The organism is Microbulbifer maximicatervae (SeqCode) (assembly GCF_052467505.1).
This window is the reverse complement of record NZ_CP174313.1, coordinates 1,478,692-1,536,362: the sequence shown is the minus strand read 5'-3', so window position 1 is coordinate 1,536,362 and position 57,671 is coordinate 1,478,692. Positions and strand designations below refer to the sequence as shown.

General features: G+C 45.4%; 50 protein-coding genes and 1 pseudogene. 20 read left to right on the top strand and 31 right to left on the bottom strand.

Features of this window, described 5'->3' with window-relative positions; all coding sequences use genetic code 11:
• Positions 1-447: 447 nt before the first annotated feature.
• The 3 genes from ACJJIN_RS06890 to csrA all read right to left on the bottom strand — a co-directional run bounded on the left by ACJJIN_RS06890 (position 448) and on the right by csrA (position 4,950).
• The gene (locus ACJJIN_RS06890; RefSeq protein WP_444897451.1) at positions 448-1,245 is read right to left on the bottom strand and encodes a hypothetical protein; all 798 of its coding nucleotides are present in this window, start codon (positions 1,243-1,245) and stop codon (positions 448-450) included.
• A 623-nt stretch (positions 1,246-1,868) separates the two neighbouring features.
• A complete protein-coding gene (locus tag ACJJIN_RS06885; protein ID WP_444897450.1) occupies positions 1,869-4,064 on the bottom strand; it encodes a hypothetical protein in 2,196 nt (731 codons plus the stop codon).
• A 712-nt stretch (positions 4,065-4,776) separates the two neighbouring features.
• Complete coding sequence (csrA, locus tag ACJJIN_RS06880) at positions 4,777-4,950, bottom strand: carbon storage regulator CsrA (RefSeq protein ID WP_444897449.1); 174 nt, start codon at positions 4,948-4,950, stop codon at positions 4,777-4,779.
• A 722-nt stretch (positions 4,951-5,672) separates the two neighbouring features.
• Between csrA and ltrA the strand changes: the two genes are divergently transcribed.
• A complete protein-coding gene (gene ltrA / locus ACJJIN_RS06875; RefSeq protein WP_444895509.1) occupies positions 5,673-6,971 on the top strand; it encodes a group II intron reverse transcriptase/maturase in 1,299 nt (432 codons plus the stop codon).
• A gap of 699 nt (positions 6,972-7,670) precedes the next feature.
• On the opposite strand, the gene ACJJIN_RS06870 is transcribed toward ltrA, so the two are convergent.
• Positions 7,671-8,501 (bottom strand): sulfite exporter TauE/SafE family protein, encoded by an 831-nt coding sequence (locus ACJJIN_RS06870; RefSeq protein WP_444897448.1) that lies wholly within the window; start codon positions 8,499-8,501, stop codon positions 7,671-7,673.
• A gap of 515 nt (positions 8,502-9,016) precedes the next feature.
• Here ACJJIN_RS06870 and ACJJIN_RS06865 point away from each other — a divergent pair.
• Entirely contained in the window at positions 9,017-9,220 is a 204-nt protein-coding gene (locus tag ACJJIN_RS06865; protein WP_444897447.1) for a hypothetical protein, read from the top strand.
• Between the two features lie 362 nt (positions 9,221-9,582).
• Positions 9,583-10,728: a hypothetical protein gene (locus tag ACJJIN_RS06860; RefSeq protein WP_444897446.1), complete on the top strand. Its 1,146-nt coding sequence runs from the start codon at positions 9,583-9,585 to the stop codon at positions 10,726-10,728.
• Positions 10,729-10,791: 63 nt separating this feature from the next.
• Here the strand turns inward: ACJJIN_RS06860 and ACJJIN_RS06855 are convergent, their stop codons facing one another.
• Complete coding sequence (locus ACJJIN_RS06855) at positions 10,792-11,664, bottom strand: glycosyltransferase family 2 protein (RefSeq protein WP_444897445.1); 873 nt, start codon at positions 11,662-11,664, stop codon at positions 10,792-10,794.
• Between the two features lie 548 nt (positions 11,665-12,212).
• Here ACJJIN_RS06855 and ACJJIN_RS06850 point away from each other — a divergent pair.
• Together ACJJIN_RS06850 and ACJJIN_RS06845 are read left to right on the top strand one after the other, a co-directional pair.
• Positions 12,213-13,058 carry an alpha/beta hydrolase family protein gene (locus tag ACJJIN_RS06850; protein WP_444897444.1) on the top strand — a complete coding sequence of 282 codons (846 nt, stop codon included), beginning with the start codon at positions 12,213-12,215 and terminating at the stop codon, positions 13,056-13,058.
• Positions 13,059-13,132: 74 nt separating this feature from the next.
• Entirely contained in the window at positions 13,133-14,020 is an 888-nt protein-coding gene (locus tag ACJJIN_RS06845) for an SMP-30/gluconolactonase/LRE family protein (protein ID WP_444897443.1), read from the top strand.
• 59 nt (positions 14,021-14,079) lie between these two features.
• Here ACJJIN_RS06845 and ACJJIN_RS06840 read toward each other — a convergent pair whose 3' ends face one another.
• Together ACJJIN_RS06840 and ACJJIN_RS06835 are read right to left on the bottom strand one after the other, a co-directional pair.
• The gene (locus ACJJIN_RS06840) at positions 14,080-14,472 is read right to left on the bottom strand and encodes an allophanate hydrolase-related protein (protein WP_444897442.1); all 393 of its coding nucleotides are present in this window, start codon (positions 14,470-14,472) and stop codon (positions 14,080-14,082) included.
• A 34-nt stretch (positions 14,473-14,506) separates the two neighbouring features.
• Positions 14,507-14,968, bottom strand: coding sequence for an allophanate hydrolase-related protein (locus ACJJIN_RS06835; RefSeq protein ID WP_444897441.1), 462 nt, complete (start codon positions 14,966-14,968; stop codon positions 14,507-14,509).
• A 148-nt stretch (positions 14,969-15,116) separates the two neighbouring features.
• Here ACJJIN_RS06835 and ACJJIN_RS06830 point away from each other — a divergent pair, with 148 nt between their 5' ends.
• The 7 genes from ACJJIN_RS06830 (at position 15,117) to ACJJIN_RS06800 (ending at position 24,414) form a co-directional block, all read left to right on the top strand.
• Positions 15,117-15,347, top strand: a complete 231-nt coding sequence (locus ACJJIN_RS06830; protein ID WP_444897440.1) for a DUF1993 family protein — start codon at positions 15,117-15,119, stop codon at positions 15,345-15,347.
• 3 nt (positions 15,348-15,350) lie between these two features.
• Positions 15,351-16,300 (top strand): IS5 family transposase gene (locus ACJJIN_RS06825; RefSeq protein WP_444897439.1). Its coding sequence is split into 2 segments (ribosomal slippage): positions 15,351-16,035 and positions 16,035-16,300, totalling 951 coding nucleotides; the frame shifts between segments, so codons are not numbered across the junction.
• Between the two features lie 185 nt (positions 16,301-16,485).
• Complete coding sequence (locus ACJJIN_RS06820) at positions 16,486-16,854, top strand: DUF1993 family protein (protein ID WP_444897438.1); 369 nt, start codon at positions 16,486-16,488, stop codon at positions 16,852-16,854.
• 214 nt (positions 16,855-17,068) lie between these two features.
• Positions 17,069-18,778 (top strand): alkaline phosphatase D family protein, encoded by a 1,710-nt coding sequence (locus ACJJIN_RS06815; RefSeq protein WP_413662096.1) that lies wholly within the window; start codon positions 17,069-17,071, stop codon positions 18,776-18,778.
• Between the two features lie 253 nt (positions 18,779-19,031).
• Entirely contained in the window at positions 19,032-20,462 is a 1,431-nt protein-coding gene (locus ACJJIN_RS06810) for an aldehyde dehydrogenase family protein (protein ID WP_444897437.1), read from the top strand.
• Positions 20,463-20,725: 263 nt separating this feature from the next.
• Positions 20,726-22,603, top strand: a complete 1,878-nt coding sequence (locus ACJJIN_RS06805) for a DUF3592 domain-containing protein (RefSeq protein ID WP_444897436.1) — start codon at positions 20,726-20,728, stop codon at positions 22,601-22,603.
• A gap of 11 nt (positions 22,604-22,614) precedes the next feature.
• Entirely contained in the window at positions 22,615-24,414 is a 1,800-nt protein-coding gene (locus tag ACJJIN_RS06800) for a DUF3592 domain-containing protein (protein ID WP_444897435.1), read from the top strand.
• Positions 24,415-24,515: 101 nt separating this feature from the next.
• Here the strand turns inward: ACJJIN_RS06800 and fghA are convergent, their stop codons facing one another.
• A complete protein-coding gene (gene fghA, locus ACJJIN_RS06795) occupies positions 24,516-25,352 on the bottom strand; it encodes an S-formylglutathione hydrolase (protein ID WP_444897434.1) in 837 nt (278 codons plus the stop codon).
• A 56-nt stretch (positions 25,353-25,408) separates the two neighbouring features.
• On the bottom strand, positions 25,409-26,539 hold the full coding sequence (locus tag ACJJIN_RS06790; protein WP_444897433.1) for an S-(hydroxymethyl)glutathione dehydrogenase/class III alcohol dehydrogenase: 1,131 nt from the start codon (positions 26,537-26,539) through the stop codon (positions 25,409-25,411).
• Positions 26,540-26,679: 140 nt separating this feature from the next.
• On the opposite strand from ACJJIN_RS06790, the gene ACJJIN_RS06785 reads away from it, so the two are divergent.
• A complete protein-coding gene (locus ACJJIN_RS06785) occupies positions 26,680-27,549 on the top strand; it encodes a LysR family transcriptional regulator (RefSeq protein ID WP_444897432.1) in 870 nt (289 codons plus the stop codon).
• Positions 27,550-27,592: 43 nt separating this feature from the next.
• On the opposite strand, the gene ACJJIN_RS06780 is transcribed toward ACJJIN_RS06785, so the two are convergent.
• Entirely contained in the window at positions 27,593-28,393 is an 801-nt protein-coding gene (locus ACJJIN_RS06780; RefSeq protein ID WP_444897431.1) for an alpha/beta hydrolase, read from the bottom strand.
• A gap of 28 nt (positions 28,394-28,421) precedes the next feature.
• Complete coding sequence (locus ACJJIN_RS06775) at positions 28,422-28,724, bottom strand: putative quinol monooxygenase (protein WP_444897430.1); 303 nt, start codon at positions 28,722-28,724, stop codon at positions 28,422-28,424.
• Positions 28,725-28,832: 108 nt separating this feature from the next.
• On the opposite strand from ACJJIN_RS06775, the gene ACJJIN_RS06770 reads away from it, so the two are divergent.
• Complete coding sequence (locus ACJJIN_RS06770; RefSeq protein ID WP_444897429.1) at positions 28,833-29,831, top strand: GlxA family transcriptional regulator; 999 nt, start codon at positions 28,833-28,835, stop codon at positions 29,829-29,831.
• 49 nt (positions 29,832-29,880) lie between these two features.
• Here the strand turns inward: ACJJIN_RS06770 and ACJJIN_RS06765 are convergent, their stop codons facing one another.
• The 3 genes from ACJJIN_RS06765 to ACJJIN_RS06755 form a co-directional block, all read right to left on the bottom strand.
• The gene (locus ACJJIN_RS06765) at positions 29,881-30,450 is read right to left on the bottom strand and encodes a DJ-1 family glyoxalase III (protein ID WP_444897428.1); all 570 of its coding nucleotides are present in this window, start codon (positions 30,448-30,450) and stop codon (positions 29,881-29,883) included.
• 678 nt (positions 30,451-31,128) lie between these two features.
• The gene (locus ACJJIN_RS06760) at positions 31,129-31,410 is read right to left on the bottom strand and encodes a hypothetical protein (protein ID WP_444897427.1); all 282 of its coding nucleotides are present in this window, start codon (positions 31,408-31,410) and stop codon (positions 31,129-31,131) included.
• 97 nt (positions 31,411-31,507) lie between these two features.
• Entirely contained in the window at positions 31,508-31,807 is a 300-nt protein-coding gene (locus tag ACJJIN_RS06755; RefSeq protein ID WP_444897426.1) for a hypothetical protein, read from the bottom strand.
• Positions 31,808-31,992: 185 nt separating this feature from the next.
• Here ACJJIN_RS06755 and ACJJIN_RS06750 point away from each other — a divergent pair.
• Positions 31,993-33,155: pseudogene (locus ACJJIN_RS06750) on the top strand (IS3 family transposase).
• On the opposite strand, the gene ACJJIN_RS06745 reads toward ACJJIN_RS06750, so the two are convergent.
• From ACJJIN_RS06745 to ACJJIN_RS06720, 6 genes are all read right to left on the bottom strand, one after another.
• On the bottom strand, positions 33,118-33,996 hold the full coding sequence (locus ACJJIN_RS06745; RefSeq protein ID WP_444897425.1) for an IS3 family transposase: 879 nt from the start codon (positions 33,994-33,996) through the stop codon (positions 33,118-33,120). The pseudogene ACJJIN_RS06750 and the gene ACJJIN_RS06745 sit on opposite strands and share 38 nt — an antisense overlap.
• Positions 33,997-34,004: 8 nt before the next feature.
• Positions 34,005-34,313 (bottom strand): transposase, encoded by a 309-nt coding sequence (locus ACJJIN_RS06740; RefSeq protein WP_444895975.1) that lies wholly within the window; start codon positions 34,311-34,313, stop codon positions 34,005-34,007.
• Between the two features lie 249 nt (positions 34,314-34,562).
• Positions 34,563-34,949 carry a homocysteine S-methyltransferase family protein gene (locus ACJJIN_RS06735; RefSeq protein WP_444898232.1) on the bottom strand — a complete coding sequence of 129 codons (387 nt, stop codon included), beginning with the start codon at positions 34,947-34,949 and terminating at the stop codon, positions 34,563-34,565.
• 51 nt (positions 34,950-35,000) lie between these two features.
• Positions 35,001-36,139 (bottom strand): IS3 family transposase gene (locus tag ACJJIN_RS06730; RefSeq protein WP_444897424.1). Its coding sequence is split into 2 segments (ribosomal slippage): positions 35,001-35,890 and positions 35,890-36,139, totalling 1,140 coding nucleotides; the frame shifts between segments, so codons are not numbered across the junction.
• Between the two features lie 21 nt (positions 36,140-36,160).
• A complete protein-coding gene (locus ACJJIN_RS06725; protein WP_444897423.1) occupies positions 36,161-36,682 on the bottom strand; it encodes a homocysteine S-methyltransferase family protein in 522 nt (173 codons plus the stop codon).
• Between the two features lie 298 nt (positions 36,683-36,980).
• On the bottom strand, positions 36,981-37,439 hold the full coding sequence (locus tag ACJJIN_RS06720; RefSeq protein WP_444897422.1) for a nuclear transport factor 2 family protein: 459 nt from the start codon (positions 37,437-37,439) through the stop codon (positions 36,981-36,983).
• Between the two features lie 374 nt (positions 37,440-37,813).
• Here ACJJIN_RS06720 and ACJJIN_RS06715 point away from each other — a divergent pair, with 374 nt between their 5' ends.
• Positions 37,814-37,978 carry a group II intron maturase-specific domain-containing protein gene (locus ACJJIN_RS06715; RefSeq protein WP_444897421.1) on the top strand — a complete coding sequence of 55 codons (165 nt, stop codon included), beginning with the start codon at positions 37,814-37,816 and terminating at the stop codon, positions 37,976-37,978.
• Between the two features lie 253 nt (positions 37,979-38,231).
• Here the strand turns inward: ACJJIN_RS06715 and ACJJIN_RS06710 are convergent, their stop codons facing one another.
• The 7 genes from ACJJIN_RS06710 to ACJJIN_RS06680 form a co-directional block, all read right to left on the bottom strand.
• On the bottom strand, positions 38,232-38,576 hold the full coding sequence (locus ACJJIN_RS06710) for a hypothetical protein (protein WP_444897420.1): 345 nt from the start codon (positions 38,574-38,576) through the stop codon (positions 38,232-38,234).
• 26 nt (positions 38,577-38,602) lie between these two features.
• Entirely contained in the window at positions 38,603-38,986 is a 384-nt protein-coding gene (locus ACJJIN_RS06705) for a hypothetical protein (protein ID WP_444897419.1), read from the bottom strand.
• Positions 38,987-39,189: 203 nt separating this feature from the next.
• Positions 39,190-39,573 carry an SMI1/KNR4 family protein gene (locus tag ACJJIN_RS06700; protein WP_444897418.1) on the bottom strand — a complete coding sequence of 128 codons (384 nt, stop codon included), beginning with the start codon at positions 39,571-39,573 and terminating at the stop codon, positions 39,190-39,192.
• A 328-nt stretch (positions 39,574-39,901) separates the two neighbouring features.
• Positions 39,902-41,290: an ATP-dependent RNA helicase DbpA gene (gene dbpA / locus ACJJIN_RS06695; RefSeq protein ID WP_444897417.1), complete on the bottom strand. Its 1,389-nt coding sequence runs from the start codon at positions 41,288-41,290 to the stop codon at positions 39,902-39,904.
• A gap of 263 nt (positions 41,291-41,553) precedes the next feature.
• On the bottom strand, positions 41,554-44,688 hold the full coding sequence (locus ACJJIN_RS06690) for an efflux RND transporter permease subunit (protein WP_444897416.1): 3,135 nt from the start codon (positions 44,686-44,688) through the stop codon (positions 41,554-41,556).
• The gene (locus tag ACJJIN_RS06685; RefSeq protein WP_444897415.1) at positions 44,682-46,220 is read right to left on the bottom strand and encodes an efflux RND transporter periplasmic adaptor subunit; all 1,539 of its coding nucleotides are present in this window, start codon (positions 46,218-46,220) and stop codon (positions 44,682-44,684) included. The genes ACJJIN_RS06690 and ACJJIN_RS06685 overlap by 7 nt, the downstream gene beginning before the upstream one ends.
• A gap of 193 nt (positions 46,221-46,413) precedes the next feature.
• Positions 46,414-46,815 carry a hypothetical protein gene (locus tag ACJJIN_RS06680; protein ID WP_444897414.1) on the bottom strand — a complete coding sequence of 134 codons (402 nt, stop codon included), beginning with the start codon at positions 46,813-46,815 and terminating at the stop codon, positions 46,414-46,416.
• Positions 46,816-47,014: 199 nt separating this feature from the next.
• Between ACJJIN_RS06680 and ACJJIN_RS06675 the strand changes: the two genes are divergently transcribed.
• The 4 genes from ACJJIN_RS06675 to ACJJIN_RS06660 all read left to right on the top strand — a co-directional run bounded on the left by ACJJIN_RS06675 (position 47,015) and on the right by ACJJIN_RS06660 (position 51,151).
• On the top strand, positions 47,015-47,908 hold the full coding sequence (locus ACJJIN_RS06675; RefSeq protein ID WP_444897413.1) for a hypothetical protein: 894 nt from the start codon (positions 47,015-47,017) through the stop codon (positions 47,906-47,908).
• A gap of 73 nt (positions 47,909-47,981) precedes the next feature.
• Positions 47,982-48,539, top strand: a complete 558-nt coding sequence (locus ACJJIN_RS06670; RefSeq protein ID WP_282932883.1) for a hypothetical protein — start codon at positions 47,982-47,984, stop codon at positions 48,537-48,539.
• 222 nt (positions 48,540-48,761) lie between these two features.
• Positions 48,762-49,589, top strand: coding sequence for an SDR family NAD(P)-dependent oxidoreductase (locus ACJJIN_RS06665; protein ID WP_444897412.1), 828 nt, complete (start codon positions 48,762-48,764; stop codon positions 49,587-49,589).
• 314 nt (positions 49,590-49,903) lie between these two features.
• On the top strand, positions 49,904-51,151 hold the full coding sequence (locus ACJJIN_RS06660; RefSeq protein ID WP_444897411.1) for a DUF418 domain-containing protein: 1,248 nt from the start codon (positions 49,904-49,906) through the stop codon (positions 51,149-51,151).
• A 272-nt stretch (positions 51,152-51,423) separates the two neighbouring features.
• Here ACJJIN_RS06660 and ACJJIN_RS06655 read toward each other — a convergent pair whose 3' ends face one another.
• The 4 genes from ACJJIN_RS06655 to ACJJIN_RS06640 all read right to left on the bottom strand — a co-directional run bounded on the left by ACJJIN_RS06655 (position 51,424) and on the right by ACJJIN_RS06640 (position 56,850).
• On the bottom strand, positions 51,424-52,776 hold the full coding sequence (locus ACJJIN_RS06655; RefSeq protein ID WP_444897410.1) for a lectin-like protein: 1,353 nt from the start codon (positions 52,774-52,776) through the stop codon (positions 51,424-51,426).
• 463 nt (positions 52,777-53,239) lie between these two features.
• On the bottom strand, positions 53,240-54,211 hold the full coding sequence (locus tag ACJJIN_RS06650; protein WP_444897409.1) for a methyltransferase: 972 nt from the start codon (positions 54,209-54,211) through the stop codon (positions 53,240-53,242).
• 61 nt (positions 54,212-54,272) lie between these two features.
• Entirely contained in the window at positions 54,273-55,463 is a 1,191-nt protein-coding gene (locus ACJJIN_RS06645) for an AMP-binding protein (protein WP_444897408.1), read from the bottom strand.
• Positions 55,464-55,581: 118 nt separating this feature from the next.
• Complete coding sequence (locus ACJJIN_RS06640; protein WP_444897407.1) at positions 55,582-56,850, bottom strand: CaiB/BaiF CoA transferase family protein; 1,269 nt, start codon at positions 56,848-56,850, stop codon at positions 55,582-55,584.
• Positions 56,851-57,671 lie beyond the last annotated feature (821 nt).

Genomic DNA, 57,671 nt, shown 5'->3' with positions numbered 1-57,671 from the left:
AGAAATTTACTAGAAATTAAGAAGCTGTGATTTTGGATAGCACCTAGAAAAAGTCTCATCAAAAGATTAGCTGGCTGCGGAAAAAGCTCGGCATTAGCCCAATGGTCGATGGACTCATATATGTATACTAAGCCTGAATAGCTTCATCTAGTAATTATAACCTTCTTACAAGGTTGCCTTTTGCACACTCGGGCAGTGCTCATGGGGTTACATTAAAGTTAAGAGCGCTATCTTGGATTTTACATATACTTATATGGTTTTTGATTTTACAGCATTCACTGTAGCAATGTCTTTTCAACTGAAATCGATTAATTTCAGGTTTATAGGTCTTCGGGTGATTGAGCCAATAAAAATAACTTTATATTTAGAGGTTTAAAGAAGAAGCGTGTTAGTCAGATCAGCCCCTAAAAAGTAGGGGCTGATCCCTTAGGATGGCTCGGTTAAGAATTATTCACAAATGGTTTGTGGATACTTACCGGCATATGCCGGGGATATTACACAAGGTTCGGGACCAGAAGCAGGTGCCCAATATTTATCTGAACTAGGAAGCAGGGGAACGTAAGCCTTACAGCTCTGTTCTGAAGGGAAAGTTACGCCATACTGTATGCTGCCGCCCCACATATGGACATTTTCAGTTTTACATTCTTTAGGGCCGGTGTCAGTATGCCAAATAGGAGTTCCATCTGGCTTTAAAAGTACTAGATTTCCAGTGTCCATCAGGAAAAGTCTGGTATCTTTATTTGCAGTTTTTGCAGTTCCAGAAACCCACAGAGGTTTGTTGTCTGCAGTGTAAACTACAAGTTGACCGTTGGATCTTTGCATAAATGCTTTTGCACCTGGATTACCTGGGTTGCCTCCGGTGCGGGTTGCCCATAATGCTGTTTGCCATCTCTCCCCAGTGCTGCTGTTGGTGCCAACTTTGTATAGCACCAAATTTCCTGGCGTTTGCATAATAAGCTCAAACCGACCATTGTTTGATACTAATTTTTCGCCAGACTGTAACCAGGTGCCTGGTTCAAGTGTGTTTTTTGCATTTGCCTGCCCACAAATGATGAGTAGGGTGGAAAAAATAAATGCAGAAATTTTTTTCATTAAGTTAAATCCTTCAACTGCTAATAGTTTGCCAATTGGAGTCGGGCTCGTGTTGGCGGGAGAAACTTTAAGAGATTTACATTTCTTTGCAAAGTGTTTTTTCTCGTTTTTTTTTGAGTAAAGGTGCAAGTGATTCTGTGTGCTTAATTGCACTTTGGTGCCATTGAGGGGCAGTCTCAGTAGTTGGCCAGTTCAGCACCTTTCTTTTTGTTGATATAGGGTAAGGTTTAGTAGTAATTAATCTGTATTGATGTATAGGAAGAGGTCTCGTGAGAAACAGAGGTCGGGATATTTGTCCTAGACTTAATGTGTTAGTCGTGATTTTCACAGTCAACAACAAATTTAGATATCTGCGAAAAATTCTCTTCATGCACAGTGGGACACCCAGTGGTAGTAGGGTTCGAATCTAACGAATTCTGCTTACTGTGAGGCAAGGTGCTGGCCATGTAGGACTTGTATTGTTTTTTAATTTGGCAGCCAGTGGAATATTAATGCTTGTCGTACCTAAAGCTGCGACTGTGTCGTCTCGAAATCTCTTGAGGTTATTTAAGTGATTACACTGATATGTTGCTGCATCATCCAACTAGTTCAGAATTTATCTAGTGGAGAGGTGGCGCAATTCTAAGTTCCTTATTCAGATAGGGACAATGTAGTGCTAAAAGGAGAGCAGAGTTTCTGTGGCTGTGAGATTCCAAAAACTCACAAATATTAGTTTTGTGAAATGGAGAGTTATTCTTTCCATTTCACAAAAACTAGTCGTTCTCTATATGCTCAGGTCAATTAGCGCTATTTGAGAGGTAGATCATCGCTTGCCAAACGTTCTGCTTGCCGCCGCCGTAACTATCAATTGTAGGGTTCTTGATATATGACCAAGCGACTTTACCGTTGCCCATGAAGACAGGTTCGTCAAGTCCGCCCCAACCAAAATTCGTCAGCTTTACAGGGCCTTCCAATACATTTAGGTCTGCATCAATTTCCATAACATAGTAGGCTCTCGGAACAAGCATCCGCATTGCCCCATTTTTAGCGGAACTGCGGTTATAAGAAAGGTTGTCGGAAATACACTGAAATTGCGCATAGCCAAATAGGTAACGTCCATTTTTCAAGTCGATAAGTTGTGGATTACTGATTTGACAGTCGGGCTCTTCTACAAGCCATTTAAAGCCTTCCCCCTCGATACTTCCTTCACCATCCACTTTAGCAATACCAATGCGAGTCAGGGATGAGGATTCCAGAGCATCCCCACTGCGTAGCCCCTGTCTTGAAATGGTTGGATTATCGCTGTTTGACATGTAGGAAAAGAAGCAGTTCGTATCATCGGATGAGCATTGCTGGTCAAAAGGCCCTTCAGTGCTGGTATCAATGCCGTATTCGCTTTGCAGGAAGCGATTCATTTCCTCATCATCAATGTACTTGGGGGAGACGATGAGAGATAAGTTAGTATCTTCATCCACAGGGACTACAGTATGTCCACCTCCGTTAGAGAAAAATGCATTGTCGGAGGGGATCAGGTAATTGTAGTAACCTTCAAATCTACTCGTAGAGGAAATATCCTCCATCTTGATGGCAATAGTGTTTAATCCGCGCGATTGATTATATTGACCGCCATCGCTAGTGCAAATTGCTCCATATTTTTCGGTACCAGGATTATAAAATGCCCGGATATTCAAGACATGACCGTAGCCGCAAAGCCAATACCAGCCTCTGTTATTGCTGCCACTCATATTTAAGGACCAGTTATCGCGATCAATAACAGTCATTCCAGCAGAATAGTGGGAGCCACCATAGCTGCTATCAAAAACCCGAGCAGTTACTGAGAAGGCGTAGCTGGTGCGGCCTTGGCTATCATTCTCGACATAGATAAGCTCTTGGGCTCCGGCGTGGCCGCCACCATGCATCTTGTTTACAACGTAGGCAGCAGGCTTCTCGCTAAGCGCTAAGTTATCCCACTCCATTAGCCAGATTTGATCATTATATTTGTAGCCGTTCTCGCGAATATACTCGACCATAGCGTTATAGTCGGCATCAGAGAGTTGATCGACAATATAAGCCATCTCCTCTTGCATTTCGTTACCTTTAATTGTCTTAAAGGTTGGGGAATCGCCGAAGTCGGTCTCGGGGAAATTTTCTTTTAGCCCAGGTAGGAAGTCCTCGAACTTCAGTGTGGGATGGTCCGTAAAATAGCCAATGTATTGACTGTGATTGGTAGATATCATCAGGCCGATATCCCTTTCAATACGTCCGTCAATAGCACTGATATTATTTTCCATCTTCATCCAGTCGCTACCGTATTGCTCAATCAGATCCCCTTGAACATCATAGCGCTCGTTTGCCTGGTATTCAGTGTTGCACAAGACGGCAACCCGTGAGCAATCAGCGCTAGCTGCAATACCATGGGCTTCATAGCATTGTTTTAGAATTGTGGTATTGCCGGTTTGGTCGAAGCTTAAAGTTTCAGGATTATATTGCAGCTCATAAACAGTGCCATAAGTGATTTCATCTTCTCCACTACCTTCGCTAAGTGTTTTGGAAACAAACATCCTGGGTCTATCAGTATCGGTTGCGCAAGCTGTGGTGTAACTTCGCATGGGCACGGACTGTAGATTGTCATCCTGATTACTATCTGTTCTAGCTATATAGTGTGGGAGTCCATGGACTTCTTCGGCATTGGTTTGGCCATTCGGCAATGTGATATCCCGGGAAGTAATCTGGGCAAACCCCAGATCTGCTGTTTCTATATCGCCAACAGTCACGGTGCCAGGTTCGTTGTCTGGAAGGGTCCCCGATCCGCTATCCCCAGAGCCGCTACCACTACCTGAACTGCCACCATCTCCAGAGCCTTGGCCCCCGCCACTGTCGCCAGATGATTGGGCTGGGTCCGAATCTGAAGAAGAGCCTCCACCTCCTCCACATGAAGCCAGTATGACTGTAAATGCCAGTGCCAAAGTTTTCTTGCTGAATAGCTTGCTCATAAGTTTGCCCGTAAATGTGCGATTGGAATCGATTGTTATCCGTGAAATTGTCGACAAAATCTCATTTTTGAGTTATTAGAATTGGGAGCGCCATTCTAGTTCTCTTGATCTACCTTTCTGTGGATTACTTAATAATTTCTCTAGAGGGGCATTATTTTGATAGGAAATCTGGTGAAGCCCCTCTGTTTGAGTATTTGAAGAAGCTTTACATGGGATCACTAGAATTTTTGTCGAAGGCCAAGTGGGGTGTCCGCTATATTAATTGGTATTGTTGATCCTATAGTTTTCACCAATGATTCTGGCTAGCGCTTTGATAAGGTTTTCAAGAGTGAAAGGGTAGGGGGTTAATCTATTATCGGAATAAATTCCATTAAAGCTGATGCGGCTGGAGGTAAATGTATTAAACGGTTTGAACTAAGTTGCAGCGTGCGTAGGGGAGGAAGCATCGGCAATAGCTCGCGCTAAGATATCAGCATTTATTGAAGCAAATATAAGTTTGTTGTACTGCTCCCACTATCTCACAAAGTCTTCGCAAAGCCTCAAAGAATTCCGATTCAGAAATGGTCAGTGCCTGGTTGATATAGTGGGCTGTGCCGAGATAGGCGCTGTGCTCTCGGCAACACGGTGTTCTTGTCTGAGGTCTAAAAATCTCCAGCCCGTATGTATAAAATCTGAATAGTGGTTTGGTTGAGGCGACGACTAATAAATAGCTTTAAGGTTTCTGTTTCTTCTTGATACGTATATAGATCTCTTCACGATGAATGGGTAGAGACTTGGGTGCATCTATACCTATCTTCACTTGACTGCCTTTTACTTCAATAACTGTTATTACAACATTTGTTCCAATTCTCAGGTTTTCACCAGTCCGGCGCTTTAAAATCAACATGCTTATTTCCTTCGGAAACTAAATTATGTGCGGATTCCACACGAGGGGAAGCTGGAAAGTGGTGTGTGGAGGAGGGTTAGGAGGCGCACGAGAACGGTAGGCATAAAAGAAGAAAATACGGATGCAACGCTTCCAGAGCTTGATGAAGCACTCTAAGCTCCTGAGCCTAGTCAACTTTATTGAAGACGAGCGGGTTTCTAGCGTATTATCCATACAGCCAGTGCGTCCTGAGTATTTTTTTTTATTTTTATAAATAAAAAATAAATACGTGCTATCCAGGAGATGGAGGTCGGCCCTCCGTTATCGCTTTGCAGGAAGTGATAACAAACCGCCTCAAGGTGATCGGAGTAAAGAGCTTTGGTTAGAAGCGCTTGAGGAAAAGGCGTAAGAGATACGTCAGGTATGTTGTGTAGAGACGAATGCAAATGAACCACTGATGAGGTGTCGAAAGCGTATTACCAAGATGATGTCAAAACCCGTGCACTGGCTAAGTGCGGGGATAAGCTTGGAGGTTACCTGTTTACCGACCGAGTGGCATCCGGCATAGAGGTGGCGTGAACACACAACAGGCTTTTGGGTGGAACAGGAGAACCTGTCGTCCAGGTGTTAAGGAAGAGCGTCAAGTAGAGGCCCTACAAGACGTTGAGTACCAAGACTGGTCACAGGGGCGGAACAACCCGTAGTAGTGGAGAAGCGGCTGTAATGGACGTGGAGCGAAGGGGTTGTCGTATTCGGCGACTAACCGTGTAATCAACCCAGATGGGGAGGAATTAACGATTAGCGCAAAGCCATTCAATATTCCCAAGCGAGCGGTTTGGGAAGCGTGGAAGCAGATTAAGGCTAATGGCGGCGGAGCGGGGATTGATGAGATAACGATAGAGCAATACGAATCGAGTCTTGTCAAAAACCTGTACAAGCTATGGAATCGGATGTCATCTGGCAGCTATTTTCCATCAGCCGTCAAACGAGTGGATATTCCGAAACTCGATGGCAGCCTGCGACCACTGGGTATCCCCACAATCGAAGATCGCATTGCGCAAATGGTGGCTAAGCAACTGCTGGAGCCAGAATTGGAGAAGGTATTTCACCCTGACTCCTACGGCTATCGGCCAGGCAAATCTGCTATAGACGCAGTGCGCCGAGCTCGACAACGATGCTGGGATAGAATCTGGGTAGTTGATTTAGATATCAAGGGTTTCTTTGACAATATTAATCACGAACTCCTGCTGAAGGCATTAGATAAACATAATAATCATCAGTGGGTCAGACTCTATGTACAGCGCTGGTTAACGGCTCCAGTACAACATCGGGACGGACAGCTTGAAGAGCGAACACAAGGTACTCCACAAGGGGGTGTAATCAGCCCTCTACTGGCAAACTTGTTTTTGCACTACGCGCTGGACGCCTGGATGGTGAGAACGCACAGAGATATTCCTTTTGAGCGTTACGCGGATGATGCTGTTTACCATTGTCGTAATCCTCGAGAGGCGGATCGCTTACTGGCGGCTCTAAAAGCACGCTTGACTACCTGCGGGCTTGAGGCTCATCCAGAGAAAACGCGCAAGGTCTATTGCAAGAACAGTAATCGTAAAGACTCCCACCCAGTGATCCACTTTGACTTTCTGGGCTTTCGATTTGGTCCCAGAAAAGCAAGGAATCGCCAAGGACAGATCTTCACCGCATTTAGTCCTTCAATGAGCCCTAAGGCCTTCAAGAGGATTAAGGATAAGGTCAGGCAATGGCGAGTAATAAACTGGGTGGATCGATCACTATCTGAAATGGCAAAAGTACTTAATCCCGCAATACAGGGTTGGCTGAACTACTATGGTCACTTTGGGCGGAGATATGGTGTTTATCGACTTCAGAAGTATCTTGACCAAACGCTGATGCGTTGGGCCAGGAAGAAGTTTAAGCATCTAAAGCGAAGCTGTTTCAAAAGTTGGGCCTTTATTGGAAAAGTTCGTCAACAAATGCGCGGCTTGTTTGCACACTGGAGAATGGGAAGATTGAAAATGTGCTGAATACGAAGAGCCGTATGAATTGAGAGGTTCACGTACGGTTCTGTGAGAGGTCGAAGGGGAAGTTCCTTTGGTCTACTCGACCTTTGATAGGTCTGATATCAACTTGGTCAGCTGGCCCCTGGTGTTGGCGCACCTTGGGTCAGCGCTTTTACTTTTCTCTTATGTCACTTTACCGTTCTCCTTTTGGGGGAAAGCTTTGATAAAAAATCTTGGAACGATTGATTCTGTTGGACTATTAGCCCTGTAGAAAACCCCTGAATTGCGAACCAAGTACTGATAAATATCTATCGATTTTACGCGGCTTTGACGCTAAAACAAACTTAATAAAATCCAATAAGATTATTTTCGTGCCTATATTTTAATGGGCTTTCATCTTTTCTATTTCAATTTCCTGCTGGTAATTTCAATTTAGAACGAAGTATTTTCTAGTTTGAAAATAGAGATTACCAATGGCTAAAAATAATCTTTGCCACTTTGAACGCATAATTTTTGGTTGGCATGTATTGGGGGAAAATACTAATCATTGTATTACTAATATCCTATAAGGATGTTTCAGCCGCGTAATCTGAAGGGCTGGCAAGAGTAATTCGACCGGGAGTTTTTAAGACCACGATGGCTATTGCGAGCATCTGAAAATAGATGTTTGGAGGGGATAGACTATTTACTTCCGATCCGTTAAAAGCAACCCAGAGAGTAGGTCTAGCCTAGCCGAGATAGTAGATTGAAGTTTTGCCAGATAAAGCGAACCCCGATAATACAAAGCAGTAAGGCAAAACACAGCTTTAAGCGCTTAGCAGATATCCTGTGAGCAACACTGGCACCAAGCCTGGCAAAGAGCACGCTGGTAAGTACAATTCCCACAAAAGCCGGCCAGTAAATATAACCACTGCTCCACTTCGGTAGTAACTGATTGTCCCACCCTTGCACGGCAAAGCTGACTGAACCAGAAATCGCGATTGGCAGACCAAAGGCAGCAGAGGTTCCGACAGCGCGCTGCATTTTTGTACCGAAGTGCGATAAGTAGGGTACCACCAAGGCCCCTCCACCAATACCAAAGATCGCTGCGAGCCAGCCGATTACTCCTCCGGAACATATCAAAGGTGCTGCCCCGGGTAAGTGATCGCCATTTTCTTGTGAGGTTGCTGAGGCCAACCCACCTAAGCCCATACGCACAGACATAAATATGGCAAACACGCCAATCAATAGCTGCAACCAAGCACCAGGTAACAAGTCTGCTGTCACGCCGCCCAGCCAAGACCCCACAAGTATCCCTGGAGTCATAATCCAAAATAGGTGCCAGTCAACGGCACCTTTTGCGTTATGTGCCCAGACCGAACTGATTGAAGTCACGATAATGGTTGCCAACGAAGTCCCCACCGCCATATGGGTCAGCACCTGGGGGGAGATGCCCGTGGCAGAAAAAATCAACACCAAAGCAGGCACGATGATCAAGCCTCCACCAATCCCCAAGAGGCCTGCCGCTGTACCCGCGATGGCGCCGAGTAAAAAGTAAACAAATAGCATTTCCATAGTCTAATAGTTTAGTCACTCTTAAAGGCAACCAAATACACTGAGTCGCGCTGTTTGATACATTAAATTGCTTCATAGGCTTTTTGCGTCCCAGCTAATTGACTTTTAAAAAATCTATTCGATCCCCCATTTAAAAATAGATGAGGGTGCCTCTGTAGGATTTGTACCTTTCAAGTTTGAGATCTAGACGGGGTTTATATTGGACTGTAAAGGTGTGGTGTTTGGTTGGCACTTGAACTAGATCAGAAAGCTATTTACTCATTTCCTGGCTCCTAACTACTAACCCGGTGTGTTAGCCTCTATAAGTATTGAAACTATTGGCTATTTTTTGCATTTAATGAAGTTTGCTTTGATTATGTCTTTGTGTGGTTAGGTCTGAGCAAGGATGGGAATCATAGGCATAAGTATTTTGCCAGGATCAAAAAATATACTTACCTTTCCAGGCTTAAAGAAATTTGAAGCTTCCCTATCTGTATAATTCAAGATGCATTTCAGGTTAGAGTGAAGGTGATTTATTGAGTTTAATAAAGGTTGCTTTGAGTATTGAAATATTTACTTCTCATATAAAAGAACAATTTTCCATTGTGTTTAACGGTATTGGAACAGGGCAATGCTTTACTCAACAGGCTCAAACGATTTATAGCATGTTAAGGTTCTATGGGGCTACGTGGGCACATGCAACAGTATTCAGGATTGATCCAAGTGCAGTTGTTGAGTAACTTTAGAAGCTTGGTCTGCCAATTATTTAGATGGTGAAGCTTATCATCAGATAAGGCTTCGTTAGCTTTAAATTTAAGAAAATAATTTGATTAAACATGCGTCTTGCGACAACCCTGTCAGGTATCTATGGGCGTGTAGTTTTTCTTTAGTTATTATTTAGATATGGACCCCGGCGCATACATAGTTGTGTTAATGGTTGTTAGCTGATAATAACTACTTGTCTTATTTTTTTCTACGTCCTCTTTATGCTAAGTTGCTCAAAGGAAAACCTTGAAGTAATTGTGGCCATAAGGGTAGTTGACTAAATTTAGATGGTATGTGATCGACTGAAGTGACAATCCCTTCCTTGTAAGGTGGTATCGTGGCCGACAAATCCAACTTTCTGTCCAGATTATTCACGCCGATAGAAGCGCCAGAGAGCTTTGTCCAGCAGCACTTAAAAGGTTATGGCTGTGTATCTACTCTGCTTATAAATGTTGTCACTAGAAGGAACCAAGATGAAATTACTGATTGTCTAGACAAGCTCTATGACTTAGTTGCATTGACTACCGCGCCTCACCCAAAACGCTTTTACTTAGAAAAGATAGAGGCGCTGAGGAAAGAGCTGACAGGTGCCGTTGGAAGGAAGGTCCTATATAAGAGGTTGGAGGTCGAAAAGATCCCCTTCTACATCCACTTTGATAGCACGTCTGTATGCTTTATAGCAAATCATGATTTTTTTTCCGGTTACACTGGCCTGCTCTTTTCTAAATATGCCAATTGCTTGTTGAAGAAAGATCAGGAGAAGTCAGATGCATATTACTCTTCAATAATGCATATATACAAGGGTAATGGGCAATACTCGAATTTTCACCGAGTTATAGGGCTGGCCCAAGCTATATTTATAGGTTTAAGTCTGAGAATGTTTAATAGGAAGGAGAACAAGCCAAATCCATTTCTCTTGGAGGGAAAGGGTTGTATAAAAGGAGATCTCGATGACATCGTGTTGGTGTCAGCTAAAGTTGAATCTAGCGAGATATCTTTCGAAAATGTTTTGAAATCTTTTATAGATAATTTTGTCAGTACTTTCGAAAGACAGCGAGCAAATATATTGATTACCCAAGAGTTCATTCACAATATTCCGGATCAGGGTGAAAGACTGGCTGGGGTAGGAAATACGGCGTCTGGTTTCTATTTTTCTCTAAATAAACTCTCTAGGTATCAAATATACCTATTAAAAAGGTACCATATTGCATATTATGCAATGGTGCTCCTCAACCTGTTAAAAGTTGAGAAACAAGTTACATCAAGTATTAACGAAGACTTTACATTTAGTTATTTGCCTGCTCGAGAGGTCGACTGTATTGCGACCTATTCAATCACAAGAGATGCACTGGTTTTTGTTATTAGTAAAGCTTCTGATGGTTATCATATTGAGGTTGCTGTTAATGAGGCTATTTTCTCTCTTGATAAGGTTGTTCTGTTTCTGAAATCTTTCTCTAGTGAGATTGAACTATCAGATATCTGATAGACGCTTGAAAAATGTATACTAATATTTAGGTGCGTTTAAGTTGGTCACTCATGTCAATTGCTAGCTTGCAGTAGTTGTTAGCCCAAATCGTTTGAATTCGCGATTACTAAACTCATAATAACCGGAAATCCTCTTGCAGATATATTGATAGTTTGGGTTGCTCAAATCTTTAATTTTGTTCTTCTTGCCATTGATTGTCTCTGTTAACTTTATGTTGTCCTGGTGGTAGACAATGGCTTCTTCCATAAAAATTGGCTGTACTTTGAGCTCATTGATAACTCGATAAGCCAGGTCTATGTCATCGTAACCCCAGGTTCCATCGTATTTTTCATCGAAAAAACCAACCTTGATGACATCCTGCCTTTTAAACACCATATTACAGCCATAAAAGTGCCCCCAGGGGTGTTCTGTATTGGGTAATTGCTCTATTTTCCCTAGGCGCCTATCTTTACTGAGTCCATAATTTGATGGGCTATTAAATCTAGGGCATGCGTCAAGGTACTTGCCGTCGCCGTCCATTTCTGCTGGGACAATATCTTTAGAGTGAATAAACTCCCTTATCCCGGTCATGCAGATACTAGGCCCATAATCATTGATTATTTTTTGAATCTCTGCCAGATAGTTCGGGGCGGGGATACAGTCACTATCTGTAAATATACACCACCCGTGTCTAGCAATTTTTACACCTAAGTTTCGCGCCGAGTTTAGTGCGAATGGGTCTGGTAATTGAGGTCTGAATAGTAAAGTTAAAGTAAGGTGGTTCTTAAACTGGTTGTAACATGACAGGATGTTGGGATCTTTTGAGTTGTTATCGACAATAATGATTTCAAAATTTTCCTTTGGATAGGTTTGTAAAGTGTAGCCTTGTAATAGGTTATACAGAAGGTCAGAATCATTGTAGCATGGCATAATAATACTGAATCGATCGGACATGCACCTAAACTTCCTGTTGTCTATAGCTCAAAATCATTTTAAGTGAATCAGGTGGAATATAAGGTAAGCGATAAATCGAATCCCCTTAACTTGGCGACTGGATTGATCGGCTATCAAACCTGATCCTTGCATTTTAGAGTACTTAGAGGTTTTAGCACTTTTGATAGTGAATATGAGGGTTATTGGCAGGATATATCTTTGTGCAGCTCACTTGGACATTTGCAGGTGAGGTAGTGGAAAGCTAGAGAAATAGTCTGCCATGTTATTTGACTTCTTGGTAAAGCTACCTCCTTTCAATTCATAAACTGGAACATCGAATCTCATTATATAGGGCGATATAATTAAGGCTTTTAACTTGCTCTAGTCTTTAGGGGGTGGTAAATGTCGAGAAGTGAATATTCAGGTCAATTTATTGCTCTTGGAAGGAGGAAATACCTGTTAGGGATCAGCTTGTTAATTACATCTCATGCGATAGACCGGAAGTATTGGGTGGAATTTTAACTTACCCAATAGTTTGTGTTGAATTACACGGGGGAACCTTTGAGTAAATGATTGAGGCTCAGCAAATCCCCACTAACGATGGGATAGTGCTTGGTGGAAGGCTATTCTCGCCGAGTGAGGTGCCCAAAGCCGGCATCATTATTAATTCTGCTATGGCGGTTAAGCAGAGCTACTATCGGGATTTTGCTTGTTTCTTAGCCCGGAATGGCTATTTGGTTCTTACTTATGATTACCGAGGTATCGGAAAGTCCGCTATCGAGAGTCAAAGGGACAAACGGCTGACCTTAAGAGCCTGGGGGGAGAGAGATTTGGCGGCAGTGATTGACTGGTGTAGCAAACGAGCTAAAAGCTTGGAGTGGCACTGCATTTGCCATAGTGTCGGTGGTCAAATTGTAGGTCTTGCATCAAATAACACCCGATTTGCGAGTGTGTATTGTGTTTCTTCTCAGAGCGGTTATTGGGGGCACTGGGATGCAAGGTATCAGCCAAAGCTGTTGTTTGGATGGTACTGCGCATTTCCTTTGCTATCGCATGTTTTGGGGTGGGTGCCTGGAGTACTTTGGGGGGGAGAGAACCTACCTGCAGGAATAGCTCGTGAATGGGCTTACTGGGCTCGACATAAGGATTACGTTGTCGATCAGCATGGTCGGCCGATTCGTGAGGGATTCGAGCGCTTGCAGTGTGATATGAAGTTCCTGCTAATAGATGACGATAAGGACTTTGCACCAGAGAAGGCTGTCTACGCATTGCGAGATTTTTACTGTAATGCGAATACAGATATTGAGGTGATTCAAACCAGCTCTATTGGAAAGACATCAATAGGCCACTTTGGGTTTTTCCGAAAGGAGTTCAAGGAGAGTCTTTGGCGGAACGTATTAGGTTGGCTGGACTAGTCCCTCCTGGCGTTGATACGCCCTCGTATCAGAAATGATGCCTTTTTAAGCAACTCGAGTCTGTGGTCGTTAGCATGGAAAGACAAGTACTGTGTAGAGGCTTACAAGAACCAGAAGGGCCCATCTGTCTGCCTGATGGCCGCATTTATGTCACTGAAATGGCATCTGGACGGCACTGTATAAGCCGTATTGACTTGCAGGGTCAATATCAACAAATAGGCTATCCTGCTCGGCGACCTAATGGCATGGCAATCGATGGGTATGACAATTTATGGATTGCAGATGGAGGGGGTAAGCAGCTTGTTCGCATGGGGCTAAATGGGGATCTTATTGAATCTTATGACGGACCAGAAGATCAGCCCTACTTATGGCCCAATGATCTGGTTTTTGGTGAAAATGGCTTACTTTACATAACCGACTCCGGGATTGACCCGGATATTTTTGTTCAGGGGCAGGTGATTCGAGCTGATTGCCGATCTTGTCGCTACGATGGACAGGTATTAGAGATAGATCCTCGCAATGGAGATGTGTTGCGACAGCTTGATTCCGGATTACGTTTTCCCAACGGTATTGCCATTGATGATCGGGGCCAGCTGTATGTAGGGGAGACTATTAGCGGCAATATCTACCGCTACGATCTCGCTTCGTTAACGCACCCCAAGCGGGAGCTTTTCGGCAATGTGGTTGTTGGGGCGCCAGAGGGGTTTGTAGGGCCAGATGGGATGGCTTTCGGTAGCGACGGGCGATTATATTGTGCAGTTTTTGGTCAAGGTGACGTGACCGTTCTTGATGGTGAGGGAAGTGTGGCCGAACGTATACCCACCTGTGGTAAGCGTCCCACGAATATAGCCTTTTGCGAAGACTCGAGAGGTGGGGCGGTAGTAACGATTCTGGATGCAGGGTGCTTAGAGTGGGTAGGAATACCGTGCCGTGGTAGGCAGCTATATCGCCCAAAGATATAGACTGAGTGGATTGTCTACCTAATGATATTGTTTAGGGCCAAATAAAAGCAGCTTCAACGTCAGTTTTTAGATTTCTGTTGTATATAGTTGCGCCATCCATGAAATTGGGAAATGTCTTCTTGTTGCTGAGTCAAATAGTTTTCTCCTAATATCCCTAAAACTTGCCCGCCATTTTCTAAGACTACTTTACCCAAAGTTAGTCCCGTTGCCTCTAAATTAAGCACTTCAATTAAGTTGGTCTTGGGTAAGGACCAAATTTCAACGTTGAACCATGTTCCACCTGTGCGCACTCTCTGCATCGAAGGATATTCGCCTTTGATTGCCCACATCCGGTAAATGGCTTCTGTTTTAGCCTCCCTGACAAATGTTGCATTGTTTTGTATTAAGTTTTTATCTAACGCCAGGCCACGCATCAATGGTCCATTTACTGCGACTTCTGTATGTGTACTCATTTCGATTGTCTAAATCAAATATTTGATATTAGTGCTACTGACCGGTTTTATTACTACTCATACTCTCCGCATAAGCTCGCCAGCCATGCCACTTGGATATATCTTTCTGGTTTTGGACAATATAGTTTTCACCCAGTATGCCTAATACTTGTGTTCCATCCGCTAAAGCAACTTTACCTAAAACTAACCCTTTGGCCTCCTCCTCTAATAGATTGACCAAGTTGGCTTGCGGAATCGACCAGATCTCCAGTGTAATCCATGTGCCGCCGTTGAGAACTCTTTCCATTGCGGGGTATTTGTCTCCAATTGACCACATGCGATAGATCGACGCCGTTTTAGCCTCTCGTACAAAAGTGGCATGGTTTTTAAGCATATGTTTTTCGAGGGCGAATCCACGCATTAGCGTGCCATTAACTGCGACGTCAATAGATTCAGCATTCGCTAGTGACACCAATACCATTAAATTAGCAGCAATATATCTGAGTATCCTGAGCATTTATTTATCTCGAGTTGGCGCCTTATGAATTTAGCTTAGATATGGAGGCAAGAAGACACTAAATTATGCTTGTGCCTCCCTTATTATTTTAGAATGCTACCAGAGATATATTTTGTCGTTTATCAATAAAAACCAGTGGAAACATATTATGAACCTGACAGATTTGTTATTACCTACATATATACAACTATTGGAAGCCCTTTCTAGTTGGTTGGAAAAGGCAAAAACAGAATTTCCAGAAGATGAGTCTGAAGCCCTCCTTAAAGCGAGGCTTGCCCCAGATATGTTTCCTTTATCATCCCAAGTGCGGTTTAGGGAACCTCTGAATAATTCCAAGCCAATATTGGTAATATTCACCTACCCATCAAGACTACGATGAATTATGCACCAAGTCACCTTTGCCGAAGCAGAATATAAGCTAAAGCGCCGTATAACTCGCCGAGAGAAGTTTCTTTCTCAAATGGAAGCCCTCATCCCATGGCAGCGACTAGAAGCTCAGATCACTCCTTGCTATCCACAAGGCAAACGTGGCCGACAGCCATATCCATTGAGTGTCATGCTCCGTATTCATTGCATGCAGCTATTTTATAATCTCAGTGATCCCGCTATGGAGGATGCACTGTATGAAATTGAATCCATGCGTAGTTTTGCTGGATTGACTTTGAGCGGCCCAATTCCCGATGAAACAACGATTCTTAACTTTCGCCACTTACTGGAGCTCAATCAGCTAGGTGCAGCTCTTTTTGATGAAATCAACAAGCATCTTGCTGAGAATGGCATGGTACTGCGTGAAGGTACGATTGTAGATGCCACTATTATCTCTGCGCCAACTTCAACCAAGAATAAAAAGAAAAAACGTGATCCAGAAATGCATCAAACAAAGAAAGGCAATCAGTGGCATTTTGGAATGAAAATGCATATCGGGGTTGATGATGTGCTCGGAGTAATACATAGCATAGATACAACAGCAGCGAATTCGCATGATGTCACAACTACAGAGCGAGTTCTCCACGGGGAGGAGAAAAGAATCTGGGGAGACTCTGGGTACATTGGTGCGGAGAAACGTAAGAGTTGAAAGAGCGGGAGGCGGATTGGTATATAGCAATGAAGCCGAGCAAGCTAAAAACTCTTCCAGGGCGTGATGCACTTCGTAAAGCGGAAAAGATCAAGGCGCAGATAAGAGCGAAGGTCGAGCACCCCTTCCGCTACATCAAACGGGTATTTGGTTATGACAAGGTCCGCTATCGGGGACTGGTAAAAAATACTGAGAGGCTGTGCTTACTGGCAGGCTTTACCAACTTAATAATAGGGAGAAAATACTTGGCTGCCTAGGGGTGGTTCGCCTGAAATCCACCTATTGAGGGTTTCAGATGAAAAATTAGTGGACTATTACGCGCAAATTACGCGTTTGTGCGTAATAAAGTGAATTTTTCAAGCAGCTCAGCTTAATTCTGGAAAAATGCTTCGTTGATCAGAGGGTCCTTAGTTGTTTACAGGCGCAAGAGGCAATATTTCGATTGAAGCGGTGTGCGCTTCCAGATTTTCTGGAGCAGTTGGCTCGTGAAGGGCAGAGAGCTGATGAAAACCCCGGGTCCATTTCCGAAGCTCAAGAGCGAATTCGAGAGGCACTGGCATTTTTAAGAAGCGTTACGCCAGAAGCAGTGATGGTAGCAGTGGATGAGCCTGTGACGATTAAGCTCCCGAATGGGATGACTTTCGATATGACTAATGAGCAATATGCCAGGGACTGGGCGCTACCTCAATTTTATTTCCATATCAACACGGCCTATGCAATCTTGAGAGCCCAAGGTGTTTCCTTAGGTAAAGCCGACTATGTACAGCACGCTTTTGCTTATCTCAGGCCAGAGATGATTTCAGATTGCTAATGGTTAACAACGCTAAGTTTTTCAAGTTCATAGCTGATGGGGAGGGGGACTTTGCTTTTCTCCATCTGACTTTTGTGTATTAACTCCATAAGTGTTAATTTCGAGAGAAAAAGAGATTACTAGATAAAAAGTCAAACTTCTTTGTTGGTACGTTCTTCTATAGAATCCGCTCCCTTTCCGATTCTTCATGCGTACGATAACAGGAAGTTTATATATGACCATCTCCCGCCGAACCTTTGTCCAGGCTATGGGTGTTGCACTTTTGACTCCCTTTACGGTCCGTTCTCTCGCGGACACTGATAGTGAAACCTATGCACGTTTTGTACTGGGCGGCACCACATTTGCTGATCAAATTGATAACGACGGAATTGTTTTTGATTTATCAGTAGCCTCGGGAGATCCCAGTCAAACTGGAGTGGTCCTTTGGACGCACATTAACCCTGACTCCTATATCGCGGGTCAGTCGCTGTATGTAGATGTCGCGCTGGATGAGGAGTTTACCCAGCCAATTCTAAGTGCTGAGATTAATGCTAGCGATATCACGGCAGACCGTGATTACACCGTTAACATTGACCTGGAAGGCTATTTATCTTCTGACCAACGTTACTATTACCGCTTCAAATACGGGACTGTCAGTAGCCGCGTTGGTCGTTGTCACACACTGCCTACCGGTAGCCTAGAGAATCTAAAGATGGCTGTGGTTACCTGTCAGGATTACACTACCGGTTATTACAACGCCTACAACCATATCGCGGACGAAGATGTACATTGCGTACTGCATTTGGGTGACTTTATCTATGAATACGCCCAGTACGAGGGCTTTGAAAGCTCAATAGTGCATTCGCTCTCTCTGCCTTCTGGCGGCTCTGTTGCGATGGATCTTGAGGACTATCGTCATATTTACAGAGAGTATCGCAAGGACAAGAACCTGCAGCGAGCGATGGAAATGCACTCATTTATCATCACCTGGGATGATCATGAAACTGCAGACAATGCTTACTGGGATTACGAGCGGGATACTCTGGGTGTGCCATCTCATCCCTACCAGACTGGCGATAACAACCCTGACCAGCTGCGCCAGTTGCGTCGCGATGCTCAGCAGGCCTGGATCGAATATGTTCCAGCGCGGGTAAAAGTCGATGAATCCGCAAGCCACGCTTTTGACTACTTGCAGATTTATCGTTCTTTCCAGTTCGGTGACTTGGTTGATCTGTATATGACAGATAGCCGCACCTATAGAACCAAGGAGCCGTGCAAGGATGGTACAGCTTGGGAAAACTACTGGTGCACAGATTATGAAGAAGATACCCAAACCATGCTGGGTAAGACTCAGCGGGATTGGTTGATTGATGGAGTTGTTAACTCCAGTGCCCGCTGGAAAGTGTGGGGGAACCAGACTTTGCTGGCACAATTGGCTGGTACTATTTTGGGGCGCTCTCTTGTGTATGCCAATTATGATGCCTGGGATGGTTACCAGTGGGAGCGGGAAAAGATCCTGTCATCTGTTAAGGACAGCAATGTCGATAACTTTGTAGTGCTGACAGGGGACCTCCATTCCAGTATCGCTTCATACCTGAAGGTTGATTTCAGCAAAATTAGCAACTGGGACTACGACAACCTGGTCGGCGTTGAGCTGATGACTCCTTCCATATCTTCTCCCAATATGAACGATACGATTGAGAAAGGTATTGATGTTGGCAGTGTGTTTACATCATTGCTAAATGGTGGGGTTCAGGTCAATAACCCACATATCAAAGATTTTGTTAGTAATATCTATGGATATGCAGTGATTGAATTCAATGTCAACGAACTGAACTGGACCGTATACAACATCGATAAGAAGAGTGATAACCCGGATACCGAAAAAGCGGTATATAAGAAGTTTAATTATGAGCCTGTTGGCATGTGGTTAACCGAAAAGTAGCTGGTTCCCAGTTAATATGAAGTTGTGGGGCGCTTGCCCCCAACTTCACAAGATTCCTCTATTTCTATCCCTTCTGCATCATATTTAGCTTGAACAAGTAAGAAAGTCCTTCCCCGGTAGCAAAACTAATAAGCCATTGAACACGCATTTGATATATGCCTGCGGGTCATCTATACCCGACGATGGGCACAATGCTGTATCTGGCGTTGGGGCACTCTTGATAGATCAAGACATCAAGTAAAAGGATATTACCTTGCTGCAAGAATCTTACCCTTACTACCTGGCCAATGAAGCAGTGCATGCCAACACCGATCTGGAAGTTACTGACAAGTATTCAGGGAAAGTAGCTACCCGGGTTGCAATGGCTGATGCCAAGGTTATTGACAGTGCCATCGACTGGGCGCTTTTGGCAGAAAAACCGATGGCTAATTTGCCGTCTTACAACCGCCAGGAAGTTTTACAGCATTGTGTTGTACGTTTTCGTGAAAGGTTTGAAGAGCTGGCCGAAGCGTTGTGTATTGAAGCTGGTAAGCCGATTCATGATTCGCGGGGCGAGGTGCTGCGTCTAATCGATACATTTCATGTGGCCGCTGAAGAGGCAGTACGTATCAATGGTGAGATTATCAATCTTGAGATATCCAAGCGCTCACGGGGCTATCGCGGATATATCAGGCGAGTGCCAGTAGGCGCATGCTCATTTATATCGCCGTTCAATTTCCCTTTGAACCTTGCCGCTCACAAGGTGGCACCTGCCATCGCTGCCGGATGTCCCTTTGTACTAAAACCCGCTAGCCGCACGCCCATAGGGGCATTGATCATCGCTGAAGTTCTGGCCGAAACACTGTTGCCGAAAGGTGCTTTTTCTGTATTACCCTGCCATAGAGAGGGAGCAGAGCTGTTTACAGTGGATGATCGATTTAAGCTGCTGAGCTTTACCGGCTCACCGGCGGTCGGCTGGGACCTAAAGGCCAGGGCGGGACGAAAGAAAGTGGTTTTGGAGTTGGGAGGTAATGCAGCCTGCGTTATCGATCGGGATACAGATCTTGATGATGCTGTAGAGAGGTTAATTTTTGGTGCTTTCTATCAGTCGGGTCAAAGCTGTATCGGCGTCCAGAGGATCTATGGACATTGCAGTCTATATGAAGACCTGAAGCGACGTCTGGTTGAGCGTACCAAAAAGCTTAAGAAAGGCGATCCTCGATCAGAAGATACATTTATTGGCCCAATGATTTCTGAGGGAGAGGCTACCCGCTTGCATTCCTGGGTGGAAGAGGGGGTTCAAGCCGGGGGAACCCTGCTTTGTGGAGGTACACGAGATGGCGCCATGCTTGATCCAACGCTATTGGAAAACGTGCCCCATGACTGCTCCATTGTGCAGCAGGAGGCATTTGGTCCAGTTGCAATTCTGGAGCCTTTCGATAGCTTTGATGATGTTTTAGACAAGGTGAATGACAGTGCCTTTGGTCTGCAGGCTGGCATATTCACTCGTGACCTTTACAAATCCCAGCAAGCCTGGGATACCTTGGAGGTGGGTGGTGTGGTTATTGGTGATGTACCCAGCTGGCGGGTAGATAATATGCCCTATGGTGGTGTTAAGGATTCGGGTCTTGGTCGGGAGGGGGTACGTTGGGCTATTGCGGATATGACCGAGGAGAGGCTGATGGTGGTGCGAACTCCAGGGTAGGGATTTAGAGCTTTCCTTTTTAATCGAGTCATTTAATTGCAGAGTGGAATGAAAAACTAAATCTTATTTCTGGTATATACCGATTGTGATATTGTAGATCTATCAATTTAATTTAACGCAGTAATTGGTACGCTATATATGTTTTCTTTCCTCTTTTGCCCCCCTGTTTATTATTTCTCAATTTGCTAAGTTTCTTAGAAGTCTTCATGGTGATGGAGTCTACTGGTTCTGATAATAATTAAAGTTGTACAAGGTTTTTATTCATGGAAGATCAGCTTAAGAAGAAAGCTAAGATAACACCAAAATCCCTACTGTTTTTCACTTTTTATCAAGTTGTATTTATCAGTTTTCTATATCCTTGGGTGCTTTCGCCAATATTTGATAATGTCAGAATGTTAAATTGGTATCCAATGGATGCTCAACTGCTTGACGTTGATATGGAAATTTACGAGAGTGAAGATGGTACACAGAAACAGGTTGTAGCTAGCTATGAGTACTCTATAAATGGAAAGACCTATTGGAATAATCGGGTCGATATACACTCAAAGCCAAACGATACCGAGCTTGCTAGCTATCATACAACTATGTATAGATTGCTCCAGAAACATATAAAGCAGGGGAGCATATTTAGCGGCTGGTATAACCCAAGAGATCCATATGATTCAGTGCTAGACAAAAACATACGGTGGTCGGAGATAATTATTCCTGGATTGGTATGTTTTGTGTTTATTTTCATGGGGTTTGTCGTTTATCTGGCCTATATTTTTCGAGAGCAGGAAAAGAGCCCCGATGTGGTCAGAAGAACACCATGGTTAGCAAAAAGTAAGTGGAAACCTGAAGGGATACAGTCAGAAACCAAAAAAGATATAAGAGGGCAGCTTTTGGGAGGCACGCTAGCAGCTTTATTGGGTGTGATTTTTGGCTATGTGGGGATGATGCTTATACTAAATAGAGCTTATAGTGGCCTGTTCTTTATAGTAATTGGGATGGTTGGTTTCTATGTGATGTTCAAGTCAGTTAGTAGTTGGCTTAGATTCAAGTCGATTGGAGATGTCTTCGTTACTATTACACCTTTCCCTGGCCAGATAGGTGGAAAAGTATCTGGATATATTCAATTTCCTCCACTGCTAGCAATAAGAGATAAATCTATACGTATATTGCTAAAGCAATCCAAAATTGTTACAAAGCGTACGGCTAATAGCAATAATAAAAGGGAGTTTGTAAACTGGGAAGCAGTTACTTTCGGCAAGCTGAAGGTTACTAAATTAGGAACTCGCATATATTTTAGTTTCAATGCTCCTGATGACTTGCCTGAATCCAATACAGATGTCTACTGTGGAGATGGGGAATATTGGTTCTTAAATGTTAGTGGAGAGATACCTGGGGATCACTTTGAAAGACGGTATGAGCTCCCAGTGTTTAAAGGAAGCCTTTCAACGAAAGCTAAAACTACTGAAAAAGAGCAAGACAGAAATTTCGGAAGAGATAGAGTTAATCGCCTGCTAAGTCCGCCTCCTAAGAAAGGTCATGCAAGTAATGCTGGCAAAACGCTAATTACCGTGCCTGTGGGTGAGCCAGTTAAGAATTTTTCTGGAGAACTGTCAAGGAGAGTTGAAATGGAAATATGTGGAGCTACAACAATAATAAGGCAAAGGCCAATTCTTTATGATTTTTGTTTGTGGATGATGGGGGCGTCTCTCCTTATTGTAATCATTGCCAGTGTGATTTCCATTATAAAAGCTGAGTTTTATCTTTTTGCATTTGGGGTTGCATTCTTGATCTTTGCTTTGGCGATTCCGACAATATTTTCGATGAGGGAGGTACACATCACGCGAGACTATTTGATTCGAAAAAATATTCGCTTTGGCATTCTCCGAGATGTTGAGCAGGTACGGCGTAACTCAGTTAATGAGTTAGCGGCTAAAAGTACTGGGTACACAATTTATGTAGGAGGTCAGGCTCGAAAATACTACAACCTATTTGCCAAAAGTGAGTGTGGACGGGATATTTTGATCGCAGATTTTATTCCTGGTTTTGGAGTAGTTGAACAATTACGAAAAAGAGTGAGCCTAATAATTGGGCGGCGAGCGCGCCAAGCTAAAAAGAGCCCTCGTAGGCTTGATTCAGTAGAGAAAGGATAGCCGGCGGTAATATGAGTAAGTTTAGTAGGTTCTATTTTTCTTTCAACCCTTACTTATTTAGCATCGCAGGGATATTCTTTAGCTTTGCTTTTGCGGCATTTCTCTATGAAGTTGTTGGTCCTGTCCGAGATTTGCTTAAGATGCATAGTTGGAAGTCAATGTCAGCAGAGATACTCGAAGTTGAATTGGCAGAGAGTTGGGGAGATGGAGGTTCAGTAAGTTATCGAACTTTCTCAGCATATGAATTTATAGTAGATGATAAGGCTTACTGGAACAATCGAGTGGGTATCAATGATCGTTTTGAGAGCCTTGGGCAATACCAGAAACATATTTACCATAGATTGAACAATGCCAAAGAGAGAGGTCTTCTAGTTGAGGGGTGGTATAACCCCAAAAATCCATCTGAGGCCGTGATTGATCGAAACTTGAGATGGATGCAAGTACTACCCTTGATCTTCTTTTGCTTGCCCGTAATGATTTTCGCACTCATGGTTATGGTTGCTTCAGTAACGCGAAAAAGAGATGCCGATATCGACCTGGAATCAAGTGATTTCCTGTTTAAAGAAGAATGGAGGAAGAGCGGGATTTTATCGATAGAGCATAGAAGTCAATGGTTTATGTGGCTATTGATCATGCTCCTGAGCGCTCCGGTTATTACTTGCATATATGTTGCCGTTGATAAGCTAACTAGAGGGGTATACGATCTTGAAATAATAATGGCGTTGTTTTTTTCAATATCTCTATTGATTGCGCTTTATCGCCCTCTTAAGGGTAATATACAGCAGCTTCGATATGGGAGGGTGCCTTTGGTGCTAGTTCCATTTCCCGGTATCCTGGGACGTACTCTTTCTGGATACTTGCAGTTTCCGGACGAAATTGATGCTAACAAGCACAACTTTCAGTTTTCACTTCAACAAGTAAACACATATAAGAGTGGTTTGGATGAAAACACTAATCTTCAGAATTCTGTCAACTGGGAAGCTGGGGGGATAGGTCATCTAGAGTTGGTCGATAATTGTTCAAGAGTCTATTTTGCAATTCAAATCGCAGGTGATTTACCCCAGTCAATAATTGAGGGGTATATTGGAGATTGGTGGCGGCTTAAGGTCAAGGGCGGCATGTCAGGAGCTTGGTTTAATCGAACCTACGAAGTTCCAATTTTCAGTGAGGGCTATGAAGTTCAAGAGGCTGATGTGTTTAGTTCTGAGGTATTGGTTAAAGTCCCACTTGGGCGAGAGAAGTTGGACTACTCTGAAGATCTGAAAAAACTTGTATCGATCGAAAGGTTAGATACCGGTTACCAGATCCGGCAGAAAATTCTCACCACGGTACCCACCGTAATTCAGTTCGTTGGTGGGCTGATCGTGTCTGCTGTTGGATTGGTATTAGTATTTACCCACGTACCATTTATTTTCGCTGCTATCTTTGCGATAGCTGGGTTACTTCCTATTAATTCTGCATTAAAAAGGACGGCCAGATTCTATCAAACATATATAGGAGAAAGTAAGATTACTTGCCTTTTCTCTTGGATGTGGGCGAAGCACGAACAAAAGGTATTCGAGAAGTCAAAGATAGTTGGCGTCTATATGAAAAAATATACTGGTTATGAAGGTAGGGACGACAGGAAAAAGGAGTACTTTGATTTTTACCTTGTTGTTGATAACGGGAATAAAGTGAAAATAATATCAGACTTGCTGGGAGAGCAGGTGGCTAATCTGCTGCTTAAACGAATTGAGGATTTAACTAATCTAAAGTCAATCAGTGAACTTGAGCTCCTCTCTCTTGAGCATAAAAGAAAACTTGAGGTCTGAACTCATCTCTCTGCGGGTATCCCGCTTTCTATATGCCTCTCCCATGCAATTTGGAGAGGCAGTATTTTGAATGCCGATCTTACAAATATAATTAAGAAGGTTTAATTTAGGTATTTGCCATGAAACCGAAGATGTTCCTCAATAAAGCTGGCGATAAAGTAATAGCTGTGGTCATAACCGGAATGGCGGCGAAGTTGGAGCGGGTAGTTGCTTGCTTTGGCAGCTTCTTCGAGCGTCTCGGGTTTCAGCTGTTCAACAAGAAAGCTATCGGCTTCCCCTTGATCCACCAACATCGGCACAGGCTTGTCGGCATTTTTGAGCAGTTCGCTGCTATCGTAGTCTCGCCAACTATCCCGATCTTTGCCCAAATAGGTTTCAAAGGCTTTTTGTCCCCACGGACACTGAGAAGGATTGCTGATGGGGCTGAAGGCTGATGCGGAAACATAACTTGCCGGATTGCGTAGGGCGATCATCAGTGCACCATGGCCGCCCATTGAATGTCCTGCAATAGCGCGCTGTGTTGTCACAGGGAAGGTGGTCTCGATAAGTGCCGGCAGTTCTTCCACTATATAATCATACATGTGGTAGTGGCGACTCCAGGGCGCTTGGGTGGCGTTGATATAAAATCCAGCACCTTGCCCCAGATCATAGGCTTCATCATCGGCAACAGATTCTCCACGGGGACTGGTGTCGGGAGCAACGATGGCTATCCCTAGTTCGGAGGCAATCCGCTGGGCTCCTGCCTTTTGCATAAAATTCTCATCGGTACAGGTCAGACCTGACAGCCAGTAGAGCACCGGAACCTTGTGCATTTGTGAAGCTTGCGGTGGCAAATAAATAGCAAAACGCATTTTGCAGTTAAGTGACTGAGAGTCGTGAAGGTATTGCTTGTGCCAGCCGCTAAAACTTCGGTTGGCACTGATATTTTCAATAGACATGATGGATAGCCCTAATTGGACCACCTCCAAGAGATGGCCCAATTGATTATTGCTGGTTATTGATCGAAGTGAATGACGGTGCGGATACTTTCACCTTTATGTAACAGATCGAAAGATTTATTGATGTCATCCAGGCTCATGGTGTGGGTGATAAAGTCGTTGAGCTGGAATTCGCCATTCAGGTAGCGCTCTACGTAGTCTGGTAATTCGGAGCGTCCTTTAACGCCGCCGAATGCGGACCCGCGCCAGGCTCGGCCTGTTACCAGCTGGAACGGACGGGTGGAGATCTCCTGGCCGGCACCAGCTACACCGATAATGACCGATTCACCCCAGCCCTTGTGGCAGCACTCCAGAGCGGAGCGCATCACATTGACGTTGCCAATGCATTCGAAGGAGTAATCCACACCGCCCTCGGTGAGTTCGACAATGACCTCTTGAATTGGCTTATCGTAGTTGTTGGGGTTGATGCAGTCCGTCGCCCCCAGTTTGCGGGCTAATTCAAACTTGCTTTCATTGATATCGATGGCAATGATTCGCGAGGCCTTTGCCATGGTAGCTCCGATAATCGCCGAAAGGCCGATGCCCCCAAGGCCAAAAATCGCAACAGTATCGCCTTCTTGAACTTTGGCGGTGTTCATCACAGCGCCCATACCAGTAGTGACACCACAACCCAGCAGGCAGACTTCCTCTAACGGTGCAGCCGGATTTACTTTTGCCAGTGAAATCTCTGGCAGTACGGTGTACTCCGAAAATGTCGAGCAGCCCATATAGTGGTAGATGGGCTCGCCATCTTTATAGAAGCGTGTGGTGCCGTCGGGCATCAGGCCTTGGCCCTGAGTTTCACGGATCTTTTGGCAGAGATTCGTCTTGCCGGACTTGCAGAATTTACACTCGCCACATTCTGGGGTGTACAGGGGGATAACATGATCACCTGCTTTGACACTGGTAACCCCTTCACCGACCTGCACGACAATACCGCCACCTTCATGGCCCAAAATACAGGGGAATTTGCCTTCCGGGTCGTCGCCAGACAAGGTGAAAGCATCGGTGTGACACACTCCCGATGCAATGACCTTGATCAATACTTCACCAGCCTTTGGCAGCATGACATCCACTTCTTCGACCGATAACGGTTGGCCAGGCCCCCAAGCGATGGCGGCCTTCGACTTGATAAATTGCTCAGACATAAGATTACTCGCTGTTAAATCATGTCATTCAGGGCCTGGAGTTGGTTGGCCCCGCTGTGACGACTGGGGAGCCATTATATTGATTGCATAATTGATTATAATTGGGTGTTTTTGAAACTTACTTTTACATATTTGCAATAATGAAAGACTGGGAAGGTATTACAGAGTTCGTTTATGTTGCTGAAAGCGAGAGCTTTACCCTCGCAGCGCAGCGGCTGGCTATTTCTACTGCTAAAGTCAGCCGCCAGGTCAGTGCTTTGGAGAGCCGTTTGAATGTCAAACTGCTATATCGAACCACGCGCAAGGTGTCACTGACACAAGAAGGTACGCTGTTTTACCAGCATTGCCGAGGGGTGCTCGATGGGCTGGAGGCGGCGGAACGAGCAGTAACTCAATTACAGAGCCACCCACAGGGCAAAATCAAACTGACGGCACCGGTCACTTATGCTGAAAAGAAGGTTGCACCACTGATCAATGATTTTGTGATTCAAAACCCCAAGATTGAGGTCAATGCCTATTTCACCAATCGCCAGGTTGACCTTATAGATGAGGGTTACGATATCGCCATACGCCTGGGTAAGTTGCAGGACTCAACCTTGATGGCAAGAAAGTTGGCGGACCGGCGAATACATCTGTGCGCCTCACCGGATTATCTTGAAGAGCACGGGACCCCACACTCCTTGTCAGAATTGAATAGGCACAACTGCCTGCTGGGTACACTGGATTACTGGCGATTCAGTACCAGGGAAGGAGAAAAAAACCTTAGGGTCAAAGGTAGCCTTCGTTACAACAATGGCGGGGCGCTTTTAGATGCAGCGCTTAAAGGCCTGGGGGTTGTGCAGTTGCCCGATTACTACGTCGAGCAATATATTGCTGAAGGAAAGTTAATTACCCTCTTAAGTGATCTCGAAGATAGGGATGAAGGGGTATTTGCAGTTTACCCCGGCAATCGATATATCGCGCCGAAAGTCAGGCTACTAATCGATTATCTTGCCGAGTATCTCACCTGAGAAAAGGGAGGAGGCAGATTAAGGGTTTGGTGTAGTAAAGGGTTCACAGTGATTTATTGCTAGTGGAGGTGGTTTTTTGAAATTGTTGGCTTACCCACGTGCTGCAGAATTCCGCAATCCGCTTCCATTTTGGCTCCAGCATTAAATAGTGACCATAACCTTCTGCCCGGTAAAAGGTGGTATTTTTACCTTGCCGTTCCGCGATTAACTGTGCTGTGGAAGGGGGAATTGCCAGGTCATCGGTTCCCGAAACTATTAAAGTGGGGCAATTGATTTTTTGATAGTCAATCCTGGTTGTTTTATTGCTGTCAAAAATCCAGAAGAACAATTCAAATAGGACTTGCCCAGATTCAGGACCCAATCGATCGAAGACCTTGTGCTGGTTGTCTGGATTAAGTTTATTCAACCCGAATTTCGCCATTGTCGCGAAATCCGGTAACAGGACATCATTCCAAAATTCACCCGCAGCCATAAACAACTTGCCCAGCGCACGCTCTTCTTCTGTGGTGGGCAGTATTCCCCAGTTCACGCTTCCGTTAAGCAATACGATTGCCCGTGCCAAATCCATAGTTGCCAATTTTTGTGCAATAACACCGCCCAGGGAGTGGCCGACTACAACAGGTTTTTGATTTAAAGATTGTACAAATGCCCTGATGTCATCAACGTAGTCGGCAATACTCAGTCCTTTAAGGTGTTGCTGATTTTGTTCTGACTTTAGATCTTCATGGTAGCGGTAGCTTGGGCTGTGACAATAGAATCCTTCCTCTTCAAAATGCTGGTGGAAGTTCTCCATTGTCCAGGGGCCGGCATTGGTTCCATGGATAAAGACGATAGGGGTATCCAAAGCCAGCTCCCGGTTTTTCAAGGCTTCCTTAGACTTTAGATGCGAGGATATCCGCAGTCATAATTTGTGGTTCTGATGCGAGCAGTTCATCCGCTTTGCCAAGCAATGCTGCAGCGATCTTGCCGTTAAGATGTGCATTTAAGCCGTCTTCATCGCTAAACGTGTCGAAAATAGCAAATCGCGTAGCGTTGATTTGTACGGCATACCAGCTCAGGGTCCCTTGCTCTTCCACAGCGAGCGGTTGGGCTGAGGTAAGTAGCGCCTTTACCTCATCAGCCTTATCCGCTTTGGCGTCAATCAGTGCCACGATGGCCAGCTTAGCTTCAGTCATTGTTTTCTCTCACGTTGTTTGGTGATGAGTATCCTAGGGGAAGCTCAGGCTTGACTATCAGTGTCCAAAAAGACAATGATCAGACAAAATTCGCCACTTTGAGGATTTATGGCCCAGATAGTCATCTTATCTATGCCAGGAGTTTTGCCGTCGGCTCTTGCTGGCGTTCAAGATATGTTTGCCCTGGGTGGCCTCCGCTTATCTGAAAGCCAGCGCTCCCTGGACCCAGCCTATCAACAGTCCTGGTCCCCCGAGATCCTAGTCGCCAGTTCTGATGGCGCCGACATTGTAGACGGGCAGGGCAGCCACTTTGCTGTAAGCCATGGGGTATCACAAATATCCAGTTGCGATGCCGTGATAGTCCCCGGATTTATGCCCAACCAGTTTGGTGTGCCTCCTGAAAAGTTACTGGACCAGCCGACTTGCGAATGGTTGCGAACTCAATATAGGCGCGGGGCGATTATCGCAGGTTCTTGTAGTGGCGTTTTGGCGCTGGGTGAAGCGGGTTTGCTAAATGGACGACAATGCACAACCACCTGGTGGTTACACAATGAGTTGAAATCCCGCTTTAGCAATGCCTGCCCTCTATGGGCCAGTGGACTATTAGTAGATGAAAATATAGTGACAGCGGGTGGCCCTTTATCTTGGGTAGATGTGACTCTACAAGTGATCAAGATGCTAGCTGGCGATGAAGTCGCTACCAAAGTTGCTGATCTCGCCGTTGTGGACTCCCACCCGCGTTCGCAAACTTTTCATGTACCAAAAGGCTACCAGGTATCAAAAGAGCAGTTTCTGGTGGATGCTGAAAATGTGGTTCGTCAATATTTTGGCCAACAGTTAGGCAGTCAGTTGCTGGCAAAAGAACTGTCGATATCCGAGCGAACATTACACCGGCGGCTAAAGCAGTTAACAGCGCAAGCACCCAAACAATTTATCGATAGCGTCCGTATGGAGTACGCACGCAGCCTTTTACTAAACCCAGCCAATAAAGTTGCCAGTGTTGCGCAAGAATTAGGCTATTCCGATGATGCAGTATTCCGACGTGTATTTAAGTCACATTTGGGGGTGAGTCCAAGTCAATTTAGGCAGAAATACCAGAAAAGCTGATTTTCTTGGTGATAGAAGTCAGCGCCCCAGGTTCCTGGAAAAAGCTAAGCTAATTTGGCGGTAGATAGACATTCACCGTCTGTGCAATCTCCTGCGATAGTTCTTTCCCAAATAAGCAGGTGATGAGTTCAAAAGCGAACTCGATAGCGGTCCCGGGTGATTGGCTGGTCACCAAATTCCGGTCGACAACCACTCTCTGATCACTGGTTTTCTTTACATATTGACTAAGTTCACCGCGAAAAGTCTTGTAGCAAGTGGCCTTGAAATTGGTAATTAACCCTTGCCGACCAAGAACGATTACCGGAGCAGTGCAAATTGCCCCTAGCCAGCGACCCGACTCAAGTTGCTCTCGGATGAGCTTTATTAGGTGGGGCGAGTTATGCATTTGCTCGGCACCTTCCTTGCCACCTGGCAGAGCTATTAGATCCCACGTAGAGTCTAAACAATCCTCTATGGAGCAGGGGGCTTCAATAACAAGGTTACGCAGGGTAGTTATACGCCTACTTGGCATAATCGATGCCAAGGCCAGCTCTGCATTCGTTCGGCTCAAAATATCGTAGATGGCAATAGTTTCGATATCCTCGTTACCATCGGCGACGGGAATTAGTATTTTGGACACGATCGCAGCTCCAAACGATGGGGTTAACCTATTTATAGGCTTTCTGGGCTAATCCTACCTCTTTGAGTTGGTAGAGCCCCTAACGGGCTAAGATCATTCTCCTGAAAGGCCTACCGCAGGGTGCATCACACTCGAAATTTACGTTTTTCCAATTTTATTAAGTGCACGTAGTGCTACTGTTTGATCGCCGCCGGCTATGGCAATCAGGATATCGCCGGAGCAAGCCTTTTACTTGTTGCCGCGATCGATTTGTGTGGTAACCACCGGCGCCAGGAAAGGAGGTTCGCTCAATATGCTTGCTACTAGCGGTGTATCTGGATTAGATAGTGGGTCTTGGGTCAGATTTATACGAAGCAGATTGTGGTCTTAACTTCTGACTCTATTTCCTGAGAGAACGTTTCGTCTATCCCGTGATTTGTTAGCCGTGTGAGATTAGAAGCATCTCTACGAAATAATTGGGAGCTTTGTTTTTTCCTCTTACGGATATTTTTACGGCTGCTCTTGTCATTCTCACCATAGGAGTTTCTCCTATCTTTTTCATAGCTAAGATTTTTCATTTCTTGTGGATTCTTAACTTTACTAATTTTTACTTATAACGATGTATTAACGGGTGCACATATTTCAGTGTATCGCTGATGAGCGATAGTGAGTGAATTAAACACTTGGTTATTCGCTTTTTTATTTGAGGCACATAACAAGTATTACTATTAGCCAAAAACACATGCCTAGAATACAAACAGCCATAGCGCCTAGGTATACTTGGCCTGACCTCTCGATAAGTGTAAAGCCTGTCTGGTGCTTTCTTTTCTTGCCGGTTCCCTTGTCCTTTATAATTTTATCAGCTCTCCACTTGCCAAATGACACTATAGGTGTCAACAAGTAACCTGTACTATACGATATTCCCCAGTATATAACTTCGACAAACAGCAAAATAAATATGATTCCAATAAAATCTTCCATAGATACTTCCCTTGTAGGCTACACATAGTCCTTCAATAATGGGCAGCTGCACGTAGTGTAGAGGTCTAGCCCTATAAGGGCGATATTGATTAATTTGTTAAACATTTTGCTCCAATGTTTGACCGCATGCTACACACAATTTAGCTTTTGGTGTGCGGAACAATTTGCCACACTTATTACACTTTGGGCCATAGTTACTACGCCTTAAGTAAGGCATAACGTCAGAATCCATGTTCTGATACCCCGTTAATTCCTCGAACTTCACCACTGCTTCCGCGCTGCAGTTGGTTCTAGTTGTTGGAATATCACAACCGTGTTTACCACGATAAGCCTTAATTTTCTTAATAATATCCGTAAGTAGTGGACCGAGCTGTGACCACTCCTCTTCGTTTAGCATCGGTAGCTCTTTGTCTACCCTCCAGCAATACTCTATATTCATGACTAGTAGTTCTGGTCTTGCCCACAAAAAGTAGACACTCTAACTATGCGTATTTTCGTTCATACTCTGCTGGACTTACATTGATCCTACCCACCAAAGACGGACACTCTCTTAAGCGATAAACTACGCAGCAGAGGTGCCCTATGACACGATCAAGTAAATCAACCAAAACCACTCGTAAAAAATACTCAGAGGAATATAGAAAAGATGCCCTAGCACTGGCGGTCAAGGTAGGGGTAAGCGTTGCCGCTAAACAGCTTGGGTTACATCCTTCCCAGATTTACGGATGGCGAAGCAAGGCTAAGTTACATCAGAGCCGAGGGGATGCCGAGAGAGAGCTGGCCACAGAGAATGCTCGCCTTAAGCGGCAGCTGGCTGAGCAGGCAGAGGAGCTGGCGATCTTAAAAAAGGCCGCAGCGTACTTTGCAAAGAGCCTGAAATGAGGTACGCCTTCATGCTAAAGCACAGGCATAAGTTCAGCATCAAAGCGATGGCTAAGGTATTGAGCGTATCTCGCAGTGGGTTTTACGATTGGGTGTCAAGATCGGCCGATCAATCCAAGCGCCAGCAGTACCAAATGGAGCTTGATGGTTTGGTACAGCAGCGCTTTATAGCCAGTAAAGAACGTAGTGGCGCCCCTCGCCTGACGAGGGAATTGGCCAGTGAGGGGAGTAAATATAATCAAAAAACAGTTGCTGCCAGCATGCGTTGACAGGGCCTACGGGCTAAAGCCGCCAAGAGATATAAAGCCACAACCTACTCAAAACATGGTCTGCCAGTGGCCCCAAATCTGCTCGAGCAGAACTTCAATACTGAAGCGCCGAATCAGAAATGGGTCGGGGATATTACCTACCTACGAACAGAAGAGGGTTGGTTATATCTGGCTGTAGTGATAGACCTATATAGTCGGCTGGTTATTGGTTGGGCGATGTCAGAAACGATGACAGCTACATTGGTCTGTGACGCCCTTCAAATGGCTTTATGGCGACGTAAGAAACCTACAAATGTTATCGTGCATACTGACAGGGGAAGCCAATATTGCTCTAAAGATTATCAATCTTTAATTACAGCTTATGATCTGCGGTGCAGCATGAGCGCCAAAGGTAACTGCTATGATAACGCCTGCGCAGAAACGTTCTTCCACTCACTTAAGGTAGAAGTAATCCATGGTAACCGCTTTCCTACAAGGTGCCTCATGCGGGAAACCGTATTTGAGTATATAGAAATAGACTACAATCGAAATCGCTTACACAGCGCCAATGGCTATCTCAGCCCTGAGGCGTTTGAGGAACAACTAGTCGCTTAGTGGTGTGTCCGTTGTTGGTGGGTAGGATCACATAGCCCAATGCAGAGTGCCTACGAACCCTATTGTAGAAAATCTCAATGTATTCAAACACCTCAGATTTTGCTTGCTCTTCGCTTTCGAATGTTCCGGCATAGACCAGCTCGACTTTTAGCCTGCTAAAGAATGATTCCATTGCCGCATTATCCCAACAGTTAGCCTGGCGACTCATACTCGGCTTGCACTTGCTTTCGGACAAGAGATCCTGGTATTTCTGCGATCGATATTGCACACCCCTGTCAGAGTGAACTAGCAGTCCAGGCTTTATTGGTCGTCGCTCTAGGGCCATTTTCAATGCTCGACGTGTCAATTCATCGGTCATCTGCGAGTCGAATGCCCAACCTACAATACGTCGAGAGTACAGATCCATAACTACCGCGAGGTATAGCCACCTATCCAGAACCCAGATATATGTAATGTCACTGGTCCAGCGGCAATTTGGTCGATCCACATCAAAGCAACGCTTAAGTAAGTTGGCGGAGACGTTAATGCTCCCCTCTACGGGCTGACTATATCGAAAGCCTTTGCCGTTTCTCGCTTTAATATGTTCCTGTTGCATAAGCTTAGCGACGTAGTTCCGCGAGCATGGCTCACCTAACTCTTGAAGCTCGCAAGCAATTCTAGGCGCGCCATAACGACCTTTAAACTCAACAAACGTCTCTCGGATTTTCTCGATTGTTCGTATCTTTCTAATCGTGCGAGCAGATGGCAATCGCCCCCGCCATCGATAATAACCCGATCTTGAGACTTCTAAACACCGACACATCAAGCTAACCGTGAATGACCCTACATGCTCTTGTATCAATGCGTACTTTACTCTTGGTGGTTCGCAAAGTACGCAGCTGCCTTTTTTAGAAACTCAACCTCCTGACGAGCTTCATGCAGCTCCTTCTTGAGTTTGCGAACTTCAGCGCTTTCCTGTTTGGAATAGTCGACACCGTCTAAACTATTGAACTGCTTATCAGACAGTCGATTAAATTGACGACGCCAGTTGTAGATCTGCTGTGCGCTGACGCCTAGCTCTCGCGCCACAGAAGCCGTTGTTGCTCCAGGCTTTTCCGCTCTCTTAACTGCTTCTCTGCGGAACTCCTCCGTATACGCCTGAGTTCTTTTCTTACCCATGATACACCTCCGTGTTAGGCCTAAACCTAACTATACAGGGTGTCTACTAAACGTGGGTAAGTCTTGTTCTTAACGCTCAGCTAAGGGGCGAAGTGCGCAGTACTTAATCCTACACTAGTGCGAGTCTCAGTGTTATTCCTTTTCCCCTACCTATAATTTCGTTGGTCCAGTTAATGCCTTTAATAGCAGCCAAACCAAGAGCTTGGCTGTCCAGTTTAGCCGTAGGCGGAGATGGATAGGTTAAATATTTTAGTTGTGATTATTTATGATGTATTCCAGGTGTCTTGCATCAGTGCCGCAACAGCCGCCCAATATATTGAACCCGCTATTCTGATTTAAGTGAAGCATAAGATTACCCCATTCCGATATGCTGTCGGAGTGCGTTGTTTTGCTGTTTTCTAGTTCAGTATGCGTTAGTGATGAAGCATTGGCTTGTATGCCGATTAGTCTGTCAGGTAATTGACTTGAAGCGTTTAGAAAAGAAGGATGAGAACAATTAATAAAGTACCCAGAAGGTTTAGGTGAAACCTGATGATCAATATGTGAAATTGCTCCTTGAATGGTATGGCCATCTAAAAGGCGACCATCTGAGCTAATGACAAAGCTAATAAAATATGGCTTAGAGTGCTTTGACATTAGAGATGCAATGCCAAGTGCTGTTGTGGTCAACTCCAAGCGGACACTTCTTTAAGCACATTTCTCAAATTCGATAGGGGCTAGGTCTCCCAGTGTTGTATGTATTCTTCGTGAGTTGTAATAAGCAATATAGGCTCTTACATCTGCTACCGCATCCTCCCTTGTCGGATAAAGGTTTCCCGTTACCCACTCCCGCTTCAGGCTGCTGAAGAAACGTTCAGTCGGTGCGTTGTCCCAACAATTTCCCTTACGGCTCATTGAACACACCATCCCATGCTGACTCAATAACGTTTGGTAGGTATGGCTGGCATACTGACTGCCACGATCAGAGTGATGCAGGAGACCTTTTGGGGGCGAACGCAAATTGACAGCCATCATCAACGCACGAGTTACCAGGGCCGTTTCCATCTTCCGATCTAGATGCCAACCAATAATCCGGCGCGAATAGAGATCAATCACTACCGCCAAGTACAACCAGCCCTGCGAAGTCCAAATATATGTAATATCAGTCGTCCAAACTTGATTTTTAGCACTCGGTGAGAACTCCCTATTTAGAAGGTTCTCTGCGACCGGCAGGTGATGTTTACTGTCTGTCGTCAGTGTAAATCGCTTCTTGCGCTTTACTGCCAAGCCTAGCTTTTTCATGAGCTTGCGGACTCGATAGCGCCCGACTTCAAAGCCTTCTTTACGTAACAGCTTCATTAACCGACGACTTCCCAGGCTCTGTCTAGATTCTGCAAATAGGGCCTTCAAACGATGGCATAGTTGCCATGTTTGAGCATCTATTGAGCTATTACCACGGCAACACCAATCGTAATAACCAGACTTACTTACCTGCATTACCCGGCAGATCACCCTAACAGGAAAGCTGCCTTGCTGTTTTTCAATAAAGCTGTACTTTATTTCATTTCTTTCGCAAAGAAGGCGCTGGCCTTTTTTAGGATTTCTTTCTCCATCCGCAACTGCTTATTTTCACATCGTAATCGCTCTAATTCTGCGCGCTCACCTACATCCAACCTCACACCGTCTTCTTCCTGCTTCAGTTCCTTTATCCAGCGTCGCAGGTTATTGGCTGTTGTTCCTACAGCCTCTGCTGCTTTAGAAATTGAATACCCTTGCTCAGAGACTAGCGCTACGGCGTCTTTCTTAAATTCCGGCTTGAAATGCCGACGTGTACCTTTTGTTGTCATACTTCACCTCGCTTGGTAGTTTTACCATCTTAGCGAAGTGTCCGGAAGGATTAGACCACTACATGCCTCTGGTATAGCTGGTAGGGTTACTCCCATAAGGTAGTCAGCTTTAGAGGCTCCGAGCTTATCAATTTGCCAACGATGATAAGAAAGAGATTCTTTGTAAGTTAGGCCTTGTTCTGGTTTGTAGCAGTCATTTTTACAGCCGACTAGGCCTCCTACATATACATTTCCTTCCTTTGGCAAGATATTCGAGAGAAAGTTAACAGCGTCTTCATTGATAGACGTAGGCGCCTTGGCTAAAGAAACTCTCTCTGAGCTGGCCCTCCATGTGGGAGTTGCAAGCAAAAGAGGGAGTTTTGCATCAATTGCAAGGTTTATGTATTCACTGTAGATTCGTTTAAGGCTTTCAGCACCAGTTTTGCTATAGATTAATTTAGCATGGTCGACATGGCTACAAAGGCTTATATCTTTGTTACGCCTGACTCTTTCGAGTATGGCCGCTTCAGTAAGAATCAATTTTTCTGAAAGAATTCCTTGCAAGGTGCTCTCCGATGTAAGCGGTCGGGCGCTGAAGTTGAGCACCCAGTTATAAGTTTAAACCTTATACTGCCGCCATTAAAATTGCCATGCAAGAAAGACTAGGGTTAAAACCCAGCTACTGACAAAGTATACCCATTGAGCCATAAAGTGTACAAAACACACATTAGTTTTCTACAGCCTGAACCACTGGATAAGGCACGCCGTACTAACGCACTAGTTTTATGTTAACTTGCGAAGCCGGTGAGCAATCCAAAAGCGAAGTAGAAATGTAGGCGTTGCCCCTCATTCATTATGTTTTTCAGCGCATCTCTAGATATGCAATCGACGCCGGAACCCTCTTGGGTTCAACGTGTGTAGAATGCATCTGCTGTAGAACCCATTTACCATCTTCCTTGACCACCACAACACTTTCCAGCCATACAACATCTCGCGTACCCTCTTCAGAGGAAAAAACAGCTTTATTCCAGTAATTTATAAGGGCAATATCTTCTCTCACATCAGTAGAGATAAGGCTGTAGTAGTTCTCCCTCTTGTATTCAGCAGGGGGGACAGCGGCGATAAGTTCATCAATGCCCCAAACTTCTCCATTCTCAAGAAGCTCAAATTTGTCTGTTACAGACCTCTTCATAGCAGAATGATCAAACTTAGAGATAGCTGAAAAGAGTGCAATAACTGGTTCAAATGCTGGATCTGATCCTGCTACAGCAGGTCCAGAGAACAGTGACAAAACCAATGCAATTTTTCTTAGTGTTTTCATGGTTCCCTCCTAAAAACTAACGTTGCTAGCAAGAGCAGCCGAAGTGCCGCGTAGCTTTTCAAGCCCTGCCGCCGCCCGCTAAATTCAGAGGGAAAAATATCATACTTTCCCCACCAAATAACTATCTGATTGGATCTCCACATTGTAGCGCTGGCTTACAGGGCTCGTTAACTTAAAGCGAGGATGCTCAAATGAAACGGTGATACCAGTTTTAAGAGGGATCTTTGGGTAGTTGCGCCCATGTGTAACATGGTGCTTGCTGCAACTAAAGGGTTTTTATTTTTAGGGGCAAAGCTTGCCTGAAATGATAAGTCTCTGCTCCAATTTAAATACCATTCTCATCAGATTACTGGCTGATCCTGTGTGGTATTTCGATGGAAAAGATACTGAAAGAGCTTACCGTGTTTCTTTGTGGTTGGATCAATTGTTTTAGTATAGCCCAAGGTAATCAAAAATGTATTGATCTCGACTATTTGATAGGGCGGAGATTAATAATGAGCTATTGGAAGAACTGGCGCAGGGTTAGAGTGAAAGTCTGAAACTTACTGCACATGAGTGTAAGTGAATCGCTGGCAGTAACTTGTGCTTCGTCCGTCACAAGTTACTGGTGAAGTGCAAAAACTGAGAATGTTCATATCACTCTCAACAATGAGTTTTCGAAAAGATAGGTTTAATTTCGTTACGTGATCGCTGGGTAGATATTCATTACTGGTAGAGAGCGCCCATTGCAGTACCGCATGGTGGGTGGTGTGGGGCCGGTAGCTAGAAACTACTGGCTGCCCGATTAATATGCTATAGCCCTTGCCAACGCCAATTGTATATGTAGCCTTCTGGATTAACATAAAACATACGGGTTCGTTGATAGCCATTTTGCTGTGGTACGGTATATGTAGTATTTCCCCAGTAATCCGTCTGGACTCTTCCAGGAGTTTGCCCCAAATTTACGTAGCTGTTATAAATCAGAATTTCCCCTCCGCGACCATCATCGGCCACTTGATTTGGCGGCCCCCAGCTTGCAATTAGATCAGCCTTGTGATGCCCAACCCACGATTGCATAGCTTTATTGACTTGAGACGCACAACCACCGGCTAAAAGCGTACTCAGTAAAAGAAATAATATAATGGTAATTTTTTTCATCGTAGCCTCATATCACATATAACTTCTCAAGAAGAGGTGCGGTTTACGGTGTCCTTCTTGATTGATTTGTTATGCACTGACCTAATTGAAAAAAATATCAATTGAGCGCAGGCAATTAGTTGTATTAACGGAATATACCAATAATTTGTGCCGTACTCATTAAGATAGCTGTTGTAATCAGGGCCGCATAAATGGTTGCCGCTAATAGTAGTGTTTACCAAAAGCAAAGACCATATATATCCTATAAATAAACACGGTATTACTATTAAGTTGGCTGAGATGATTTCAAAGTATATGTTTGCTGGCTTGGCCTTAAAAATAATGAAGGAAGCAAGTAATGCAAAAGGAACAGCTAGAATGACACTCCCAACGTAACCACCTGTATCCCCCATAGTACAAGTTTCAGCCATAGGGCCGATCCACGATAGCAAACAAAAAAGTAGCGCAGAAAATACCGCAATTGTCCGTGCAAAAATATTTATAGCTTCACTCCATTTGGATCACAACGCCGCCATAAACGGATGCCGGAGCAACGCATAGGCATTCCGGTGGAGGCTGTTTCTTGGTCAGAACGTACTTAATGACTTTGTTAAATGTTTTCGGTTAAAATTTTCTACTCTTCAAGACAGTCATTGATATATTCTTCAATGTTTGAAGCCAGCTCCATATTTGAAATTTCTTTGTGATTAAAATCTTCTTCATGGTCTGCAATATATATAGAGGTATCTTCTTGGCTTAAATTGATAAAATAATAATTTCCGAAGCCATCGAAGCCTATTGCAAAAAAGTGATTTGGCCAATGATCTTGATAACAAAAACCATCTTCACGAAGCTTCCGATTAGTTTTTATAAGCCAGTCTAAGTCTTTTACAAGTTCTCCCTCAATCCGGTCTGGATCATCAGATTGTGGGAATGGATAATTTATAAGAGTATCGGTATAGAAAGATGGTAACTCAATGTCAAAGGCATTGTTAATTGTATTAATTGTATTTTTCATGTATTTGTGTATTGCCCACGTATAGCATTTATATAGTAATCATACGGATCACTATTATCCTGATTACTATTTCAGAATCAATTTCTTCGCTAAAACGAAAATATTGTTATAAAGTCATTGGATTAAATTTAGTTGTCACGGCCGTGCAAACTGCAAAAAGGATCACTTTGACTACTACCACATTTCTTATGTCACTCTGTAACTCTTTGATTCATAGTTGATTATTATATTTTTCGTCAGCTCTCGAAATAACAGTCAGGATAACCATGAACCCGAAGCGAGCGCAAAAGGGCAATCCCCCGGCGTTGCCAGGGGATAATCACTCGACTTAGCCTCGAATACGCCGCACCCGAAATTTACGTCCTTTCAACTTGCCGTTTTCTATTTTCTTCAGTGCTTGTGATGCTACATTGCGTTTAATCGCAACATAGGCGGTCATGTCCAGTACGTTGATCTTGCCAACATCTTTCCCGTTAATCGGGCGATCGCCGCCGGTTAGGGCACCGAGGATATCGCCGGGGCGGACCTTTTGCTTCTTGCCGCCATCGATTTGTAGGGTAGCCATCGGTGCCTGGAAAGGGGGTTCACTTAATATGCTGGCTGGTGGCGGTGTATCTGGATCGGATAGTGGGTCCTGGGTTAGGTCCATACGAACCAGTTTGTGGCCTTCCTTCTCGGCAAAAAAGGAGTAAGCGCAACCGCGCTCACCGGCGCGGCCTGTCCGTCCGATGCGGTGGGTGTGCACTTCCGGGTCTTTGGCGATATGAAAGTTGATAACGGCATCCAGCTTGTCGATATCAAGACCGCGTGCAGCTACATCAGTGGCTACCAGAATTGAAGCGCTGCCATTGGCAAATCGAATCAGGGTTTCATTGCGCTGGCGCTGCTCCATATCACCATGCAGGGCGAGGACATTGAAGCCAGCCTGTTTCAGATCATCGGCCACTTCATCGGTTTCGCGTTTGGTGTTGCAGAAAACCAGGGTATTGACTGGTTTATCATTGAGCAGGACACGCCGAGTCATCTCCAGGCGATCCTCGAAACTCTCAGTTCTGTAAAAGCGTTGTTCGATCACCTCGTCGCTATGGGCAGAATCAATTTTAACCATCACCGGTTTTTGCATCACTCGGGCGCTGAGCTTTTCAATTTCATCGGGGTAGGTAGCGCTGAATAGTAACGACTGCCGGCCAGTTGGCACCTGCGCCAGAATGGTATCGATAACGTCCTGAAATCCCATATCGAGCATTCGGTCGGCTTCGTCAAAGACCAGCGTATCGACATGCTCTAAGGAGAGTGTTCCTTTGCGCAGGTGTTCTTCGATACGCCCTGGAGTACCAACGATGATATGGGCTCCATGGGCCAGGGAGCCGATTTGAGGGCCGAAAGGCATGCCGCCGCAGAGAGTCAGAATCTTAATGTTGTGAATTGCCCGTGCCAGTCGGCGCAGTTCCTGCGCAACCTGGTCCGCCAATTCCCGTGTTGGGCATAGAATCAGCGATTGAATCCGAAAGCGGCTGACATTGAGCCGATGCAGCACCCCCAAACCGAAGGCGGCCGTTTTACCGGAACCGGTTTTTGCCTTGGCGATAACGTCCTTGCCGTCAAGAATGATCGGAAGCGTTTTGGCCTGAACCTCGGTCATGGACTTGTAGTTGAGTGACGCCAGGTTTTTCAGCAGGGCGGGGTTTAGGGGAAGATCGGAAAAAGGTGCAGTCAAGGTGAATCCTGGAGTCGTTAAATGTCAAATACGCGTATTACACAACCAGTAGGGAAAGTGATCGTCACCTACTTAGCCTTTGTGATCGCTGTAATTTTGCAGTTTGTGCAATACAAAATTTGTATGGAATTTTAACAGTTAACCTTGAAGAAACCTATGAATCACCTTGTTCCCGTCAAAGGCTTATCTATCCAGATTACCGCTTTGCAAGAAGAGAACAGGGGCACTGGGTAGCATAAACCCGGTGCCCCAATTTACTAACGTCAGCTTTGCTTTCCTTCGCGGGCCTTCCACTGATAGAAAACCCCGGGCATCACTAACAATACAAACAGCAGTGTGGTTATGGTGCCGCCCACCATTGGTGCTGCGATCCGTTTCATAACATCTGCACCGGTGCCATCGGAAACCATGACTGGTATCAATGAGATTAACAGTGTCAGGCTGGTCATTAGCATCGGGCGAATACGGCCAGCTGCCGCTTGGGCAACAGTCGCAGTATTGCCGCGCTCTGAGTTCTCTCCGGCGGCAGATAAGTAGTGCAGCATTAATAACCCCATCTCAGCGGCGAGACCAGCCATGGCAATCATGCCGACCCATACAGCAACGCTAAGTTTGTAGTCGAGCAGGTATAACAGCCAGAAGGCGCCGATCAGTGCCATAGGCATGGCGGTGAGTACAAACAGGGTGTCGGATAGCCTGCCTCGATGCAGATACAGCAGGAAGCACACAGCCAACAGGGTCAGGGGCACTAACCATTGCAGGCGGGACTTGGCGCGCTCCAGGTACTGGTATTGGCCGGCCCAGGCGATACGTTGCCCGGGAATCAGATTAACTTGATCGGCAACAACTTGCTTTGCGCGATTAACATAATCTGCAACGCCGATATCGCCCTTCAAGTCGACAAATACCAAGCCCACCAACTGCCCATCCTCATTGCGGATCATGGGCGGGCCAGTGCGGAAGTCCAGATCAGCCAGCTGGTTCAGGGGCACTTGGGAACCATCAGAGGCGGGGACCAGGATTTGTTCAAGCTGTTCAGGAGTATCCCGGTAGTCGCGGGCATAGCGCACTAATACATCGTAACGTTCGCGGCCTTCGATGGTCTGGGTTGCGGCCAGGCCACCAGCCGCTGCGGCGATCACATCTTCGATATCCTGTACATTCAAGCCGTGGCGAGAGGCCCGTGCGCGATCGATATCAAAGTCCAGGAAGTAACCGCCGGTTAGGCGCTCGGCGAAGACGCTTCGGGTTTGTTCCGCAGTGCGTTGGTCGCTGCGCAATGCTTCTTCGATAGCCAAAGCGGTCTGTTCGATTTCCTTCAGGTTATCTCCAAACACTTTGATGCCGAGCTGGCTGCGAATGCCGGTGGCGAGCATCTCAGTACGGGTTTGGATGGGCATCCACCAGATATTGGGCATGCCCGGATAGCGCAGTTTTTCATCCATTTCCGCCAGCAGGTCGTCCCAAGTCATGCCGGGGCGCCACTCACTTTTGGGTTTCAGGGTGATTACGGTTTCTACCATTGAGAGCGGTGCAGGATCGGTGGCGCTATTGGAGCGGCCAATCTTGCCAAAGACATGCTCAACTTCTGGGAAGGCTTTCAGTTCCTCGTCCATTTGTTGCAGAACCTTGCCCGCTTCGGTAACCGACATGCCGGGTAGGGCGGTGGGCATATACAGGATGCTGCCTTCATTGAGCGGCGGCATAAATTCACCACCTAGCTTGCTAATGGGGTAAGCCACAGAAACCAGAGCTAGTACCGCGAGAGTGGCTACAACCTTGCGTTGCCGTACGCAAAAGTGAATCACTGGTTGTAGTGTATGGACTAAAACGCGGGAAATCGGATTTTCCCTGTTGCGAATTTTGCCGCGCATTAGCAGTACAGCGAGAGCTGGAATCAAGGTGATTGCCAATAGGGCGGCGAAAGCCATGCTGTAGGTTTTGGTGTAGGCGAGGGGTTTGAATAGGCGGCCTTCGGTAGCTTCCAGCGCGAATACCGGCAGAAATGAAACCGTGATAATAATCAGGGAGAAGAAAATACTCGGTCCGACTTCCTGCATTGCCCGAACGATTAGCGTTCTTTTCTCGCCTGGAGACAACTCCTTATCCCCATCGGCTGCCAGCTTTTTGTGGATGTTATCCACCATTACCACTGCCGCATCCACCATGGCACCGATGGCTACGGCAATACCTCCCAGTGACATAATGTTGGCGGTAAGCCCTTGTAGGAACAGTGGAATAAAGGCCAGTAAAACAGCAATCGGTAGAGTGATTACGGCTACCAATGCGGAGCGGGCGTGGAGTAGGAAAATAGCGATCACGGCGGCAACCACTAGCATCTCTTCAATCAAGGTGCTTTTGAGATTGTCGATCGCGCTATTAATCAATTGTGAGCGATCGTAGGTCACTACCAGTTCAACGCCTTCCGGTAGGCCTGCACGGATTTGCTCGATGCGCTCTTTAACTCTCTCAATAACCTTGAGGGCATTTTCACCGTAGCGCATTACTACGATGCCACCTACGGTCTGACCCTCGCCGTCCAGCTCGGCAATACCGCGCTGCATTGCAGGCCCCAGGGTAATATCCGCTACCTGATCCAAAGTCACCGGAATTTTTGCCGCATTGACCCCGATCACCACATCTTCGAGATCGTCAACGCTGCGGATATAGCCCCGGCCACGCACCATATGTTCGTGGCCTGCGATCTCCAGTACCCTTCCTCCTGTGTCATTGTTACTGCGGCGAATGGCCTCGACCACTTTGCCGAGCGGAACCTTAAACATCTGCAAGCGATGGGGGTCGATTTGGACCTGGTACTCCTTTTCGTAGCCGCCAATGGAGGCGACCTCGGCCACGCCCTCAACAGAAGTGAGCCAATAGCGCAACTTGAAATCCTGTAGCGCACGCAGTTCTTGCAGGTCGTTGTTACCGCTTCGATCAACCAGCGCGTACTGGAACACCCAGCCCACTCCGGTAGCATCCGGGCCAAGCTTTGGCTGAACACCTTCTGGAAGCTGGTCGGCTACCTGGTTGAGGTACTCCAGGACACGTGAGCGGGCCCAGTAAATATCCGTCCCATCTTCAAAGATGGCGTAGACAAAGCTGAGACCAAAAAAGCTCTGGCCCCGCACATATTTGACTTTGGGCAGCCCTAACATTGCGGTGGAAAGCGGGTAGGTGATTTGATCCTCGACCAGGTCAGGGCTGCGCCCCGGCCAGTCTGTCATCACAATCACCTGGGCGTCGGACAGGTCCGGAATAGCATCCAGGGGGACACTGGTTAGCGCCCGGTATCCAGCCAGGGCTGCGATCGCTACAAGAATCAAAGTGATCCCCGGCTTACCGGCGCAGGCCCCAATAATTCGGGCAATCAGCCCTTTGGGTTCGGAATTTACCACTGCTGCACCCCCGACTTCAGGCGGCTTTCCGCCGCGATCAGGAATACACCCGAGGTGACAATTTTATCTCCTGCCTGGAGGCCAGAACGGATAACAATCCTGTCGCTGTCGCCATAACCGGTGCGTACCTGCACCGGCTCCAGACGACCCTGGCCCAAGTCGCGGAACACAATGCGTTTCTTGCCGGAGATTAATACTGAATCCCTGGGTACCACCAGGAGATTTCCCAGTTCGGCGGTTAACATGATGTCCGCAAACAGCCCCGGGCGCAGTTCACCATCGGTATTGGGCAGGGTCACACGCAGCCGTGCACTGCGGTTATTGTGATTAAGGAAGGGATCAATCTGGGTGAGGGTGGCTGGGATTTCCTCGTGGTAGACGTTGGTTAAACGCACCTTGGCCGGCATGCCTTTTTCTATCAACGGCAGCTGATCTTCGTAGGCGTGGGCTTCAATCCAAACCTGGCTGAGATCGGCTATGCGCAGCAGGTTGTCGCCCTTTTCAAACGCAGAGCCCGCGACAATATTCTTCTCAATTATCACACCACTGGCAGGTGCAAAAATCGGGATATAGTCCTGCGCTTTTTGCTGTTCAACCAGCCAGTCGATTTGCTCTTCAGAGAGACCCCACAACAGTAGACGCCTACGGGCTGCTTTCTCCAGGGCATCGCCACGGCGGCGGGCCTTTAGATACTCGTCCTGGACTGAGAGCAACTCGGGGCTGTAAACAGAGAAGAGTACTTCGCCGCGCTTAACCTGCTTGCCTTCAAAATCTGCATCCAACTCACCAATCCAGCCGTCGAAGCGCAGGCTGATATCCCGTAAACGGGTTTCGTCATAGGTGACCTGTCCGTGCAGGTGAATGGGCAGAGCGAAAGGTTGCCGCTCGACGATACCGGTTTTGATACCAATGGCCTGGCGCCGGCCGCTATCCACCACAATGCTGCCACTTTGCAGTTCATCGTGGCTCACAGGTTGCAGGTTCATACCGCAAATAGGGCAAGTACCGGCTTCGGCAGCTCTTACCGATGGGTGCATTGAGCAGGTGTAATAGGCAGTATCTGAAGCCTCAGGCGCAGATTTCAGGCGCAGGCCTTTGCGATTGGTGCTCATATCAAAGGCAAGATCGACATGCTTATCGTGGCCTGTCGCTACATCTACCACCATGGGCCAGGAGCCCACCATGGCCAGCTCAATTTCACCGGTGAAGATACCGGGGCTGGATTCGCTGATATCTGCCACGGCACGCATAGCTGGCATGGCGCCCATGGCAGGCATCTCGGCTACCGCGCGAACTTCGGCTCCAGATACCGGCTCATTGTCAGCATTGCGAACTTCAATTCGAATTTGGTTTTTACCCGCTTGGGGTTGCAACGGGTCGACAGACACGGCGATCTGGAAGGGGCCAGCTTGCACAAAATCGGCATTTGGAGCTTCGGCTTGTGCAGAAATTTTCTTCCAATAAAAGGCCGCGCCGGTAGCCGCTAACATCAGGGTAAGGGCGATTAAGCTCAATGTTTTTTGCTGGCTCATAGGGCACCCTCCTGAGTGAAGGAAAGGGGCATCTGCGCGCAAAGCACATTATCAATAAACGGGTCAACGAGCAGGCCACCAATGGCCGCTATAGCTTGTTGGGAAATCAAAAGGTTCACTCCTAGAACAATCTTTCTGAAGCCGCCAGCATGGGCTGGGGGCATATTTCGCTAGTCAGAGAGAAAGGGAGTGATCAAATACGCAGGCGCAAAGTGGCAAGCCAGGTTCGGTTGCCGGGGTGGGATTCTGTCGCAGTAGGAGATAATTCAGGTGCACCGAATGGCGGAGCCAGTATTTGGGGCCATTGGTAAGTTGGCGGTGGCGCCAACTGGGGAAGTTCCAGATTCAAGTATGCGGCGGTGACAGCAACTTGATGGTCGTCCAGCGAAGTCTTCAGGGAGACTTGGGCGTCATAGCCACAACAGTCATCATCTGAGTCTGACCCCTTGGCCATATCATCGCAGCAACATTCCGCTGATGGCTTGGGGTCCTCCATCATTTCGCAGGCGAGCACGGTCTGTACCTGCAACATCAGCAGGAGCAGGGCCGCCATGGCTATCAGCTTGGCGCGAAATGTGGACGAATAGTTCTTCATTACTGATAAATCATACACCAGAGGCCGGTTGCTCGACAAAGGTTGCTTTCGCTATGTGACCAAGGGGTATTTCCAAGTTTTTCTTTCTTCTACTAGGGGTAATTACGGCACAGGTTAACCCTTCGGCAGAGATTTCTTGACGATAGTTAGTAGATTCCCTTCGATAAATGCGACTACAACAGCACCACAAGGTGTCTCTATGAAAGTAACTCCTCCGGTTTGCCTCCTTCTGATCTTTTTATTGGCGGCACCTTCTTTTGCAGATTCTAAACGCACATCTCTCGAGGAGTTATTTGCGACTACCTATAAACATAATGAAGAGATTAACAGTGAATGGGTGCTGAGTAGGGAGCGGAACTTAGCTGCCTGGCAAAGAATGAGGGCTGTTAGGGAAGCTGCTAATAGGGGGGAAGACTTGTCATACCTCAGTAAGTATGGGCTTGAGAGAAAGTCCGCGTGGTACGAGATTGATTTAGGAAAGCAACGAGCGTGGCTGACGTCATTTAGACTGCTTGGGGTACTCTCTTCTTGGTATATGTTAAAGACGAATCAGGAGGAGCTTTATGAGCTTGGTATGACTGTGGCTGAAGTGGAAAAGTTGGGTCGCTATGTTATCGCCAATGACATCAAAGAAATAAGCATCCAGGCAAGATTGGATTATTTCCACAAAGAGGAAGCTGGTTACATAGGCCGGATCCTTCAAGGAGGTGAGGACTTTGCCGCTATCTATTTAGAGCTTCAAGGTAATCTTGAAGCTCTTGAACACCTCTTGGAAACTAATTGGATCATAGATCTATTCAGAAAGTTTGATAGTGAAGCTCAAGAGATATTACTGGCCTATAGCTTATCGAAATATAATTCACGAGAGGGAATGGGCCGTAGTAATTACAGTCTGGATCAAGAAGCCGAAATGTTTGTCGATAAATTTCTCTCTGGAGAGATCAATGCAATGACGAAGGAGGCTTTGGAAAGGCTTCAAGAGAAAAGGCTGGCTAAAAAAGCTACCATCAATGTGGAATTTAAGCCTCCGGTTGATTCGCCCGTAAATGAGTGCAAGTGTCCTCCCGATCAATGTTCCTACAATAATTCTTGATTATACTTAATTTAATAGACTTCCCATCATAATCGACCGCGTGGCATGGTCTTCACTTCGAGTGGTAGTTGTAATGACTGTAACAAGGATCTGTTTTTGGCTTGTCGCGCTTTTCTATTCCTTATCCCCCTTTGCAGATGAATATATAGTCCAGAGCGAGGACTACGACCCGTTTACCCAGATGACAGAACTCTGGCTAAAGGGTGAAATATCAAATCGTCAGATAAGGGATTTGGCACTAAGAGGCCGATATCAAAACAGCTCTGCCGCTAATAGTGCTCATGTCTCCTTCTTTCTTGATGAAATGCAGGTGATTGCGCGGGGGAATTCTGTATCGGGTCGTTCGGCCCAGATATCCGTCCAGGTTGATGAGTCAATTTTTGACTTGGATTATGACCTTGTTTCCATGCATATGATGATCAATGGTCATGGAAATGGGTTATCAAGCAAGCAGAAATTCCTTTTGGTTACTTTTATGTACCGGTTAGCAGCAGAAGGCTGGAGCAAGTCTTCTGGAGTCGATGAAATGGAGAAACATCTTATTTATCGAACTCTCGATTACTTATCTGAAATGCCTGCAGATTATAAAATGTGGGTGATTGCCAAAGAAATACAATACCCGGTTCATTAGGTTGTTAATCTATAACTTCATTAAAGTTTAAGTGGCTTAAATGGCCACAACAGACTTTAACTGAAGGGCTAAAGGATAAGATTCCTGGCAGTTATTCAGATTATTGGTAGAGGTTCAATTTATTCAGTTTTTATTGCTGTGAATAGCTATATATCAACTATTTAAGGATTTGTTGAATCTAAAGTTCCTAGTCATGTTGAATATATTGTAAAAAGGAAAGTTATGGATTTGTCTGATAAAGTTGCTGTTGTTACAGGAGCGGGAAGTGGACTAGGGCGGGCTTTAGCAATACGTTTAGCCGAAAAAGGAATGAAGTTGGTATTAGCCGGATATACCCTAAGTCATCTCGAATCAACAGCCAAGTTGATAGCACGAGAAGGTGCTGAGTGTATATGCGTACAAGCAGATGTATCTAAACTTGGGGATGTGCAAAACATAGCTGATAGAACTTTAAAACACTTTGATAAGGTACACTTGCTCTGTAATGTGGCCGGAATAGGTCCTTTGGGGGCTATAGCAGAAACCTCTATGGATGAGTGGGAGTGGATTTTATCAGTGAATTTGTGGGGGCCTATTAACGGTATTCATGTATTTCTCCCTCATATCGAACAGAATGACGAGGGCCATATATTGTCTGTAGCATCGGAATCCGGCCTATATGGTATAGGGTACTTAGGGGCCTACAATGTTTCAAAATTTGGTGTTGTAGGTTTAATGCAAAGTTTAGAGCGGGATCTTCGTTTAGCTAACTCGCCTATAAAAACTTCTGTATTTTGTCCTGGTGCTATAAAAACTAATATTCTCGACTCTTCACGTAATAGGCCTGCAAGTGTAGCGGTAATTCACCCTGAGTCTGAAGTCGAGAAAAAAGTTAAAGCCAAAGTTGTCAAGGTGGTTTCTGAAGGTATGAAGCCAGAAAAAGCTGCTGATATCATTACTAGTGGTATAGAAAGCGGGCAGTTTTGGATTTTCTCCCATCCTTATGTACCCGAAACTGCATTTCAGCAGGCAAAGGCGATGTTGGATAGTAATACGTTAATTGATATTTAGCTTAGTTAGGAAACCTCTGATTAATTTCGAGCCAACTTGGTAGTATTCCGCTATCCGTCAAGATCTTGCCCCTAGCTACCTTTGCCGAAGCTGCATATAATCTGAAGCGTCATGGAACTCCCCGCGAGAAGTTTCTTTCTCAGATGCATCCTCTCATCCCATGGGGGTGGCTAGAAGTCCATTTATCAAAGCTTCCCTAGAAAGGCCCTAGTTGGTACCTACGAGCAGAAAAAATATAGCGATTTCTTCCTTTTTTCCTGTAATCTCCACCTCAGTATATATCTGTAACGTATTTTAGTTTTAAAAGGACTTATATGCAGGATCGAATATCACAGTTGGATTTGTTGAGGGGAGTCGCTTTATTGGGGCTTCCTTTAATGAATATGATAAATTTCTCTATGCCTATGGCGGCTTATTTGAATCCAAAGGCCTATTTGCCAAATGGCCCTTTGAATGATTTTCTCTTTAGCTTTTTCCATTTGTTTGCTGATCAAAAGTTCATGGGGCTTTTTGCCATGCTTTTCGGCGCAGGCATCATACTTTTAGCTGAGAAACGTGAGCAACAGAATAAGTCTGCTGCAAAAATTCATTACAGTCGAAATTTCTGGCTGTTATTGATAGGCCTTTGTCATGGCATCTTCATTTGGGAAGGCGACATCCTGATGATCTATGCCTTTATAGCCATGTTTGTCTATTTGTTACACAAGTTGCGCGGAAGCTGGCTGATTGCATTGGGGGTGATTACTCTTGCCTTGTCAGCATATAGCTCATATCTGACAGGAGCTTTTATAGAACCCCTAACAGGAGAAGCTCGATATGCAACGGCAGCCATTTTTGCCCCTGATACAGCGCAGATCCAGCAAGATATAGAAATATATCGAGGAGGGTTCTGGGATCTGGTCGGGAGTCGATTAGTTGCTGGTAATTTAGCTTCTAGTCCGGAATCAGCAATCGTTATTTCCTACTTTAGTCTCTCCATTATTTTAAAAGCTGCCGCTATGATGTTGCTGGGAATGGGCCTGTTTAAGTTGGATATCCTACGTGGCAAAGCCAGTTCGTCAGCCTACAAAAAACTAGCTATTACTGGGTTGGCTATTGGGGTGACATTGACCGGTATAGGGCTTATCTGGAACTATAGTCATGACTGGAGTATGGATGATTACTTCACCTATGGTGCCATTTTTAATTTGGTAGGGTCCACATTTACCAGTATCGGTTATATCGGCTTGATCTGCCTTTGGTTCAAATTAGGTAAACACCTATGGATCAAAGGCAAGATCCAAAGCGTTGGGCGGATGGCATTTACCAATTACTTGGCTCAATCATTTATTTGCATTTATATTTTTTATGGCTTTGGATTGGGTTTGTATGGTGAGCTGACACGTATAGAAGTACTTGGGGTCTGTGTGCTGCTGGGCCTGTTTCAGCTGGCATATTCGGATCTTTGGCTTAAGGCATTTCGTATGGGGCCGCTAGAGTGGTTTTGGCGAACTTTAACATATTTCAGGTTTGCACCGCTGATAAAGGAAAGGGGCGTACCGGCGACCGAACAGCGCTTATAGAGTTCATAGCTAAAATTTGGCGGGCTGCTGTTAATCTTGAGAATAGGAGTCATCGGTAGCTCGTTACCTGTACCACAGATTGTTTATTACGAGGTCTTTTAAATATTTTTATAGGATGATGGGCCGTAAAGATAAGATGTTTTCACATTAAAAATAGGCATGATTGAACTTGATCTGACAGGGCTTCTTCTAAGAAGCGGGTAACTGTCAGATCAAGTTGAAAGTTAGTAGATCTCTAATTACCTAAAGACAAAGAACCCTACAATATCTTTTTAGTAATCTACAGTTGTTATTATAAAGTCACCTTCAATTGTACCTTCACTATCCTGGTCAGTATAAGCAATCCAGGCTGCTGTCTCACTGGCAGCTGCCAGCTTACTTTTCAATGCGAGTGCTTCCATCATATTGCGAGGCACATCGAAGTGCCATTGAGTACCCAGTGCCTGACATTCACTTTCTCCATTCGACCAGGTAGACTTCCTCGTAGTCAGTGACCACATAACAGGGTAATCGATAGCGCCATCATCTTTTAAGTCGTTTACATGCAGTTCTCCATTTAACCGCCTTTTACAAGCAAATGAATAAGAGCGATCACATTGGCGGTCATTAAAGCGCCCGTCGCTTCTGATAACAGCGCAGTCCTCTCCGTTACCATGATCATTGGGTTCTCCCTCTCCCCAAGACCATAGTCCTTTATTTTGAAATCTGCTGTCTGTAGCACTGACATCATAGTGTTCTACGGTGTTGATACCGTCATCCCAGTTGTCCAGGGAATCGTCATCGCCACTCTTCCAGTGCCTGTCCAGTCCACCCCATCCATCGAATATTACATCGAATGACTCATTATCATCCCCAATATTGCTGTCATTTTTTGTCCAAAAAAATACGAATCTCTTTTTCCCATTTACACCATCATGTTTACGGACTGTCTCCCGTGATAACTCTTGAGAGGGAAGTGAGGTTCGTTTATAGCTCGTGACTTCAACCCCATTGGGAAAGTCCTCTCTATAGTCTTGGGGTGTGTAAATGTATTCCAGGCCTATCTGATCTATAAGATGGTTTTTAAAAGTTACCTGGGCACCGGACGATACCGCATTTTCGATATGTACGATTACTGTACGGTTAGTGCCATATTGATCCTGCTTGTAAGCCCAATCCCTCAAATCTCCCAATACGGTAGAGATAGGAACGCGTTGAGGATCAAGCCAGAAATTACAGTAGAATGAGCCATGACAAAAATATTGTTCACCACTGAACTGATGCAGGTCCAGCTCAATAATTTCAGCACCAATATCAATTTGGTCTTTAACCCTGGCAGATTGTTCAGAGCCTACCCAGATAGCACCATAGGCATCAGAGTTATAACTGTTGTGTGTTGCAAGGACTTGTGTATAGCGAATTGGTGTTGAGTAAGTCAGGCGCCGTTGTAGCTCGAGTGCATATTTTGCGTGGTCATTGGTACCTTGTTCTGTCTCGTAATCGTAATAGAGGTTGAATTGAACCAACATTGAATAAGGATCGGTCTCTGCAAATAGAGGCGTACTCATCAACGTTATATAACTAAATAAAGCGATACAAATCTTCTTTAGCCCTTTCGAGAGTGACCATGAATAGTTTTTTTTCATTATTATTCCTACTGTTCGCCTGAGTTTGTTATTTTTTAAACAGATTTAATTGCGCTCTCTATTACGACTGCCGAGATAAAAGTAATCGCATGCAGCAATACTTGCGTCTCTAAACGTATGAAGTTTATTTCTACCCGTCTCCCTTGTGAGGTCGGATATCAGGAACTTCAATAATCTTCAAATGTTTCAAGTATAAACCCCTGAAGGGCAATAGAGTGCAAAAGCAATGATATCGAAAAGATATAACCTGTTAGCTACTTTAAATGTATTAACGAGAAGCACCTCACAAAGTTATAGTTTTATAATGCTTAAACCAAAAACTATTTACTATTATTTAAAGGTTAAACACTTTCTAGCTAATACCCTAATAGTCAGTCGGTGACGAAAGGGTAATCAAAAAACGAACTGCTCGTGGAAGTAGCGATAGATATCATATAAGTAAAATAGGATAATAAGGGTAGGGCTAGGGCTTTCTGGCTGATAATACCGAGAAATAGCCGAGTGCCTGGTATGATTGAGGATTTACAAATCCTGCTGTCTCAAGCATCCGATAAAGCGCTTTGGCTGAGTATAGTTGGGAGCCGTGGTTCATAAACAAATGAAAGCAGAACAAGCTTGGCGTTAAACGAGTATCATCGAAGAGCATATCGTGGATAAATACCTGCCCACCTTTTGGTAAAAGTGCGAAGGCTCTGTCGATTAAGATTTGGCATGTAGCATGCTGCCAATCGTGCAACACATTGCTAAAGCAAATGCCATCGAACCCCTCAGGCCATGGGTCTCTAAAGAAATCCCCCTTAACTATCTGGATTTGCTGGTTTTTCTTGAACTTATTTATATACATTGCTGCTATATCGCAAACCGGCGGCAGGTCGAAGAGCAGCGCATTGCGCTCAGGATAGGTATCGCAGAAGGCGAGAGCAATGGTTCCAGAGCCTCCACCGGCATCGAGTAAGGTTTGAGCGTTTTCAAAAATACCGCAGGAAGCAGCCTCAACTGCGGAGGCAAACCCCTGCGAATGCATCAGATGAGTAAAAGCTGCTGCCGAGTCATTGTCCATGTCATTTTTTTGCCACATGTCGGTTACAGAGCGACCTTTACATTCCAGCTCATATTCTCTTTGTAAGCTGGTGAGTATCTTTTTATCCAGGTGATTGATGTCATAGATTTGAAAAGGATCGAGTAAGACTTCCCCCCAATAGTAGTGACTACTTTTGGAGAGGTAGCATTTTCCCAGCTCTGTATTTTTCACTTGTTGTTTGTCGAAGCAGATATACCCCAAATGACTCAGAATCAGCAGAAAGAAGCCCATTCCTTTATTGCTGAGCTGCAATTCCTTACTGAGTGCTTCGCAGGAATCATAACCGCGTTCAATTAGCCCGGTGATATCCAACTTTGCAGAAACCATCAGGCAGGCAAAATTATAGTTTCCCATAAGACGGTCCCACATAGGACCGTCGGATGCGCTAGGGGGAGTTATGCTTTGAGTTCTACCGCTATTTCCCATCGCTCATTCTCCAAATAACCCGGGGAACTTTGTTGGTGCGTTCGATACGCTTAAGTCGCTCGGCTTTTTGTACTGTGAAGGACTGAGGGTACTGTCTGACAACAGAGGCGAGGTTGTGAATGTTGTTCAAAATATGCTCACAGATGCTGTTGGCACTTGCCGTGCCTGTGAACTGAACGACTATTGAATCGGCAGACTTTTTTGTTTGTGTGTCGCCGCTGAGAAGTAGTTGAACTTCTTCGACGCCTTCACATTCATAGGCGAGTTCTATGATCTTATTGAGGTCCAGAAGGGCGCTGCATAACCCGACATTGTCATCTGCTCTCCCCTGAATAGATAGGCCATTAGGGCGACCACAGGGACAAGTTGCTTTTTGGATTAGGTCACCTAACCGGTAACGCACTATCGGTACTGTCCACCCTGTACCTACACGGGTAAGCAGGGCGCCTTGATCGTCAGTTTCGATCAATTGGTCCGCTAAAAGGTGATATATGTTCAAATCACACTCAGGGGAATTGACAGCAATGCTATTGGTTTCTACCGATCCATAGTCGCACCACAGCCCAGCATCAGGGAAAGCCTTACGTATGACCTTCAACTTTGCTTTGGTCCAAGGTTCCCCCATCCAGATAATTGTCTTTATTGGGAGTTGGCTGCCTGAATCTAGTATACCTTCGGCAAAATCTGCCAGTCCTGTGGGTGCGCCAGCAAGTGAGTCCACATCGATGTTATGTAGAAGTTCCAGCCAATTCTCCACCTCACCAGATATAAAGGGGCCTGTAGGTGCAATGGTGCATTTGGAAGCCTCTGCCAGTGTTTGAATAAAGTAGTGTGCACCCCATAGCCGCCCAGGATTAAAGAGATTAAGAAGAACACTTTGAGAGCTGAGCGGGCGCCATTCCTTCAGCAGTCTTTGAGTTGCCTGGTGATAAGGTGTATAGGCCAGCTTTGGCTTTCCAGTTGTGCCGCCGCTAGACATGATAATGGCTCCGTGTTCCTGCGCGGCATTTTGGCTGATATGTTTCAGTTCAACGGGGCCACAAACGGGGATGTCATCGAGACAGACGGCAGAAACAGGTATATCTGGCCCACCGTAGGGTGAAAGGCTGCGGGCTTGGGCGAGAATGGCATTCCAATCCAGGTGGCCGATGTTCATAGCGTTAAGGTAGCTCCCGTTCAATCCCGTCTTCCTGGGGTGGTGAGGTATCGGATGGAACTGAGGAAATTGTAGTAACAGGGCGCCTAGGTAAAGAGTGGTCTGGCCAATTGGGAGTTATCCTCATCAGTACCGATGTATTTCAGCAGCAATAGATCACGCCAGCTTTTGCCAGGAACTCTACTTCATCTTGTGGGATACCCAAGTCACCAAGGATCTCTCGAGTGTTCTCTCCGTAAAGTGGTGCTTGCTGAAAAGGCACTGGAGGGGTGTCGGGAATAGAGAAGGGGGCGTTTATAAATTGTATTGAGTCACGGCTTGTACTGCGTGTATAAGGAATTGATACAGTCTTGTCGTTATCTTGGACATAGGGGTTGTTAAGCGCCTCGGCGATATCATAGACCGGGGCACAGGGGATTTTACCCTCCATTTGAGCGCACCATTCTTTTGTTGTTCTCTTCTGGAAGTGCTGGTCTAGAGCTTCTGTCAGTAGCTCTCTGTTTTGCATCCTGTTTTCATTGGTCAAAAAGCGGGTATCAGCTTGTAAAATATCGGAGCCTAACTCGTGACAAAGCAATTCCCAGAATTTCTGGGTTAAGCAGGCCACATAAAACCAACCATCTGCTGTCTTTACTAATTGACAAGGTGCTTGGGATGCGTGGGCTGAGCGAGGTTGCTTCCCAGGAACTATCCCCTCGTTGAGAAACCATAACCCTTGATAGCAGAGGCAATTTAGCGCAATATCGAATAAGTTAGTGTCAAAATCACCGCCTTTTCCTGTGACTTCGGTCCGCAGTAACCCTGAAACGGTACAGAGGGCTGAATAGACACTCCCCAGGAGATCCACTACTGACACGCCAACTTTGGTTGGGATAGATCCTGGTTCTCCAGTCACTGACATCCAACCAGTTTCTGCCTGCATAAGGAAATCATATCCTGGCCAGTGCTTTCTATTGTTGTCTCTGCCATACCCTGAGAGATGGGTACAAACTATTTTGGGGTTCGCCACTTTGAGGTCAGCATAGGTAACGCCTAACTCTTCGGGCAAAGAACCTCGAAAGTTGTCGATAACAGCATGTGAGTTATTCACAAGCTTCAAGAATACCTCCCTGCCAGCGGGATCCCTGATATCCAGGGCCAAGCTCTTCTTGTTGTGGAGCGTCGATTCACTTGTCTCATTGTCTTCGCGAGCTTCATCAAGATAGATAGATCCCATTTTTCTAAGTGGATTCCCACCTTGTTTGGGATCTTCAATATTGACTACTTCTGCGCCCAGAAAAGCTAGTAAAGTGCCATGAAAGGAACCTGCGCCCCAGGTTTCGAATGAAAGGATACGCTTTCCGTGGAGAGGGAGCATCATGATATACCTGATTTGCGCAAACAAAATTATTGGCCAGCCAAGTTTTGCCACTTAGTTACAAGTGGGTATTAGTTTATAGATCACTGTGTAAATCTGATGTGGGAAAAGAGAGTACGAAGTTTGCATTGGTTATTAGGATCTATTGAAGTTACGGCGGACATTGAGTGTTTAATTATTCCTCTTAGGTTTGACTGACAAATAGTATCCCGATCCGAGAAATAGTTTTTACATAGTAGTAAGTCTAAGTATGCGCCACCAACGCACAACCGGGTATTGCAAACTAGACTCTTTGAGATCCAGTTAATGGCTTTTAAGGATGTGAATATGGATCGTTTTCATATCAGTAGGGTGGAGTTATATGCGATAGCCGATAAATGTGCGCCGCCAAAATGATATTGTTTTGCGTGACAACCCTGGACGCAATTTCGTATTCATTGACCGGGGTTGCCACAAAGAATCTTGATGCTGAGGTAAATGTTATGCCAGCATAAAATAGTTGGTCAAATGACATAAAACGGCAAGGGATCGCGGAGTGTCCTGATTTTCAGCCCTCCTCCTTGTGTTGCTCGGCATCAAAGTATGAATAATATAAGAGTATCGTTTTTGATTGTTGTTTATATCTGAAATTCAGAGTATTTAAACGGCGTGTATAAATCTAACGGCTTCGTTCTTACATTGTTGGTTTATGCCCGTTCATCACTTTGCTAACACCTTTCGCTACCCTGGCAGTAAATTGAGCCCTGGAAGTTAGGAGTAACTGCTATTTTTAAATTTATAGGAGTACAAATTTACTTTGAATCCATAGCTTTTCATTGCATAAGAACACCATTTGTCGATATCAAGATGGGAGCTTTGACAAATTGTTTTTTGTT

What these genes read in the sequence shown, in the direction of transcription:
- ACJJIN_RS06885 (WP_444897450.1), bottom strand. Translation starts at nt 4,064, where the DNA reads ATGAGCAAGCTATTCAGCAAGAAAACTTTGGCACTGGCATTTACAGTC.
- csrA (WP_444897449.1), bottom strand. Translation starts at nt 4,950, where the DNA reads ATGTTGATTTTAAAGCGCCGGACTGGTGAAAACCTGAGAATTGGAACA.
- ACJJIN_RS06870 (WP_444897448.1), bottom strand. Translation starts at nt 8,501, where the DNA reads ATGGAAATGCTATTTGTTTACTTTTTACTCGGCGCCATCGCGGGTACA.
- ACJJIN_RS06855 (WP_444897445.1), bottom strand. Translation starts at nt 11,664, where the DNA reads ATGTCCGATCGATTCAGTATTATTATGCCATGCTACAATGATTCTGAC.
- ACJJIN_RS06850 (WP_444897444.1), top strand. Translation starts at nt 12,213, where the DNA reads ATGATTGAGGCTCAGCAAATCCCCACTAACGATGGGATAGTGCTTGGT.
- ACJJIN_RS06845 (WP_444897443.1), top strand. Translation starts at nt 13,133, where the DNA reads ATGGAAAGACAAGTACTGTGTAGAGGCTTACAAGAACCAGAAGGGCCC.
- ACJJIN_RS06840 (WP_444897442.1), bottom strand. Translation starts at nt 14,472, where the DNA reads ATGAGTACACATACAGAAGTCGCAGTAAATGGACCATTGATGCGTGGC.
- ACJJIN_RS06835 (WP_444897441.1), bottom strand. Translation starts at nt 14,968, where the DNA reads ATGCTCAGGATACTCAGATATATTGCTGCTAATTTAATGGTATTGGTG.
- ACJJIN_RS06830 (WP_444897440.1), top strand. Translation starts at nt 15,117, where the DNA reads ATGAACCTGACAGATTTGTTATTACCTACATATATACAACTATTGGAA.
- ACJJIN_RS06815 (WP_413662096.1), top strand. Translation starts at nt 17,069, where the DNA reads ATGACCATCTCCCGCCGAACCTTTGTCCAGGCTATGGGTGTTGCACTT.
- ACJJIN_RS06805 (WP_444897436.1), top strand. Translation starts at nt 20,726, where the DNA reads ATGGAAGATCAGCTTAAGAAGAAAGCTAAGATAACACCAAAATCCCTA.
- ACJJIN_RS06800 (WP_444897435.1), top strand. Translation starts at nt 22,615, where the DNA reads ATGAGTAAGTTTAGTAGGTTCTATTTTTCTTTCAACCCTTACTTATTT.
- fghA (WP_444897434.1), bottom strand. Translation starts at nt 25,352, where the DNA reads ATGTCTATTGAAAATATCAGTGCCAACCGAAGTTTTAGCGGCTGGCAC.
- ACJJIN_RS06790 (WP_444897433.1), bottom strand. Translation starts at nt 26,539, where the DNA reads ATGTCTGAGCAATTTATCAAGTCGAAGGCCGCCATCGCTTGGGGGCCT.
- ACJJIN_RS06785 (WP_444897432.1), top strand. Translation starts at nt 26,680, where the DNA reads ATGAAAGACTGGGAAGGTATTACAGAGTTCGTTTATGTTGCTGAAAGC.
- ACJJIN_RS06775 (WP_444897430.1), bottom strand. Translation starts at nt 28,724, where the DNA reads ATGACTGAAGCTAAGCTGGCCATCGTGGCACTGATTGACGCCAAAGCG.
- ACJJIN_RS06770 (WP_444897429.1), top strand. Translation starts at nt 28,833, where the DNA reads ATGGCCCAGATAGTCATCTTATCTATGCCAGGAGTTTTGCCGTCGGCT.
- ACJJIN_RS06760 (WP_444897427.1), bottom strand. Translation starts at nt 31,410, where the DNA reads ATGGAAGATTTTATTGGAATCATATTTATTTTGCTGTTTGTCGAAGTT.
- ACJJIN_RS06755 (WP_444897426.1), bottom strand. Translation starts at nt 31,807, where the DNA reads ATGCTAAACGAAGAGGAGTGGTCACAGCTCGGTCCACTACTTACGGAT.
- ACJJIN_RS06740 (WP_444895975.1), bottom strand. Translation starts at nt 34,313, where the DNA reads ATGGGTAAGAAAAGAACTCAGGCGTATACGGAGGAGTTCCGCAGAGAA.
- ACJJIN_RS06735 (WP_444898232.1), bottom strand. Translation starts at nt 34,949, where the DNA reads ATGTCAAAGCACTCTAAGCCATATTTTATTAGCTTTGTCATTAGCTCA.
- ACJJIN_RS06720 (WP_444897422.1), bottom strand. Translation starts at nt 37,439, where the DNA reads ATGAAAACACTAAGAAAAATTGCATTGGTTTTGTCACTGTTCTCTGGA.
- ACJJIN_RS06715 (WP_444897421.1), top strand. Translation starts at nt 37,814, where the DNA reads ATGGAAAAGATACTGAAAGAGCTTACCGTGTTTCTTTGTGGTTGGATC.
- ACJJIN_RS06710 (WP_444897420.1), bottom strand. Translation starts at nt 38,576, where the DNA reads ATGAAAAAAATTACCATTATATTATTTCTTTTACTGAGTACGCTTTTA.
- ACJJIN_RS06705 (WP_444897419.1), bottom strand. Translation starts at nt 38,986, where the DNA reads ATGGCTGAAACTTGTACTATGGGGGATACAGGTGGTTACGTTGGGAGT.
- ACJJIN_RS06700 (WP_444897418.1), bottom strand. Translation starts at nt 39,573, where the DNA reads ATGAAAAATACAATTAATACAATTAACAATGCCTTTGACATTGAGTTA.
- ACJJIN_RS06685 (WP_444897415.1), bottom strand. Translation starts at nt 46,220, where the DNA reads ATGAGCCAGCAAAAAACATTGAGCTTAATCGCCCTTACCCTGATGTTA.
- ACJJIN_RS06680 (WP_444897414.1), bottom strand. Translation starts at nt 46,815, where the DNA reads ATGAAGAACTATTCGTCCACATTTCGCGCCAAGCTGATAGCCATGGCG.
- ACJJIN_RS06675 (WP_444897413.1), top strand. Translation starts at nt 47,015, where the DNA reads ATGAAAGTAACTCCTCCGGTTTGCCTCCTTCTGATCTTTTTATTGGCG.
- ACJJIN_RS06670 (WP_282932883.1), top strand. Translation starts at nt 47,982, where the DNA reads ATGACTGTAACAAGGATCTGTTTTTGGCTTGTCGCGCTTTTCTATTCC.
- ACJJIN_RS06665 (WP_444897412.1), top strand. Translation starts at nt 48,762, where the DNA reads ATGGATTTGTCTGATAAAGTTGCTGTTGTTACAGGAGCGGGAAGTGGA.
- ACJJIN_RS06660 (WP_444897411.1), top strand. Translation starts at nt 49,904, where the DNA reads ATGCAGGATCGAATATCACAGTTGGATTTGTTGAGGGGAGTCGCTTTA.
- ACJJIN_RS06655 (WP_444897410.1), bottom strand. Translation starts at nt 52,776, where the DNA reads ATGAAAAAAAACTATTCATGGTCACTCTCGAAAGGGCTAAAGAAGATT.
- ACJJIN_RS06650 (WP_444897409.1), bottom strand. Translation starts at nt 54,211, where the DNA reads ATGGGAAACTATAATTTTGCCTGCCTGATGGTTTCTGCAAAGTTGGAT.